Source organism: Paenarthrobacter sp. AR 02 (genome assembly GCF_021538675.1).
In the GTDB taxonomy this organism is placed as follows: Bacteria; Actinomycetota; Actinomycetes; order Actinomycetales; family Micrococcaceae; genus Arthrobacter.
In genome coordinates this window covers 113624-171294 of sequence record NZ_JAJUKH010000009.1, presented here as the reverse complement: position 1 = coordinate 171294, position 57671 = coordinate 113624, and the positions used below count along the sequence as shown (strand labels likewise).

The 57671-nt window shown below is 63.3% G+C and carries 50 protein-coding genes and 1 pseudogene (2 of these 51 running past the window's edge); 31 read left to right on the top strand and 20 right to left on the bottom strand.

From position 1 onward, the window contains the following. The 5 genes in view from LRQ04_RS16245 to purU are tightly spaced (at most 49 nt apart) and all read right to left on the bottom strand, a layout consistent with a single transcriptional unit that may run on beyond the window. Positions 1-1985 carry the 5' portion of an FdhF/YdeP family oxidoreductase gene (locus LRQ04_RS16245; protein ID WP_235521406.1) on the bottom strand. The gene continues 343 nt to the left of window position 1, outside the view, so the window shows 1985 of its 2328 coding nt (coding positions 1-1985); its start codon is at positions 1983-1985; its stop codon lies off the left edge, out of view. 11 nt (positions 1986-1996) lie between these two features. After that, positions 1997-2884, bottom strand: a complete 888-nt coding sequence (locus LRQ04_RS16240) for a bifunctional 5,10-methylenetetrahydrofolate dehydrogenase/5,10-methenyltetrahydrofolate cyclohydrolase (protein ID WP_235521405.1) — start codon at positions 2882-2884, stop codon at positions 1997-1999. Next, on the bottom strand, positions 2881-3507 hold the full coding sequence (locus LRQ04_RS16235; RefSeq protein WP_235521404.1) for a cyclodeaminase/cyclohydrolase family protein: 627 nt from the start codon (positions 3505-3507) through the stop codon (positions 2881-2883). Before LRQ04_RS16235 ends, LRQ04_RS16240 begins: the two co-directional genes overlap by 4 nt. A gap of 10 nt (positions 3508-3517) precedes the next feature. Further along, entirely contained in the window at positions 3518-6010 is a 2493-nt protein-coding gene (locus LRQ04_RS16230) for an FAD-dependent oxidoreductase (protein ID WP_235521403.1), read from the bottom strand. 49 nt (positions 6011-6059) lie between these two features. Further along, positions 6060-6977, bottom strand: coding sequence for a formyltetrahydrofolate deformylase (purU, locus tag LRQ04_RS16225; RefSeq protein ID WP_235521402.1), 918 nt, complete (start codon positions 6975-6977; stop codon positions 6060-6062). A 131-nt stretch (positions 6978-7108) separates the two neighbouring features. On the opposite strand from purU, the gene LRQ04_RS16220 reads away from it, so the two are divergent. Next, positions 7109-7789, top strand: a complete 681-nt coding sequence (locus LRQ04_RS16220; RefSeq protein WP_235521401.1) for a GntR family transcriptional regulator — start codon at positions 7109-7111, stop codon at positions 7787-7789. On the opposite strand, the gene LRQ04_RS16215 is transcribed toward LRQ04_RS16220, so the two are convergent. Then, on the bottom strand, positions 7786-8718 hold the full coding sequence (locus tag LRQ04_RS16215) for a LysR family transcriptional regulator (protein ID WP_235521400.1): 933 nt from the start codon (positions 8716-8718) through the stop codon (positions 7786-7788). The genes LRQ04_RS16220 and LRQ04_RS16215 overlap by 4 nt on opposite strands. A 168-nt stretch (positions 8719-8886) precedes the next feature. On the opposite strand from LRQ04_RS16215, the gene LRQ04_RS16210 reads away from it, so the two are divergent. The 9 genes from LRQ04_RS16210 (at position 8887) to LRQ04_RS16170 (ending at position 18562) form a co-directional block, all read left to right on the top strand. Further along, the gene (locus LRQ04_RS16210) at positions 8887-10191 is read left to right on the top strand and encodes an SRPBCC family protein (protein WP_235521399.1); all 1305 of its coding nucleotides are present in this window, start codon (positions 8887-8889) and stop codon (positions 10189-10191) included. Beyond that, entirely contained in the window at positions 10188-11609 is a 1422-nt protein-coding gene (locus tag LRQ04_RS16205; RefSeq protein WP_235521398.1) for a ferredoxin reductase, read from the top strand. The genes LRQ04_RS16210 and LRQ04_RS16205 overlap by 4 nt, the downstream gene beginning before the upstream one ends. Before the next feature lie 168 nt (positions 11610-11777). Beyond that, positions 11778-12119: a hypothetical protein gene (locus LRQ04_RS16200; protein ID WP_235521397.1), complete on the top strand. Its 342-nt coding sequence runs from the start codon at positions 11778-11780 to the stop codon at positions 12117-12119. 93 nt (positions 12120-12212) lie between these two features. Next, positions 12213-13604, top strand: a complete 1392-nt coding sequence (locus LRQ04_RS16195) for a deoxyribodipyrimidine photo-lyase (protein ID WP_235521396.1) — start codon at positions 12213-12215, stop codon at positions 13602-13604. Positions 13605-13764: 160 nt separating this feature from the next. Beyond that, a complete protein-coding gene (locus tag LRQ04_RS16190; RefSeq protein WP_235521395.1) occupies positions 13765-15264 on the top strand; it encodes a CoA-acylating methylmalonate-semialdehyde dehydrogenase in 1500 nt (499 codons plus the stop codon). Beyond that, positions 15264-16337 (top strand): enoyl-CoA hydratase/isomerase family protein, encoded by a 1074-nt coding sequence (locus LRQ04_RS16185; RefSeq protein ID WP_235521394.1) that lies wholly within the window; start codon positions 15264-15266, stop codon positions 16335-16337. Before LRQ04_RS16190 ends, LRQ04_RS16185 begins: the two co-directional genes overlap by 1 nt. Next, positions 16334-17275 carry a 3-hydroxyisobutyrate dehydrogenase gene (mmsB, locus tag LRQ04_RS16180; protein ID WP_235521393.1) on the top strand — a complete coding sequence of 314 codons (942 nt, stop codon included), beginning with the start codon at positions 16334-16336 and terminating at the stop codon, positions 17273-17275. Before LRQ04_RS16185 ends, mmsB begins: the two co-directional genes overlap by 4 nt. A gap of 63 nt (positions 17276-17338) precedes the next feature. Beyond that, entirely contained in the window at positions 17339-18118 is a 780-nt protein-coding gene (locus tag LRQ04_RS16175) for an enoyl-CoA hydratase (protein WP_235521392.1), read from the top strand. A 150-nt stretch (positions 18119-18268) separates the two neighbouring features. Further along, complete coding sequence (locus LRQ04_RS16170; RefSeq protein ID WP_235521391.1) at positions 18269-18562, top strand: DUF4190 domain-containing protein; 294 nt, start codon at positions 18269-18271, stop codon at positions 18560-18562. 251 nt (positions 18563-18813) lie between these two features. Here the strand turns inward: LRQ04_RS16170 and LRQ04_RS16165 are convergent, their stop codons facing one another. Beyond that, positions 18814-19476: a TenA family protein gene (locus LRQ04_RS16165; protein WP_235521390.1), complete on the bottom strand. Its 663-nt coding sequence runs from the start codon at positions 19474-19476 to the stop codon at positions 18814-18816. A 150-nt stretch (positions 19477-19626) separates the two neighbouring features. On the opposite strand from LRQ04_RS16165, the gene LRQ04_RS16160 reads away from it, so the two are divergent. After that, positions 19627-20517: a helix-turn-helix transcriptional regulator gene (locus LRQ04_RS16160; protein WP_235521389.1), complete on the top strand. Its 891-nt coding sequence runs from the start codon at positions 19627-19629 to the stop codon at positions 20515-20517. Positions 20518-20598: 81 nt separating this feature from the next. Here the strand turns inward: LRQ04_RS16160 and LRQ04_RS20780 are convergent, their stop codons facing one another. Both LRQ04_RS20780 and LRQ04_RS16155 read right to left on the bottom strand, forming a co-directional pair. Beyond that, positions 20599-20679 (bottom strand): ANTAR domain-containing protein, encoded by an 81-nt coding sequence (locus LRQ04_RS20780; RefSeq protein ID WP_374198964.1) that lies wholly within the window; start codon positions 20677-20679, stop codon positions 20599-20601. Next, positions 20669-21805 (bottom strand): annotated as a pseudogene (locus LRQ04_RS16155) (MFS transporter); the annotation flags it as partial. The pseudogene LRQ04_RS16155 and the gene LRQ04_RS20780, both read right to left, overlap by 11 nt. A 143-nt stretch (positions 21806-21948) precedes the next feature. Between LRQ04_RS16155 and LRQ04_RS16150 the strand changes: the two are divergent. Both LRQ04_RS16150 and LRQ04_RS16145 read left to right on the top strand, forming a co-directional pair. Beyond that, positions 21949-22818, top strand: coding sequence for an aldo/keto reductase (locus tag LRQ04_RS16150; RefSeq protein WP_308194957.1), 870 nt, complete (start codon positions 21949-21951; stop codon positions 22816-22818). A gap of 141 nt (positions 22819-22959) precedes the next feature. Further along, positions 22960-23694 (top strand): SDR family NAD(P)-dependent oxidoreductase, encoded by a 735-nt coding sequence (locus LRQ04_RS16145; protein WP_235521387.1) that lies wholly within the window; start codon positions 22960-22962, stop codon positions 23692-23694. Between the two features lie 10 nt (positions 23695-23704). Here LRQ04_RS16145 and LRQ04_RS16140 read toward each other — a convergent pair whose 3' ends face one another. Further along, the gene (locus LRQ04_RS16140; RefSeq protein ID WP_235521386.1) at positions 23705-24214 is read right to left on the bottom strand and encodes a MarR family winged helix-turn-helix transcriptional regulator; all 510 of its coding nucleotides are present in this window, start codon (positions 24212-24214) and stop codon (positions 23705-23707) included. Between the two features lie 25 nt (positions 24215-24239). Further along, a complete protein-coding gene (locus tag LRQ04_RS16135) occupies positions 24240-25958 on the bottom strand; it encodes an AMP-binding protein (protein WP_235521385.1) in 1719 nt (572 codons plus the stop codon). A gap of 133 nt (positions 25959-26091) precedes the next feature. Here LRQ04_RS16135 and LRQ04_RS16130 point away from each other — a divergent pair, with 133 nt between their 5' ends. After that, the gene (locus LRQ04_RS16130) at positions 26092-27309 is read left to right on the top strand and encodes an acyl-CoA dehydrogenase family protein (RefSeq protein ID WP_235521384.1); all 1218 of its coding nucleotides are present in this window, start codon (positions 26092-26094) and stop codon (positions 27307-27309) included. Positions 27310-27318: 9 nt separating this feature from the next. Here LRQ04_RS16130 and LRQ04_RS16125 read toward each other — a convergent pair whose 3' ends face one another. From LRQ04_RS16125 to LRQ04_RS16110, 4 genes are all read right to left on the bottom strand, one after another. Further along, positions 27319-28932: an APC family permease gene (locus tag LRQ04_RS16125; RefSeq protein ID WP_235521383.1), complete on the bottom strand. Its 1614-nt coding sequence runs from the start codon at positions 28930-28932 to the stop codon at positions 27319-27321. A 145-nt stretch (positions 28933-29077) separates the two neighbouring features. Then, positions 29078-30733 (bottom strand): GMC family oxidoreductase, encoded by a 1656-nt coding sequence (locus tag LRQ04_RS16120; RefSeq protein ID WP_235521382.1) that lies wholly within the window; start codon positions 30731-30733, stop codon positions 29078-29080. Continuing rightward, a complete protein-coding gene (locus LRQ04_RS16115) occupies positions 30734-32245 on the bottom strand; it encodes an aldehyde dehydrogenase family protein (RefSeq protein WP_235521381.1) in 1512 nt (503 codons plus the stop codon). A gap of 68 nt (positions 32246-32313) precedes the next feature. Continuing rightward, positions 32314-32940, bottom strand: coding sequence for a hypothetical protein (locus tag LRQ04_RS16110; protein WP_235521380.1), 627 nt, complete (start codon positions 32938-32940; stop codon positions 32314-32316). Between the two features lie 250 nt (positions 32941-33190). Between LRQ04_RS16110 and LRQ04_RS16105 the strand changes: the two genes are divergently transcribed. The 3 genes from LRQ04_RS16105 (at position 33191) to LRQ04_RS16095 (ending at position 35519) form a co-directional block, all read left to right on the top strand. After that, entirely contained in the window at positions 33191-34777 is a 1587-nt protein-coding gene (locus LRQ04_RS16105) for a molybdopterin-dependent oxidoreductase (protein WP_235521379.1), read from the top strand. Positions 34778-34839: 62 nt separating this feature from the next. Further along, positions 34840-35244 carry a VOC family protein gene (locus LRQ04_RS16100; protein ID WP_235521378.1) on the top strand — a complete coding sequence of 135 codons (405 nt, stop codon included), beginning with the start codon at positions 34840-34842 and terminating at the stop codon, positions 35242-35244. Beyond that, complete coding sequence (locus LRQ04_RS16095; protein ID WP_235521377.1) at positions 35241-35519, top strand: helix-turn-helix domain-containing protein; 279 nt, start codon at positions 35241-35243, stop codon at positions 35517-35519. The genes LRQ04_RS16100 and LRQ04_RS16095 overlap by 4 nt, the downstream gene beginning before the upstream one ends. Before the next feature lie 19 nt (positions 35520-35538). On the opposite strand, the gene LRQ04_RS16090 is transcribed toward LRQ04_RS16095, so the two are convergent. The 5 genes from LRQ04_RS16090 to LRQ04_RS16070 form a co-directional block, all read right to left on the bottom strand. Beyond that, positions 35539-36129: a TetR/AcrR family transcriptional regulator gene (locus LRQ04_RS16090; protein WP_235521376.1), complete on the bottom strand. Its 591-nt coding sequence runs from the start codon at positions 36127-36129 to the stop codon at positions 35539-35541. Between the two features lie 44 nt (positions 36130-36173). Continuing rightward, a complete protein-coding gene (locus LRQ04_RS16085; RefSeq protein WP_235521375.1) occupies positions 36174-36932 on the bottom strand; it encodes a MerR family transcriptional regulator in 759 nt (252 codons plus the stop codon). A gap of 77 nt (positions 36933-37009) precedes the next feature. Further along, complete coding sequence (locus LRQ04_RS16080; RefSeq protein WP_235521374.1) at positions 37010-37663, bottom strand: PadR family transcriptional regulator; 654 nt, start codon at positions 37661-37663, stop codon at positions 37010-37012. A gap of 252 nt (positions 37664-37915) precedes the next feature. Continuing rightward, entirely contained in the window at positions 37916-38737 is an 822-nt protein-coding gene (gene nadE, locus LRQ04_RS16075; RefSeq protein ID WP_235521373.1) for an ammonia-dependent NAD(+) synthetase, read from the bottom strand. Between the two features lie 59 nt (positions 38738-38796). Further along, on the bottom strand, positions 38797-39816 hold the full coding sequence (locus LRQ04_RS16070) for a LacI family DNA-binding transcriptional regulator (RefSeq protein ID WP_235521372.1): 1020 nt from the start codon (positions 39814-39816) through the stop codon (positions 38797-38799). Between the two features lie 200 nt (positions 39817-40016). Here LRQ04_RS16070 and LRQ04_RS16065 point away from each other — a divergent pair, with 200 nt between their 5' ends. The 14 genes from LRQ04_RS16065 to LRQ04_RS16000 form a co-directional block, all read left to right on the top strand. After that, complete coding sequence (locus tag LRQ04_RS16065; protein ID WP_235521371.1) at positions 40017-40862, top strand: sugar phosphate isomerase/epimerase; 846 nt, start codon at positions 40017-40019, stop codon at positions 40860-40862. 33 nt (positions 40863-40895) lie between these two features. Beyond that, positions 40896-41903 carry a Gfo/Idh/MocA family protein gene (locus tag LRQ04_RS16060; RefSeq protein ID WP_235521370.1) on the top strand — a complete coding sequence of 336 codons (1008 nt, stop codon included), beginning with the start codon at positions 40896-40898 and terminating at the stop codon, positions 41901-41903. A 246-nt stretch (positions 41904-42149) separates the two neighbouring features. Next, positions 42150-43688, top strand: coding sequence for an ABC transporter substrate-binding protein (locus tag LRQ04_RS16055; protein ID WP_235521369.1), 1539 nt, complete (start codon positions 42150-42152; stop codon positions 43686-43688). A 5-nt stretch (positions 43689-43693) separates the two neighbouring features. After that, the gene (locus LRQ04_RS16050) at positions 43694-44635 is read left to right on the top strand and encodes an ABC transporter permease (RefSeq protein WP_235521368.1); all 942 of its coding nucleotides are present in this window, start codon (positions 43694-43696) and stop codon (positions 44633-44635) included. Continuing rightward, the gene (locus LRQ04_RS16045; RefSeq protein WP_235521367.1) at positions 44632-46503 is read left to right on the top strand and encodes a dipeptide/oligopeptide/nickel ABC transporter permease/ATP-binding protein; all 1872 of its coding nucleotides are present in this window, start codon (positions 44632-44634) and stop codon (positions 46501-46503) included. Before LRQ04_RS16050 ends, LRQ04_RS16045 begins: the two co-directional genes overlap by 4 nt. Then, positions 46500-47387: an ATP-binding cassette domain-containing protein gene (locus LRQ04_RS16040; RefSeq protein WP_235521366.1), complete on the top strand. Its 888-nt coding sequence runs from the start codon at positions 46500-46502 to the stop codon at positions 47385-47387. Before LRQ04_RS16045 ends, LRQ04_RS16040 begins: the two co-directional genes overlap by 4 nt. 88 nt (positions 47388-47475) lie before the next feature. After that, complete coding sequence (locus LRQ04_RS16035; RefSeq protein ID WP_235521365.1) at positions 47476-48312, top strand: sugar phosphate isomerase/epimerase; 837 nt, start codon at positions 47476-47478, stop codon at positions 48310-48312. Between the two features lie 26 nt (positions 48313-48338). Further along, complete coding sequence (locus LRQ04_RS16030; protein WP_235521364.1) at positions 48339-49505, top strand: Gfo/Idh/MocA family protein; 1167 nt, start codon at positions 48339-48341, stop codon at positions 49503-49505. Between the two features lie 78 nt (positions 49506-49583). Next, the gene (locus LRQ04_RS16025) at positions 49584-50630 is read left to right on the top strand and encodes a LacI family DNA-binding transcriptional regulator (RefSeq protein WP_235521363.1); all 1047 of its coding nucleotides are present in this window, start codon (positions 49584-49586) and stop codon (positions 50628-50630) included. Positions 50631-50722: 92 nt separating this feature from the next. Then, positions 50723-52129, top strand: a complete 1407-nt coding sequence (uxaC, locus tag LRQ04_RS16020; RefSeq protein ID WP_235521362.1) for a glucuronate isomerase — start codon at positions 50723-50725, stop codon at positions 52127-52129. Then, entirely contained in the window at positions 52126-53496 is a 1371-nt protein-coding gene (locus tag LRQ04_RS16015) for a mannitol dehydrogenase family protein (protein WP_235521361.1), read from the top strand. The genes uxaC and LRQ04_RS16015 overlap by 4 nt, the downstream gene beginning before the upstream one ends. 261 nt (positions 53497-53757) lie before the next feature. Continuing rightward, entirely contained in the window at positions 53758-55179 is a 1422-nt protein-coding gene (gene uidB / locus LRQ04_RS16010; RefSeq protein WP_235521360.1) for a glucuronide transporter, read from the top strand. Positions 55180-55312: 133 nt separating this feature from the next. Further along, a complete protein-coding gene (gene manD / locus LRQ04_RS16005) occupies positions 55313-56542 on the top strand; it encodes a D-mannonate dehydratase ManD (RefSeq protein ID WP_235521359.1) in 1230 nt (409 codons plus the stop codon). After that, a protein-coding gene (locus LRQ04_RS16000; RefSeq protein ID WP_235521358.1) for a gluconokinase, GntK/IdnK-type crosses the window boundary here: on the top strand, positions 56532-57671 show its 5' portion. Its footprint extends 1125 nt past the window's final position; the window shows 1140 of its 2265 coding nt (coding positions 1-1140); its start codon is at positions 56532-56534; its stop codon lies beyond the right edge, outside the window. Before manD ends, LRQ04_RS16000 begins: the two co-directional genes overlap by 11 nt.

The window sequence follows — 57671 nt, the reverse complement described above, 5'->3', positions numbered from 1 at the left end:
TGAAGGACCAACCTGCCCGGCGGGACCTTGATGTACTCCAACGCATTGCCCGTGAAATGGGCTTTGCCGGAGGCGGTATTGAACATCCGGGCATCGCGGGGTGGGTGCGGAAGGACAAAGCCGCCGGGGTGCTGGATCCGGGCTTCGAAGTCTTCGAATCCGTCAAAGACCGCCTCGATGTGTTTTCTGATAAGGGTGTAGTCATCCCGCATGGCCAGCCAGGAGGCATTGGGGGTATTGGGCAGGCGGTGGTGGCCATCGGTGAACAGCTTGTCCGCGAGGTTGCACACGATCGCAACTTCGGAGTGGAGGTGCTCGCTGGCTGGCTTGAGCCGGCCCCGTGAAGCGTGGACGGCACTCATGGAGTCTTCCACGGTGACCCGCTGGTCCCCGGTCCGCTGGGTGTCCTTTTCGGTCCGTCCAAGGGTCGGCAGAATCAGGGCCCGCCGGCCGGTGGACAGGTGGGAGTGGTTCAACTTGGTGGAGATCTGGACGGTGAGCCGGGTGTTGGCCAGGGCCTGTTCCGTGACTTCCGAATCCGGGGCGGCACGGACGAAGTTCCCGCCCATGCCCATGAAGAAGCGGACCTTCCCATCGCGCATGGCGCGGATGGCTGCCACGGTGTCATAGCCGTGTTCCCTGGGGGAGCGGAACCCGAATTCCTGGTCCAGGCGATCGTGGAAGGCCTCCGGCATCTTTTCGAAAATGCCCATGGTGCGGTCGCCCTGGACGTTCGAGTGTCCTCGAACGGGACAAACACCGGCGCCGGGTTTGCCGATGTTTCCCTGGAGGAGCAGGACGTTCACCACGTCCCGGAGCGTCGGCACGGAGTGCTTGTGCTGGGTGAGGCCCATTGCCCAGCAGACAATGGTCGAGTCGGAAGCCAGCAACCGTTCTCCCGTGGCGTGGAGCTGCTCAAGGGTGAGGCCCGTGGCTTCCACAATGTCGTCCCATTCCACCTTTTCCAGGAAGCGCAGGTAGTCGTCGATGCCCACTGTGTGGTCATTGATGAAGGCATGGTCCAGGACGGTTTCCAGTCCCGGGCTGTTGCGGCCCGCTGCCTCGGCTTCCAGGAGGTGTTTGCCAAGGCCCTGGAAAAGGGCTTGGTCGCCGCCGGCGCGGATTTGGAGGAAATCATCGGTCAGCTGGGTGCCCACCACCATGCCGGCCACATGCTGGGGGTTCTCGAAGTGCAGGAGTCCCGCCTCCGGAAGCGGATTCACGGACACGATGACTGCGCCGTTTTTCTTGGCTTTCTCCAATGCGCTGAGCATGCGGGGATGGTTGGTTCCCGGATTTTGCCCGGCAACGAAGATCAACGATGCCGTTTCCAGGTCAGTGAGGCTGACTGAGCCCTTTCCGATGCCGATGGTTTCCACCAGGGCGGAACCTGAGGACTCGTGGCACATGTTGGAGCAGTCCGGCAGGTTGTTGGTTCCGATGCCTCGGACCAGGAGTTGGTACACGAAGGCTGCCTCGTTCGAGGTCCGGCCCGAGGTATAGAAAACAGCCTCGTCAGGTGACGCCATGCCCTTGAGTTCGGCTGCCATCAGCTCGTAAGCGTCGTCCCAGCTGATGGGCGTGTAGTGGGTGGCGCCTTCCTCCAGCACCATAGGGTGCGTCAGCCTGCCCTGCTGGCCCAGCCAGTAATCATCACGGGTTTTCAAGTCGGCCACGGAGTGCGCTGCGAAGAATTCCGGAGTGACGCGTCGGCGGGTGGCTTCCTCGGCCACGGCTTTCGCCCCGTTCTCGCAGAACTCTGCGGCGTTGCGCTTTTCATGCTCGGGCCACGCGCAGCCCATGCAGTCGAAGCCATCCAGCTGGTTCACGGCCAACAGGGTTTGGACGCTGCGAACCGGGCCCATTTGTTCCAGCGAGATCTTCAGCGCGTTGGCGACGGCCGGGATGCCGACGGCCTTGGTCTTGGGTTTGGTGACGGTCAGCTTCGACTCGTCGATGTTTCCTTCGGGGGCTTTCGTAGCCATGCGGTTTCCCTTCAGGTCCGGGCAGCAGAGGTCGCGGCGGCCAGCTGGGCGGGTTCCTGCTGCCCTGCGGCCTCAACGGTATGCAGGAGCAACAGCGCGGTGGTGACGGAACCAACGCCGCCGGGAACGGGCGTCAGCCCAGCTGCCACGCCGGTGACGCTCGCTTCATCAACGTCCCCCACCAGCGAGCCGTCGGGCAGGACGTTGGTTCCGACGTCGACCACTACCGTCTCCGGCGAGAGGTGGCTGCCTTTCAGCAGTCCGGCCCGTCCGGCGGCAACAACCACGACGTCGGCCGGCTGGGTGTAGCGTTCCAGCGGCCCCGACTTGGAATGGCAGACGGTGACGGTGGCGTCCCGCTCCAACAGCAGCAGCGCCAGCGGCTTGCCCACCACCGCGGAACGCCCGACGACGGCCACGTTCCGGCCCGCGATGGGCACCTGGAAGTGTTCCAGGAGTTCAACCACGGCCTGCGCCGTTGCGGGGGCGAAGGCGGGTTGGCCGACGGCGAGGCGGCCGAGACTGAGGGGATTGGCGCCGTCGATGTCCTTTTCGGGAGTGATGAGCCCTATCAGGGCATCAGCTTTCACTCCCGCCGGGAGCGGCGTTTGCAGGATGATTCCATTGACCGACGGTTCTGCGCTGAGGTCCTGCAGGACGCTGGCCAGGACACCTTCGGTGGCTTCTGGCCCAAGATCGATAATCCTGCATCCAATGCCCAGCCGTTCAGCCGCGCGTTCAATGGACCGTACGTACCAGAGCGTTGATTCGTCGTCCGTGGCCACAACCACGGCCAGGACAGGATGGCGCCCGCTGTTTTCCAGGACCTGCGCCTGTTCCTGGGCCTTTTGCCGGATGAGTGTGGCCAGTTTCTTGCCGGAAAGCACATTGGTGCTCACGAGAGAATCCTTTCGCGGACGCGCTTGACCAGGGAATCGGCCGTCAGGACCACTTTGTCTTCAAGCCCGTCGGTCTCCCGGGCCAGCTGGGCGCGGGCGGCGGGGTGCTTGATGGCCACCACGTTGATGTCGATGTTGACGCGTGCTGTCGTGGCTGCGGCGCGGGCTGCATCCGCTGCTGCGGCAACATCGCTGATGACGTTGGGGTTCGCCGCGTCCAGGAGGTCGCTGGCGAGTTCCACTACGTCGCCGGCGACCCTGATGAGCTGCGCAGGGGTTTGGGCGGCCTGCACCAGGGCGTCCTGGATGGCTGCCTTGCGTGCGGCCTTCAGTTCATCCGTGTCCGACGGGAGTTTGTAGGAGTCGATGACCGCCTGGAAGGCGTGTTCATCGGCGTCGGCAAGGCGCAGGGCCTCTTCTGCCAAGTGGTCGGCTGCGGCGGTGACCCGCTCGACGAGCTCGGCGTGCTGTTCGAACTTGGCCCCCGTGGTGTACCTGGCCACCATGGCAACCAGGGCCGCCCCCTGGGCTGCGTGCAGCGCGGCCGCCGCCCCGCCGCCCGGTGTGGGCTGGCGGGCGGCGAGCCTGGCGAGGTAGTCCTGAATGGTTTCTGAGCTGATCATGGGACGTGTACTAGCCGCGGAGCCGGCTCATGGTGGGGTCGTACAGCGGATCCTCGGTGACGGTCGCCTGGATGCGGCGGCCGAAGTATTCGATCTCCACCGAGTCTCCCAGCGAGACGGCCGCAGGCAGGTAGGCGTAGGCGATCGGCTTGCGGACCGTGTAGCCGAAGGCTGCGCTGGTCACGTAACCCACCGCCTGGTCCTTGTAGAACACCGGTTCCTTGCCCAGCACGAGGCTCCTGCCGTCGTCGACGGTCAAGCAGCGCAAGCGGCGGGCAGAGCCTTCCTCCGTGCGTCCTTCCAGGGCTGCCTTGCCGATGAAGTTCTCTTTGGTCATCTTCACTGCGAAACCGAGGCCGGCTTCGAAGGGGTCGTGCTCGGTGGTCATGTCCGTGCCCCAGGAACGGTAGCCCTTTTCCAGTCGCAGGGAGCTGAAAGCTGCGCGGCCCGCCGCGATGACGCCGAACGGCTGGCCGGCCTTCCACAACGCGTCCCACAGCCGCTGGCCGTTGTCCGCGCTGGTGTAGAGCTCCCAGCCGAGTTCGCCAACGTAGGACAAACGCATGGCGGTGACGGTAACGCCGCCGATGGTGACCTTCTTGGCACGGAAGTACTTCAGCCCGTCATTGGTGAAGTCGTCGCTGCTGACGGTGCTGATGAGGTCGCGGGCAAGGGGCCCCCACAGGCCGATGCAGCAGGTGCCGCCGGTGGTGTCACGGACCTGGACCCAGTCGCTGGCACTCCCGCTGGCCGTCTGGTGGCGGGCCGCGCGCTCAAAGTAGGCGGTGTCGATGTTGCCGTTGGCGCCCAGCTGGAACGTCTCCTCATCCAGGCGGGCAACAGTGATGTCGCTTCGGATGCCGCCGGCTTCATCCAGGAGCAGGGTGTAGGTGACGGCGCCGGGCTTCTTGGCGAGGTCGCCGGTGGTCAGTTCCTGCAGCAGCTTCAGGGCTCCGGGGCCCGACACTTCCAGGCGCTTCAGGGGCGTCATGTCGTACATGGCAACAGCGGTGCGTGTCTTCCACGCCTCCGCCGCAGCGATGGGGGAGCTGAACATCCCGGACCAGGCATCACGGGCAGGCGGCTGCCACTCGTCCGGCATTTCCTTGAGCAGTTCGGCGTTTGCCTCGAACCAGTAGGGGCGTTCCCAGCCGGCGCCTTCCAGGAAGAAGCCACCAAGCTGCTTCTGGCGGGCGTGGAAGGGGCTGACGCGGAGGTTGCGGGGGGAGAGCTTGGGCTGGAGCGGGTGCAGGACATCGTAGATTTCCACGAAGTTCTGCTGGGACGTTTCGCTGACGTACTCCGGCGTGAGCTGCACTTCTTCGAAGCGGTGGATGTCGCAATCGCCAAGATCGATCTTGGACTTTCCGTCAACCAGGAGCTCTGCCACCGCGCGGGCGATGCCGGCGGAGTGCGTGACCCACACGGCCTCGGCAACGAAGAAACCGTCCACTTCCTTGGACTCGCCCACCAGGGAGCCGCCGTCAGGGGTGAAGGAGAAGATGCCGTTGAAGCCGTCCTCGATTTCGCTTTCGCGCAGGGCCGGGAGGATCTGCTTGGTTGCCTCCCAAGCGGGAAGGAAGTCTTCCAGGGTGAAGTCCAGACGCGAAGGCATGTTGTGTTCGCTGATGCTGCTCGGCTCATAGCTGCCGAGTTCGTCCAGGTCCACGGGCATGGGGCGGTGCGCGTAGGACCCGATGCCGTAGCGCTCGCCGTGTTCGCGGTAGTAAAGGTCCTGGTCCTGGTGGCGCAGAATGGGCAGCCGGGCTCCGTTGGGGAGCTCGTTCTTGCCCTTCTGTGCAGGGACCGGCGTGGTCTTGACGTACTGGTGGGCCAGCGGCAGGAGCGGAACGGACATGCCGATCAGCTCGCCCACCTTGGCGCCCCAGAAACCGGCGCAGGACACCACAATGTCAGCCGGGATCACGCCGTCGGCAGTTTCGACGCCGGTCACGCGGCGGTTGGACTGCTCGATTCCGGTCACCTCGGTGTTGCCGATGTACTTCACGCCGGCGGCTTCGGTGCGCTTGATGAGCAGCTGGACAGCGCGGGCAGCCAAGGCCAGGCCGTCGGTGGGTACGTGGAGTCCACCAAGGATGTCTTCCTCGTTGATGAGCGGGTACAGCTCCTTGCACTCTTCACGGGAGAGGATCTTGCCGTCGATGCCCCAAGCCTGCGCATAGCCGAGCTTGCGCTTGAGGTCCGCCAAGCGTGTTTCGGTGGTGGCAACTTCGAGCCCGCCCACCTGGTTGAAGCAGCTTTGGCCGTCCTCCGTGAGGGACAGGAGCTTTTCCACCGTGTACTTGGCGAAGAGAGCCATGGACTTGGAGGGGTTTGTTTGGAACACCAGGCCCGGCGCGTGCGAGGTGGAGCCACCGGGCATGTTCAGTGGTCCCTGGTCCAGGACGGTGATGTTGTTCCAACCACGGGTGACGAGCTCGTCGGCGAGGTTGGTGCCGACGATCCCGGCTCCGATGATGACAATGCGAGGCGTGGTTGCCATGGAAAATTCTCCTGCTGAAGTTCGTGGGGCTGGGGCTGGGGCGTGGTGGTTAGCGGAAGACGACAGTGCTGGTCTGGTCCAGGAGGACCCGGTGTTCGCAGTGCCAGCGGACGGCACGGGAAAGCGCAAGGGCTTCGGCATCCTGGCCCACGGTGGCGAGCGCATTGGGACCGTAGCTGTGGTCCACGCGGATGACTTCCTGCTCGATGATGGGGCCCTCGTCCAGTTCCGCAGTGACGTAGTGGGCTGTTGCACCCACCTGCTTCACTCCGCGGTCATAGGCCTGGTGGTAGGGGCGGGCACCCTTGAAGCCGGGCAGGAAGGAGTGGTGGATGTTGATCGCACGCCCTTCGAGCTTGCGGCACAGATCGTCGGAGAGGACCTGCATGTAGCGGGCCAGGACCACGAGGTCGGCCTCGTATTCGTCCACCAGGTCCAGGAGCCTCTGCTCCGCTTCAGCCTTGGTGTCCGCGGTGACGGGAACGTGGATGAAAGGCAGGCCAGCTGCCTCGGCCATGGCGCGGTGCGTCTCGTGGTTGGAGACAACTGCCACCAGCTCGCCGCCAAGGCTGCCTCCGCGCCAGCGGAAGATGAGGTCGTTGAGGCAGTGGCCAAACTTGGAGACCATCACCAGGACCCGCTGCTTGGTTTCGCCGTGGAAGCTGAACTTCATGTCGAAACGGTCCGCGATGGAGCGGAACTCGTCCTCAAGCTGTTCCGGTGTGAAGGTCTTGGCGCCGGAGAAGGCCGTGCGGAGGTGCAGGGTCTGGCGCAGGCTATCGTCGAACTGCTGGTGTTCTTCGATGTTGAAGCCCCGGTCGAAGAGGAAGGTGGTGACTGCCTGCACGATGCCGGGCTGTTCGACGCACGACAGTGTGAGTACGAACTTCTGCGCCTGCTCGTCATTGAGCTGGCCGCGTTCAGCCGGAAAAGTGCTGAGGTGGGGGTCTGAAGCTACGAGGGTCATGGGTCCTCCTGGGATGTTTGCCTAGATATATTCTTGGGACATGAACTGATATATTAGGATTGGAAATCAGCGTATACTGGTGTCCAAGGCAGGTCAATAGATTTCCCGTTCTTGAAAAAGGAGTTGGCGCGTTGGCAACTGGAACTCTTGCAAGCATCGGCGACGCCACCAGGAAATCGCTGGCTGATGTGGCCTATGAACGGCTGCGTGATCGACTCCTGATGCTCGAAATCAAACCCGGGGACATCCTCAACGATGAGCAACTCGCCAAGGAACTGGAAGCCGGGCGCACTCCTGTTCGGGAAGCCCTGAAGCGCTTGGAACTGGACCGCCTGGTGATTACCTACCCGCGGCGCGGAACATTCGCCACCCGTGTGGAGGTAACCGATCTTGCTTTCATCTCCGAAATCCGGGCACAGCTGGAGCCCCTTGCCGCAGCCCGGGCGGCGCGCGTCGCGTCGGCTGCCACCCGGGACCAACTACGCAGCGTGATGCGGGCTGTGGAGGATTTTGATGTCAGCGCCGCCTCGGTAGTGGAGACGTTACGGCTCGACGCAAGCGTCCACCAGGGCATCTACGCGGCGGCTGCGAACCCGCACCTGGAAGACATCCTGATCCGTTATGACAATCTGGCGACGCGCATCTGGTGCATGGTGCTGGACCGCTTGCCGGATCTCGAACATCACGTCCGCGAGCATTTGGATCTCCTGAAAGCCGTGATCGACGGCAAGGAAGATGAAGCTGCCGAGCTCGCCAGGGTCCACGTCAATGGATTCGAGCGCGCCGTCCGTCAGGCATTGTTCGCGGCTTAGGCCTCATCCTCGGGCCGGGTTGTGAGGATGCGCTGCGCCGTCCTCTGGAGGATGTCCAGCGACTCCTTGATCAGGGGCGAGCCCATGCTTCCCCTTCGCACCGCAGCGACGATGCGGCGTGCGGGCTTTCCCTTCCCGGAGATGCGTAGCCGGACCACATTTTCGGCACCGTGCAGCGGCGCCAGGCGGGGCAAAAGACCGACGCCCAGCCCCGCACCCACGAACGCGATCTGGGTCTCCCATTCAACGGCCTCATGGGCGATCCGTGGTGTCACTCCGACCGCCGTGAAAGCCGCAGTGAACAGTGAGTGGTACGTGGAGCCGGCCGCCTCGGTGATCCAGGGCTCCGATGCCAGTTCTTCCAGGGTCACCGTTGCTCGGGCCGCCAACGGGTGGTCTGCCGGAATGATCACGTCCAGGGGATCGTCAAGCAGGACCGTTTGCTCGAAGCGGGGATCGTCCTCGCCGTAGTTGTCGGACTGCATGGCAACAATGACCGCGAGGTCGATCCGCTCCGCCACCAGCAGGTCGAAGCAGCGTGAGGGGTTGGCCTCCAGTACCTGCACCTCCAGGAGGGGCCGTGTTGAGCGCAGCGTTGCGGCCAGCGGCGCGAGCAACTGGGCTGCCGCCGTCGAAAATCCGCCGAGGCCAAAGTGGGACTGGACCTGGTCGCCGGCCTTCATGGCAGCGGCCCGCAGGTTCTCCCAATCCGCGATCAGGGTGTCCGAGCCGGAGACGAGGAAGCGGCCGGTGGCCGTCAGGCGCACGCCCCTGCCGTCCTTGGTGAGCAGTTGCATCCCCAGCATGCGCTGGAGCTCGCGCAGCTGGGCGGAAACCGCGGAGGGAGAGTAGCCGGTGAGTTCCGCGGTGGCCCCAACTGTGCCGCAGCGGGCAAAAACCCGGAGGGTTATCAGCCGTGGATCGATCATGCACCCATCATGCACCGAATGTGCAGAGTTATCTCCTAAATATTGCGCTTTTGTTGCAGGTCGATGGTCCCTAATCTCGTACTACGAAGACTTCGACAACGCCCGGCGCAAAGAAGCACCGGCGGCATCCCCAAACACGTACTTATTTAGCCTCCCGGGAGGAAACCCATGACTGCTCCAGTGAACTCACCCCTCAAATCACGCGGGAAACTCGTTTCCACCTTGCCCGCCGAGCAGCTCGCTGAAATTTCGGAGCTGTTCGAGTTCCGCCGCCCGGGGTACTCCCTGGACGCCCCCTTCTACACGGACTCCACGATCTTCAAGATCGACATGGAAGCCATCTTCGGGCAGCACTGGATCTTTGCCGGTAGCGTTGCCGAACTGCCGGAGCCCGGCGACTACATCACGGTGGATTACGGCCCCTACTCCCTGATCGTCCTGCGCAACGACGACGGCGGCGTCAACGTCCTGCACAACGTGTGCCGCCACCGCGGCGCCCGCGTCCTGACCGAGTCCACCGGCTCTACCGGAAACCTGGTGTGCGGCTACCACTCCTGGACCTACTCGCCCGAGGGCAACCTGATCCACGCATCGGCCCCGGGCGAGGCCAAGTTCGACAAGAACTGTTTCGCCCTCAAGCGCGCCCACAGCCGTGAAGTGGCCGGACTCATCTTTGTTTGCATCGCCGACGAACCGCCCACCGACTTTGACGAGACCGCCAAGATCTTCGAGCCCTACCTGGCGCCCCACGATCTGTCCAAGACGAAGATTGCCTACCAGCAGAACATCATCGAAGAGGGCAACTGGAAGCTCGTCATGGAGAACAACCGTGAGTGCTACCACTGCGACGGCCACCCGGAACTCGCGTGCTCACTGTTCCCCACCTGGGGCCTCACTGAGGGCCTGATCCCGGCCCACCTCGAGGAAGTGTGGGACCGCAACAAGGAAGCACAGTCCTCGCTGGAAGAGCGCTGCCGCCGCTACGGCCTTCCCTATGAAGTGGTCGAAGAGTTGGACACGCGTATCGCCGGTATCCGCATCTCCCGCGAATCCCTGGACGGCGAGGGCGAATCGTTCTCCGCCGACGGCCGCCGGCTCTCCAAGAAGCTGCTCGGCGACCTTCCGGACTTCCGGCTCGGCCGCTGCTCGATGCACCTGCAGCCCAACAGCTGGTTCCACTTCCTGGGCGACCACGTGATCACGTTCGGCGTCTTCCCGATCAACGAACACCAGTCCCTGGTCCGCACCACCTGGCTGGTAGCGGATGACGCCGTGGAAGGCGTGGATTATGACCTGGACAAACTGACCTACACCTGGAAGCAGACGAACCTGCAGGACAAGGCGTTCGTGGAGCTCTGCCAGACGGGCGCCGGCAGCCCCGCGTATGAGCCCGGCCCGTACATGAAGAGCGAGTACCAGGTTGAGGCCTTCATCAACTGGTACGTACAGCGGGTCCAGGAGCACCTGGCGTGATGGAACTCCTTACTGAGACGGCCATCCAGGAGCCACAGCGCATCCGCGGCCTTGAGATGCCGTGGAACAGGGTGATGGGAAGTGCTGAGGCGCCAGCCCGTGCCGCCCGTGCGCTGGGTCCGTGGCATCCGCAGGAGTTCATGGCTGAATGCGTGGAGACCGTTCCTGAAGCGGGCGGACTCATGACCTTCGTCTTCCGACGCTGCGATGGTGCGCCCTTGGCATTCCGCGCCGGGCAGTACGTCAACGTCGCGTTCCCAGTGAACGGCGAGGACCAGGATCCGGTGGACCGCAGTTACTCGCTGTCCAGTTCCCCCACCGAGCCCTGGACCTTCAGCATCAGCGTCAAGCGCGACGCCGGTGGACTGGTTTCGCCGTGGGTGCATGAAAACGTCAGGCCCGGCACAGTGCTGGAGATGCTCGGTCCCGTGGGAGCCTTCCACCTGCCCGACGCCGACCGACGCGCCCGTTACCTGCTGCTGGCCGCCGGCGCAGGCATCACGCCGATCATGTCCATGGTGCGGACCATCCATTCGCTGCCCGGCCATGCCGACGTCGTTGTCCTTTACCACGGGGCGGAAGCTGGCGGCTTCGCCTTCCACCGGGAGCTGGCCTATATCGCCTCCGTGGACTCGCGGATCCGGGTTTTCTACTCCCTGGGCGACCGCAGCAAGCCCGACGGCTGGGAAGGCTTCACCGGGAGGCTGACGGCGGCCATGCTGGACCAGGTGGCCCCTGATGCCAACGGCAGGCAGGTGTACGCCTGCGGTCCGGAGGGTTACCTGAATACAGCCACGGAGCTCCTGAACAAGGTGGGCGTCGATGACACGTCCATTTACATGGAATTCTTTACCGGCGACCGCCAGACACTCCTCGAGTACCAGGCAGAGCTGGCGATTGCGGCTGACATTGCCGAGGAAATCGCGGATGAGATCGCCGATTCGGCCGAGGACTACTTTGAGAGCCAGCCGGCTGCCTTCGGTCTCTACGAGCCCGGATACGATGCCGACGGCACGATGGAAGCGTCCGGGCTCACCCTGGAAACCCTCGACGCCGGGGACGCGGCTTCCGGAGCGGACGACGGCGGTTCCGCCGCAGGTGCCGCGCCCGAGGCTGCAACACCTGATGCTTCGAGCTTTGACACGGTTGGAACGGGAAGCCTCACGTTGTCCTTCATGCGCACGGGCATCAACGTGCGGATCGACCCGACCGAGCACATCCTTGAGGTGGCCCAGCGCGCAGGTGTCAGGATCGGCGCGAATTGCAAGGAAGGCATGTGTGGTTCCTGCAAGGTGGTCAAGCTCTCGGGCGACATCGAGATGAACCACCAGGGCGGTATCCGGAAAAGGGAAATCGATGCCGGCAAGTTCCTGCCCTGCTGCTCCACTGCACAATCGGACTTGGTGATTGATGCCTGACCGTTCCAAGTTCGTGGCTCCGATGATGACCCCTCAGAGGATGCCCGACGCCAAGAGTTAATCTGCTTTCCTCTTCCGGGCAGCCGGAAGAGGGCTATAGTAGGCAAATAGGACATTCGCTGATGCAGCCCGGCGGCCCTTACTTCTCTAAGAAGAGGCCCCAAAGAAATGACCGACACCCAAATTAGCCAATTCTTGCGCGACTCCGTGGTGTTCGAGGACGACACTGAGAAGGGCCTGGACTTTGACACACTCTACGGCCTGTACATCAGTTGGTGCGTTCTCGGCCGCAAAGTCCCCATTCCCGACTCCGCATTCAAGACAGCCGTTGCCCTTGAAGGATTGAAGCAGGTCAAGGAAAACGGGCAGCGGGTTTACCCGGGTATGAGCATGGTTGGCGCAGCAGCACGTGACTACGTGGTCAACTCCGTACCTATGTGGACCGAAACCGCCACCGACATTCCCGTGCAGGAAGTCATTGAGCAGGAAGCCGTCGCTTCCATCGCCTGACCCCGCCTCAACAGCTCGAACAGCCCATGCCCCTAGGATTTGATAGGGGCATGGGCTGTTCCCATTTTCCGGTCGCCCACTGAGAGGAAAGATGTGAAGCCTTCCGTCGTTTGGTTCCGTGACGATCTCCGTGTGGCCGACAACCCGGCGTTACGTGCCGCCGTCGACGACGGTGAAGCCGTTGCGCTGTACGTCCTCGACGAAGAATCGCCCGGCATCCGCCCCCACGGTGGTGCCGCGAGGTGGTGGCTGCATCACTCGCTCACAGCGCTCAAGGAGGACCTTGCCGCCCTTGGCATTCCTTTGCTGCTGCGCCGCGGACCGGCCGGCGAGGTGGTCCGGAAGACGACGACGGCGATAGGTGCCGGCGCGTTGTACTGGAACCGCCGTTACGGTTCCGCCGAGCGAACAGTCGACGCCGGCATCAAGTCGTGGGCGGGCGAGGCCGGACTGCACGTCTCAAGTTTCCAGGCCTCGCTGCTCCACGAGCCGTGGGAGGTCACCACTAAGACCGGTGGCCAGTACAAGGTCTTCACACCGTTTTGGCGGACGATTTCCGCGCAGGAATTCCGTGAGCCCCTGGCTGTTCCCCAGAAGGGCCATGGCTTCGGCGGCGAGCTGCCGGCCTACGATGACCTCGAATCGTGGTCCTTGCTGCCCAAAAAGCCCGACTGGGCCGGAGGGCTGGCGGAGATGTGGACGCCCGGGGCCGCCGCCGGGCACAAGCGCTTGGCGGCATTCGTGGACAAGGGACTTTCCAACTACAGCGAGGGCCGCAACCGTCCCGATACCGATGGCAGCAGCTGCCTGTCACCGTATCTGCGCTGGGGTGAGCTGAGCCCCTTCCAGGTGTGGCACGCGCTGGGCTCCCGGCGCTCCGAAAGTGCTTCGATCTACGCGTCTGAGTTGGGGTGGCGGGAGTTCTGCTGGCACCAGTACTTCCACAATCCACACCTGGCCACGGCCAACCTGCGCACCGAATTTGACCGCTTCCCTTGGGCCTGGCCCGGCTCCAACGGCAGCGGCGGCAAACACCCGGGCCACGAGTCGGCCCCTGAGGAGTTCCGCGCCTGGCAGAAGGGCCGTACCGGTTTCCCCATGGTTGACGCCGGGCAGAGGCAGCTGTGGCACACCGGCTGGATGCACAACAGGGTCCGGATGGTTGCTGCCAGCTTCCTGGTGAAGAACCTTGGCATCCATTGGCAACTGGGGGAGCAGTGGTTCTGGGACACCCTGGTGGATGCCGACCCGGCGTCGAACCCCGCCAACTGGCAGTGGGTGGCCGGCTCCGGAGCGGACGCTTCCCCGTTCTTCCGGATCTTCAACCCGGAGGCCCAACGCGTCAAGTTTGATCCCCAGGGGAAGTACATCGCCCACTGGATTCCCGAGTTCGGCACGCCGGACTATCCGGATGGGATCGTGGATCTCAAGACCACCCGGGCGGAAGCGCTGGAGGCCTACAAAGGCATGAAGGAAGTCCACTAGGGGCGGCCACGCCCGGAAAACGGCCCTCTGGAAATTAGTAGGAAGTCCGAGTATATTCGGGTTCAGAGATGACCTGGATCACAGTTGGTCACGTGTTCCCCGCCTAGGTCCCAGACCCGGCGGCACGGCAGTCATTCACGATGCAAAGGAGCATTCCACCATGGTGCGCGAGCTTTCACACTACGTAGACGGCCAGAGGATCGACGGGAAGTCCGGCCGGTTCAGCGATGTCTACGATCCCTGCACGGGCGAAGTCCAGGCCCGGCTCCCGCTGGCCAGCGCTGACGAGGTCCGCGACGCCGTCGCAAATGCCGAGAAGGGCCAGCTCGAATGGGCGGCCATGAACCCGCAACGCCGGGGACGCATCCTGCTCAAGTTCGTGGACCTGGTCAACGAAAACATGGATGAGCTCGCCAAGCTCCTGTCCTCCGAGCACGGCAAGACGTTCGCGGACGCCAAGGGTGATATCCAGCGCGGCATCGAGGTCGTGGAGTTCTCGGCAGGTGCGCCGCATCTGCTCAAAGGCGAGTTCTCGGACAACGCCGGCCAAGGGATCGATGTCCACTCGCTCCGCCAGCCCCTGGGCGTCGTCGCGGGCATCACGCCGTTCAACTTCCCGGCCATGATCCCGCTATGGAAGTCCGGCCCGGCGCTCGCAGCCGGTAATGCTTTCATCCTTAAGCCCTCCGAGCGCGATCCTTCCGTCCCCCTGCGCCTGGCCGAACTGTACAGCGAAGCAGGCGTGCCCAACGGCGTGTTCAACGTGATCAACGGCGACAAGGAAGCCGTAGATGCGCTGCTCGAGGATCCGCGCGTGAAGGCAATCGGCTTCGTGGGCTCCACGCCGATCGCCCAGTACATCTACGCCACGGCCGCGGCGCACGGCAAGCGGGCACAGTGCTTCGGCGGGGCCAAGAACCACATGGTGATCATGCCCGACGCCGACCTGGACATGGCAGCCGACGCACTGATCGGTGCCGGGTACGGTTCCGCAGGCGAACGCTGCATGGCGATCTCCGTTGCGGTGCCGGTTGGGCAGGAAACCGCCGATGCGTTGGTGGCCAAATTGACTGAGCGCGTGAAGGACCTGAAGGTTGGCCACAGCCTGGACAAGGACTCGGACTTCGGGCCCGTGGTGGCTGCGTCCGCGAAGGAGAGGATTGAAGGCTACATCCAGTCCGGCGTGGACGAGGGCGCCACCTTGGTCACCGATGGTCGCGGCCTTACGGTGGACGGCTACGACGGCGGTTTCTGGGTTGGTCCCACGCTCTTCGACAACGTCACCAAGGACATGAAGATCTACAAGGAAGAGATCTTCGGGCCCGTTCTCAGCGTGCTGCGGGCGGCTGACTATGACGAAGCGCTCAGGCTCTGCAGCGAGCACGAGTTCGGTAACGGCGTCGCAATTTTCACCCGCGACGGCGACTCCGCGCGCGACTTCGCCAGCCGCGTCGAGGTGGGCATGGTGGGCATCAACGTCCCCATTCCCGTGCCCATTGCCTACTACACCTTCGGCGGCTGGAAGGCTTCCGGCTTCGGCGACCTCAACCAGCACGGCGCCGACGCTTTCCGCTTCTACACCAAGACCAAGACCGTGACGTCGCGGTGGCCCTCCGGCATCCGCCAGGGCGCCAGCTTCGTGATGCCGGCAGGCAGCTGATGGGGGACACACAGGTAGAAGAAGAGGTTGTATTCGAACGCCGCGGACACCTTGGCATCGTCACGCTCAACCGCCCGAAGGCAGTCAATGCGTTGAATGCCGGCATGGTGAAGGCCATGCTCCGGCAGCTGACCGACTGGGTCGACGACGACGCCGTCGCCACGGTTTTGGTGCGTGGCGCCGGTGACCGCGGGCTGTGCGCCGGCGGCGACATCGTGGCCATTTACAAGGACATGCTCCACGGTGGGACGGAAACAGCAGAATTCTGGGCCGACGAATACCGGCTCAACGCGCTGATCTCGCACTACCCCAAGCCCTATGTCGCGTTCATGGACGGGTTGGTACTCGGTGGTGGAGTGGGTGTCTCGGCGCACGGTTCCGTGCGTGTCGTCACCGAACGGACCCGCACCGGCATGCCCGAAACCACCATTGGGTTCGTGCCCGACGTCGGCGGCACGCTGCTGCTGTCACGCTCGCCGGGGGAGAGCGGAACCCATGCGGCGCTGACAGGCGCCCACCTGTCCGGTGCCGACGCCCTGTTCCTCGGACTCGCGGACCACTTTGTGCCGTCCGAAAGCCTCCCCGCGCTTGAAGAAGCGCTGGAAAGCTCGACGGCGGAGGCCGCCGTCGAGCGCTTCGCCCAAGTGCCGCCGGAATCGGCACTGGCGGCGCAGCGGGAGTGGATCGACGCCGCCTACGCACATGACGATGCCGAGGAAATCGTGCGGAGCCTGCGCTCTGCGGGGACCGACGCCGTTGCCGCCGCCGACACCATCGAGGCGAAGTCGCCCACGTCGGTGAAAGTGGCGCTGGAATCGCTCCGACGCGTGCGGGGGATGTCACTCGAGGAAGCCTTGGAGCAGGAGTACCGCGTGGGGCTGCGGTGCCTGGCCGGGCCCGACTTCCGCGAGGGCATCCGTGCGCAAGTGGTGGACAAGGACCGCAATCCGCAGTGGAAGCCGGCGACGCTCGCCGAGGTTCAGGCGTCCGACGTCGAGGGCTACTTTGCGCCGCTCGGCGAACGCGAGTTGGGGCTCACCAGACTCAGCAGCCAGTCGAAGGAGACGACATGACAGAGAACGCAGGCACGTCAGATATCCAGGCCCGGGCGACGGGCCTCATCGCTTTCCTCGGCCTGGGGCACATGGGCGGGCCGATGGCGGCCAACCTCATCAAGGCCGGACATGAGGTGATTGGCTACGACCCCGTTCCTGCGGCCGTCGAGGCAGCGTTGGCGCACGGTATTCCGATGGCCTCCACGGCGCACGAGGCCGCAGCGGAAGCGGCCGTAGTGTTGACCATGCTTCCCAGCGGCAAGCATGTCCTTGATGCGTACCGTGGTGTTGACGGGCCCGGGCTGCTGTCTGTTGTGAAGCCGGACACCCTGTTCCTGGACTGCTCCACCATCAACGTGGACGAGGCCCGTGAGGCTGCTGCCCTTGCCGTGGAAGGCGGCCATCGCTCCGTTGACGCCCCGGTTTCCGGCGGCGTGGTGGGGGCCGAAGCCGGAACTTTGACGTTTATGGTGGGCGCCCTGCCGGAGGACTTTGACACCGTGAAGCCCATCCTTGAGCTCATGGGCAAGAGGATTGTCCACTGCGGCGACCACGGTGCAGGACAGGCAGCGAAAGTCTGCAACAACATGATCCTGGGAGTGTCCATGATCGCCGTCGCCGAGGCCTTCGTCCTTGGCGAGAAGCTTGGACTCACGCACCAGGCATTGTTTGATGTCGCATCCAACGCATCCGGGCAGTGCTGGGCGCTGACCACCAACTGCCCCGTACCAGGTCCGGTGCCCACCAGCCCTGCCAACCGCGACTACCAGCCAGGATTCGCCGGAGCCCTCATGGCCAAGGACCTGCGCCTGGCCCTGAATGCCCTGGAAAGCACGGGGGTCGCAGCGGAAATGGGGCCGTTGGCGTCACGGATCTACGATGCCTTTGCTGCCGGTGACGGTGCAGGCCGGGATTTCTCCGGCATTATCACGGAAATCCGCGACAAATCCGTGTGAAAGTTTAGGCGGCGCACATGAGGGTTTTGCCGTGTACTTGAGGGTTTCCATGAGAGGGAGAGCATGACGGAGCAGTACCAGAACATTGTGGTGGAACGGCGCGGCAGGGTTGGTTTGGTAACACTGAACCGGCCCGCTGCGCTGAATGCACTGAGCACCGCACTCATGAATGAACTCGTGGACGCCGTGACCGCGATGGACACTGATCCGGACGTTGGAGCTGTGGTGATCACGGGTTCCGCGAAGGCCTTTGCCGCGGGTGCGGACATCAAGGAAATGTCCTCCAAGAGCTACATGGAGATGTATGCCGCAGACTGGTTCCGGCACTGGGAGGACCTCACACGGCTGCGGATCCCGGTCATCGCCGCTGTATCCGGGTTTGCCCTGGGCGGGGGATGCGAGCTGGCCATGATGGCCGACTTCATCATCGCCGGAGACAATGCCAAGTTCGGCCAGCCGGAAATCAACCTGGGAGTAATCCCCGGCATGGGTGGCTCGCAGCGGCTGACACGCGCCGTGGGCAAAGCCAAGGCCATGGATATGGTCCTGACCGGCCGTTTCATGGATGCGGAGGAAGCCGAACGTTCCGGGCTGGTCTCGCGTGTCGTGCCCGCAGCGGAGGTGGTGAACGAAGCCCTGAAGGCAGCCGAAGCCATCGCATCCAAATCGAAGCCAGCTGCGATGGTTGCCAAAGAAGCGGTCAATGCGGCCTTCGAGATGGGCCTGGCTCAGGGAGTCGTGTTCGAACGCAGGGTGTTCCACTCGCTGTTCGCCACCGAGGACCAGAAGGAAGGCATGGCCGCGTTCAGTGAGAAGCGCCAGCCGGAATTCAAGCACCGGTAACCCGCGACTCCCCGTCGCCGGCCCGCTGCTCCGTCGTTGGCCAACCACGGAGTAGCGGGCCGGCAACGTCCTCGGACGCCACAGGCGGGGCAGCCCGGGATTTGGGTGCCGCGTGGATAGACTCGTGGCACTTACGAATGGGGAGAGAACATGTCAACGGAGATCGTTCACACCGTGCCAGCTGATACGTCTTTGCAGCCGGTCAACCGCCAGGCCATCGTGGCCGCAGCCATGGCCGTGCTCGCGATCGTCGGCCTGTTCTTCGCCGGCATGGCAGTCATCGCTGTGTTCGTCGTTGGGGCAGGGCACGTTGCCTTGAACCAGATCCAGCAACGCAGCGAACGCGGACGTGCGTTCGCCATCGGCGCTTTGGTTGTGGGCTACGGCATCGGGATCCTGTCATTGGGGTCGGCGCTGATCTTCGCCTTTACCTCGGCCGGATAAATAGGGCGCAGCTCACGGTCCTTCCTTCGTCACTTCCCGGTTGTTCGAGCCTCTTCCTTAGAGGACACAAGAACATGCGACGACGAGGGACCCATGACCTGGCAATTTTGCGACAACGACGACTGCCCCGAGAGCTGGCACTGGATGGATCCGGCGGGGACTCCCGAGGGCTGCCGGGGCTCCGATGAAGCAGCGGACTTCCCTGAAGAAGCAAGGCCTGGTGGAACTCAGTTGCACCGTCCGGAAGCCGCTTAGCGAAGAGCAGCCGGGGCAAGTGCGGCGTCGAAGAACGCCCGCTCCAGCCGTACCGCCTCGGCGAAGACGGCGGCAACCCGCTGACGCTCCTGCGGCTCTGAAGGCTCGACGGCGTCGAACTCGTCCCGCAGCCAGCTCACCCACGCGCTGTACTCGGGATTGTTGTGAAGGCGGATCCATTCGGCGTGCTTGGATTCGGCAGGCCAGGTGGCGGGTTCTCCGGCGCGTCCGGCCCAGTCGCCGTAAAGCCATTCGGCCACCAGCAGCACCGCCAGGACGTTTGGATAGGACCGGGTGGCCAGGGCATCGCGCATGAGCGCATCGAATTCCGTGGTTGTGGCAGCAAGGACGGGGGACCGTCGTTCTCGTTCGGGCACGCCCAGCTCTTCGAAGGAGTCCTGGAAGTACGTGTTCTCATCCGATGCGAAAGCGCCCAAGACGCGGGCAAAGACCAGCCGTGAGGGCAACGACGGCACCGAGGCCACGGCCTGGCCGAGGAGGGCGGTAAACGCATCGCAGAACTGGTAATCCTGGACAAGATAGTGGCGCAGCTGCTCATCGGGGAGGGACCCGTCCAGCAGTTGGTCAACGAACGGATGGGTGACGGCGGCGTCCCAATGCTCGGCGGACCGGTTCCTGAGTTCTTCGGCAAATCCCACGGTGTTTCCTCCTGGAGTGTCAGCATCGGAGCCTAGCAGCGTACTGGGTTTTGCGGCCGTGATGACGTGCTGGTGTCCGGCCGGAGTCCCGACCGTAGGTGGTCCTGGGAGGGACTCCCTCGGCAGCCGGTCCGGACCTATGGTGAAGACATGGACAATCGGGCCGAAGTACGTGAATTCCTGATCTCCCGGCGAGCACACGTGGCGCCGGAGCAGGTTGGACTGCCAACTGGCTCCAATCGGCGGGTCAAGGGATTGCGGCGCAGTGAGGTGGCCACTCTTGCCGGACTGAGCGTTGAGTATTACACCCGTTTGGAGCGCGGTGCCATCAGCGGTGCATCGCCCCAAGTGCTTGAGAGTCTGGCACGGGCATTGTGCTTGGACGACGCGGAACGCGCCTACCTCTTTGACCTGGCCCACGCAGCGAGCCCAGTCGCGCGACCACCCCGGCGCCGGAACGCAAAGTCCTATGTGCCGCACCAGAGCCTGCAGTGGGCGCTCGATGCGATTACGGCCGGCCCCGCCTTCGTCCGCAATGGCCGCATGGATCTCTTGGCCGTCAACCCGTTGGCCCGGGCTTTCTACAAGGACTGCTACGACATGCCGGGCCAGCCGCCCAACATCGCGCGATTCACGTTCCTGGATGAACGGGCCTACGGGTTTTACCCCGACTGGGATGCCTTCGCCGAGGTCACTGTTTCCATCCTTCGCACTGAGGCCGGCAGGGACCCGCACAACAAAGACCTTCACGATCTCATTGGCGAACTCAGCACCCGCAGCGATGACTTCCGCACACGCTGGGGCGCGCACAACGTCCGCCACCACGGAACGGGGTTCAAGACGTTTAACCACCCGATCGTCGGTGAGATGACGCTCGCCTATGAGGGCTTGGAGATGGCGGCCGAACCTGGGCTCACATTGACGATCTACGCGGCAGAGCCTGGGTCGCCGTCGGCGGAACGCCTGCAACTGCTGGCGTCGTGGGCTGCCAGCGAATACGGATCTCAGACCCCCTCTGAAAAGAGCCGTGCGGACAACTGACAACCCTCAGTGGATGACGTCCACCCGGGCTTTCCGCGAGTGTTGGCTTTTGTGGCAGATGCCGACGCCGTCCACCAACGTTCAAGCGAGGTCACGGATTTTCTGATTGCGGTCGGTGGAGGTTTTGCGGAGAAGACGGAAGGCTTCTTCGCAGCTTCCGATCCTTCAGTATCAGCACTGTGAGGGGCAGGAAGTACAGCGCGGCGATGCCCGTGCCCACCAATACCGGACCGCTGGCTCCCAACGCCGATTCCAGGGCGAAGCCGGCAATCCACGATCCCATGGCCGTGCCCAGGTTGAATGCCGAGGTGCTGAGCGCCGAAGCCAGAGTGGGCGCATGGCCGGCATATCCAACGGCCTTGCCAATAAGAATTGGATTGGTGGCCATGCCGAAGAGACCCAACAGGAAGATCAGCACCACAGTGACCAAGGCGTAGCTGGAGAACATGAACAGGGCACCGAGCACCAGAAAGGTCATGCTTGCCGGGATGAAGAGCGCCGGATAGGGGTGCTGGGCGCCGAAGCGGCCACCCAGGGTTGAACCGATAAACGCCCCGACGCCGTAAACCACCAGCACCAGGGGAACCGCGGCTGCGGCAAGTCCGGTATTCTCCGTGAGCAACGGGGAGATGAAGGTGTAGGCAGCCAAGGATGATCCGCAGACGATTGCACAGCCCCCAAGAACAAGCCACACCCTCGAATCGCGCAAACTTGCCAGCTCTGCACGCACCGACGGCGTGTGTCCAGAGTGCGGATCCGCGGCAACCAATCGATAGACCGCAACCGCACCTACCAGCGCCAAGGCTGCGAGCACCCAAAACGGTCCCCGCCAGCCAATGACCTGGCCGGCAAACGCACCGAGGGGAACACCCGCGACGTTGGCGAGCATGCCGCCGCCCAAAACAACGCCCAACGCGCGGGACGCCGCAGCGCCTGCGGCTTTTGCACCCACGACGGCGGCTACCGCCCAAAAAGCGCCCGTCGCCAACGCCGTGAGGAAACGCGCACCGAGAATGATCGTGAAGTCCGGGGAAAGCGCCGCCATCAGGTGACCCATCGCGAAGACCACCAGTGCGAGGCTGAGCGTCAGGCGGCGTGGCAGCCTGAGCGTCAGGATCGCCATCGTGGGAGTGCCAACGATCATGCCGACAGCAAAGACAGTGATCATGAGACCCGCGTCGGCAACGGAGATACCCAGGTCGCCGGCGATGTCCGGCAGGATGCCCGCAACGATGAACTCGGTGGTTCCCATCAGGAACACACCCGCAGCCAAAACATAGGTCACCATTGGCAACCGGCGGCTCTTGGTTGTGGAAAGTGTGGTGGTCATATCTCCACACCATCAGGTTTGCAGAGCACCAGGGAGTCCCGCTTAAGGGAGGTCCTCCAAGGGACTCCCTCACGGCACGGCACGCATCTAGGCTGAACGGCATGACTCACACCATGACGTACGGGCACCTGGGTAGAACCGGGTTGAAGGTCAGCCGGATCGGACTCGGCACCATGAACTTTGGCTACACCGCTGACGAGCAAACGAGCCGCGCGATCATGGACACCGCCATTGACGCGGGAATCAACTTCGTTGACACGGCAGATGTTTACGGGGGCATACAGACTCCGGATATGGCCAAGGGCTACGGGATATCGGAGGAGATCATCGGCCGGTGGCTGCAGCGGACCGGTCACCGTGACCGCATTGTGTTGGCGAGCAAGGTTTACCAGCCGATGGGACTGGGCCCCAACGATAGGCGCCTCTCGGCGTACCACATACGCCGGGCCTGCGAAGCGAGCCTGCGACGCCTCCAGACCGATCACATCGACCTCTATCAGATGCACCATGTTGATCGGAGCACCCCATGGGAAGAGATCTGGCAGGCAATGGAGCAATTGGTCCGTGACGGCAAGATCAGCTACGTCGGCAGCAGCAACTTTGCCGGCTGGGACATCGCCCTTGCCCAATCCGCTGCCTCAGCCCGGCACTTCATGGGCTTGAGCTCAGAGCAGAGCCTCTACAACCTCACCCAACGGACAGTGGAAATGGAACTCATTCCTGCCCTGCGCGCCTTGGGTATAGGGCTCCTCCCGTACAGCCCGCTGAGCGCAGGCCTGCTGACAGGCGCACTCGCTTCCGTCGCAAAGGGCAACGGACAGGCCCACCCGGATCTCGAGGCCCGGCGTGGTCAACTTCAAGCCTACGAAGACCTGTGCCACGAAATTGGAGCTAAGCCAACGGAGGTGGCCATCGCCTGGCTGCTACAGAACCCGGTAGTCACCGCCGCCATTGTGGGCCCCGGACGGTAGAGGAGCTCCGGGAGGACCTCGGCGCGGTGTCAGTGGCGTTGGACGCTGGAACACTGGAAAGGCTCGACCGGATATGGCCCGGCCCGGGCGAAGCCCCGCAAGCCTATTCGTGGTAGACCCCCGACTCAAGGACAGGTAACCATGTCACTCCTCCTCGTCACCGGCGCTTCGTCCGGGCTCGGGCTGGAAACCGTGAACGCGCTCGCCGCGGCGGGGCACCGTATAGTGCTCCACGCCCGAAACCCGGACCGTCTGTCCCGACAGAACATTCGTGGGCGCGTGGAACACGTCCTGTTTGGCGATCTAGGAAGCCTGGACGAGACGGTCCATCTCGCCAAAGCTGCCAACGATCTAGGCCGCTTCGATGCCGTCATTCACAACGCCGGGGTCCTGCGTGGTCCGGATGTCTTGGCCGTCAACGTGGTTGCCCCGTACGTTCTTACGGCTCTCATGACCCCACCCAGCCGGTCGATCTTCCTTAGCAGTTCGATGCACTTGTCCGGGTCTGCTGACATCAATGCCCTGGACTTCGGGCGGCCCGCGCTTCGAGGCAGTTCTTACGCGGACAGCAAGCTCTATGTGACTTCACTGGCGATGGCCCTCTCCACCAAGTACCCGGAATTGATGGCGCACGCCGTGGATCCGGGGTGGGTTCCCACCAGAATGGGCGGCTCCGGAGCGCCGGACAGTCTTGTGGAGGGACATCAAACGCAGGAGTGGCTTGCCACGGCTGAGGCAGAGAGCATCAAGCCGCGATCAGGGGCGTACTGGTACCACCGCCAAGTCCAAAAGGCTCACCGGGCTGCTGCCGATCCCGGGTTCCAGTACGTGCTCCTTCAGAAGCTTGAGCACCACACCGGAATTGCGTTGCCCTGACCCGATCAGGTCACTCGTCCGTGAAATCCCCGGCATCCCTGCGGAAGGTGCCCAGGACGCGGATGAGGTGATCGACGTCGTCGTCCCCGAAACCGGACTTGCCGAAAACTTCGGCGTTCAGCGCCGCCGTCGCCTTCTTCGCCAGGCTGCGGCCATCTGCGGTGAGCTCGATCAGTGTGGTGCGGCCGTCGGTCGGGTGCGGTGAACGGGCCACCAGGGCGGCCTTTTCGAGACGGTCGACGGCGTTGGTCACCGACGTCGGGTGGACCTGCAGGAGCGCGCTGGCTTTGTTCATGGGCAGCGCGCCGCTCCGGGCGAAACTGAGCAGCGCCAGCAGCTCGTAGCGCGCGAAGGTCAGCCCGAAGGGCTTGAGGACCGTCTCGATGCGTGCCAGCAGGATTTGCTGGGTCCGCATGATCGCGGTGATGGCTGCCATGGGCGCGGCGACATCGCCCCAACCATGCCGTTCCCAGTTGCGCTGGGCATCGGCAATGGGATCGCGGGGGAGTGGGGTGCCCATAGGCCTCCTTCGGTTGCTTGGTTGGCTAGTCTTTCAGATTCGGGAACTCTTCCTCGGTGTACTCCACGCCCAAACCTGCCGGCAGCGGACCGTCGCCATGCCGGGCCACTTCCGTCCCGCGCAGCTCCACACGGCGGATCTTGCCCGAGATTGTTTTGGGCAGCTCACCGAATTCGAGTCGTCGGATGCGCTTGAACGGGGCCAGATGCTCGCGGCAGTAGCGGAGGATGTCCTCTGCGACGCCGGGACCGGGTTCGTAGCCGGCCGCCAGGACCACAAAAGCCTTCGGTACTGACAGCTTTACCGCGTCAGGTGAAGGCACGACGGCGGCCTCCGCCACTGCGGGGTGCTCGATCAGGACGCTTTCGAGTTCGAAAGGGGACAGACGGTAGTCGGAGGACTTGAAGACGTCATCGTCCCGGCCGACGTAGGTGATGACGCCGTCCGTGTCCCGGCTGGCCATGTCGCCGGTGTGGTAGTAGCCGTCACGGAAGGCTTCGGCGGTTTTCGCTTCGTCGCCGAAGTAGCTTTTCATGAGTCCCACGGGCCGGGGGTCCAAGCGCAAGCAGAGTTCGCCGTCGTCGGCTTCCTGCCCGGTGACCGGGTCAACCAGCACCACGTCGTAGCCGGGCAATGGCCGTCCCATCGAACCGATCTTTACCGCTTGGGTGGGCGTATTGGCGATTTGGACCGTGGACTCCGTTTGGCCGAAACCGTCGCGGATGGTCACGCCCCAGGCCTTTTCCACCTGGCCGATTACCTCGGCGTTCAGGGGCTCGCCGGCCGAAACCACCTTGCTGGGCGGGCTGGTGAGCTGCGTGAGGTCGGCTTGGATGAGCATCCGCCAGACAGTTGGCGGAGCGCAGAAACTCGTGACGCCCTCGCGGCCCATCTGGTTCATGAGGGCGGCAGCGTCGAAGCGGTCGTAGTTGTAGATGAAGACGCAGGCCTCGGCAATCCATGGCGTGAAGACATTGGACCAGGCGTGCTTGGCCCAGCCTGGGGATGCGACGTTGAGGTGGACATCGCCGGGTTCAAGGCCGATCCAGTACATGGTGGACAGGTGGCCCACCGGGTAAGAGGTGTGGGTGTGCTCCACCAGCTTGGCCCGCGAGGTGGTGCCGGAGGTGAAGTAGAGGAGCAGCGTTTCATCGGCGCGGGTGGGGGCGTCGGGCGTGAAGCCGGTGTCGGCGTCGTACGAGTCAGCGTACTGTTTGGCCTGCCCGTTGCTGCCTTCCGCGCCGACCTCTATCCGGGTGTAATCACCCTGCACGGAATCGAACTTGCCGATGTTGGCGCTTCCGACGGCGACCCAAGCCGCCCTGCCGCGCTCCACCCGGTCCTGAAGGTCGCGGGCGCCCATGAGGGTGGTGGTGGGAATCATGACGATGCCCAGCTTGATGCCGGCCAACATGAGTTCCCAGAGTTCCTCCTGGTTGCCGAGCATGATGATCATATGGTCGCCGCGCTTGACGCCTTGGCTCCGAAGCCAGTTGGCGACCTGGGAGGACCGCTCCGACAGGTCGCGGTAGGTGCGCCGTGTTGAACTGCCGTCCTGTTCCACGATCACCAATGCCGGCTTGGAACCCCTTGCCTCATCTGCAGCGATGTGGTCGAACCAGTCGAGGGCGAAGTTGAAGTATTCAAAGCGTGGCCACTGGAATTCTGCGTGCGCCAGCTTGTAGTCCTCGCGCAGTTCCAGCAGCCGGTCGCGGGCCGCACGGAAGTCTTCTGTGACTGTCATAGTCCGCCTTTCGCCTTGGGGTTGGCCTGGCGTCCTCGCCACAGCCTCCGCCTAGTGATCCACATCACCTTGCAATATACTAGGACATCCAAGGGTTTGGAAGAGCCTGCACGGGACATGACGAAGGGGTCCAATGCTCGACGAAAAAGCTGCCGGCACCACCACGAATGGCACGGCACCACAACACGTCCTCCCTCCCTATCCGGAGGCGGACCTGATGCACGTCATCGATCTCCTGCCCGAGGAGGAGCGCACGCGGTACCTCGAAATCCGGGAATTCCTGCAGGCGCGCATCCGCTCGGCCAGCATCGACTACTGGAACCGCGAGGAATTCCCCTTCGGGTTACTCGCAGATATGGCCAAGTTTGGGCTCGGCGGGCTTCAGACCGACGGTTCCACCAAGCTCTTCAAGGGCCTCATGTACACCGAAATCGCCCGGGCTGACGTATCGCTCTCGGCCCTGGTGGGAATCCACAACGAACTCATCGTGGGCATGATCAACGAGCTCGGCTCTGACGAGCAAAAGCAGAAGTGGCTGCCGGGCCTCGAAGCCTTCACCCAGTTGGGTGCCTTCGCGCTCACCGAACCGGACCACGGATCGGACATTGCCGGAGGACTCTCGACGACGGCGCGGCGCGAGGGCGGCGAATGGGTCATCAACGGTGCCAAGCGCTGGATCGGGGCAGGCACCATTGCGGACTTCGCGCTGGTCTGGGCCCGTGACGAGGGCGATGGGCACATCAAGGGTTTCATCGTGGAAAGTGACCGGGCCGGCTTCACAGCCACCAAGATCTCGAACAAGATCGGCCTTCGCATCATGCAGAATGCGGACATCGTGCTGGATGATGTCCGCATTCCTGAATCGAATCTCCTTCCCGGGGCCTCGGAATTTTCCCGGGCCAACGACCTCTTGCGTGATTCCCGGGCCTGGGTTGGCTGGCAGGCCGCGGGAATCCAGCTGGCTGCCTTCGACATTGCCCGCGCCTACGCGCTGGAACGCCAGCAGTTCGGCAAGGAACTGGCACGTTTTCAGTTGGTGCAACAGCAGCTCGCGGACATCCTGGGCAACGCCAACGCTTCACTGTCCATGATGGTGGAACTGGCCCGGATCCAGCAGGCCGGCAAGCTCGAAATGGTCCAGGCCGCCATGTGCAAAGCCACCACCACCCGGCTGGCACGCTCCTCCGTAGCCATGGGCCGGTCCTTGCTGGGCGGGAACGGAATCACCACGGATTACGAGATGGGCAAGCTCTTCGGAGACGCCGAGATCCTCTACACGTACGAGGGCAGCTCCGAGATCAACTCCCTTATTGTTGCCCGGGCAGTGACAGGAAAATCGGCGTTCGTCTGAGGTTGACTGCTAGGAATTTTGGGCGGCTACCAACCCGGGGTCGGGGTCCGGGGATGTGGACGACGATGGGGATGTGGACGGCGATGGCGTGGCGGCAGCGTGTTCGGCCAGCACGCCAGTCCGGTGCCTGATGCGGAGGCGGTAAAGCAGTGTTCCGCCGATGACGACTGCCGCGACGAACATGACACCGCCCCATTGCAGGTACCACTCAAAGGGCGGCACCGAGTTGTAGATCTCCGGCCGTGGCCACACCAGGTTCAGTGTCATGGCGCCGCCCCAGAGCACCGCGAGGATGTTCACGGGCAGTCCCCATTTGCCGAGGCTGAATCCGGGTTCCGATCCGTCGTCCTTCAGGGGCCACTTCTTGAGGAACCGGCGCCGCAGCATAGGCACGGTAACCAGCAGGTAGGAGAGGTAGATCAGCACGATGCTGATGCTGGAGAGGATGGTGAAGATGGCCGGCTGGGAGATGTTGACCAGCAGGGGAATCACTGCCACCGCGCCAATGACGATGGCCGCCACGGTAGGCGTCTTCCGGGTGGGGTGAACCTTGCTGAGCTGGCGGCTGAAGGGAAGGTTGTTGTCCCTGGCCATGGCAAACATCATCCGGATGGCAGCAGCGTGGACGGCCAGCGTGCACACCACCACAGCCACCACGATGCACGCCAGGAACGCCTTGCCGAAGGGTCCGCCGAGCACCGACAGAACGATGTACTGCAGCCCGCCGTCAGCAGCCCCAATTTTCGGGTCGGAGAGGTCCGGCGCGGCCAGTATTCCGCCCAGCAGGAGCAGCCCGCCCAGAAGGAAGGACGCCGTGACAGCGCGCAGGATGGCCTTGGGCGCCGTCTTCTTGGGGTCCTTGGTTTCTTCGCCCAGTGAGCTCGCCGTGTCGAATCCGTACATGACATAACCGGAGGCCATGGCGGCGATCAGGAACACTCCGAAGAAGCCCAGGGGTTGCCCTTCGCCGAACCCGGCCGTGTCCAGGAGGACTTCCGGGCCCCGCACGGCGTGCCACAAAAGGGCCACGATCAGCAGGACCGCCGCGACCAGTTCCACGAACACGCCCACGCTGTTAATCATGGTCATGAGCTTCACCCCGAACGCGTTGATGAGCGTGGAGATGCCGATCATGATGCTTGCCAGGATCACCCCGTTGACCGCAAAGTCGTAAGGGCCGGTTCCATCGCCCACCATCTGGAAGCCACTCCAGATCTGCGGCAAGGTGATTTGGAGGGCCAAAGCAACGGAGCCCAGGGCCATGATGGAGGAGAGCAGCAGCAACCAGCCCGCCAACCAGGCCCACGTTCCGGTTGAAAGCCTCTTGGCCCAGTTGTAGACCGATCCAGCCACCGGATAACGTCCGGCCAGTTCGGCAAAACACAAGGCGACCATTAGCTGGCCGACGAAGACGATGGGCCACGACCAGGCGTAGGCAGGTCCCGCCGTCGAAAATCCGAAGTAGAACAGTTGGAAAACGCCGGTGAGGATGGAGATGTAACTGACGCCGGCCGCGAAGCTGGCAAACTTACCGATGCTGCGGTCAAGGGTTTGGGCATAGCCAAACTCGTCCATACCGCTTGCATCGCTCTTGCAGGGTCCTGATTTGCTGGGTTCTGACATGCGAACTCCTAGTTCAGACGTGCATTAATGGTGATTACCTGCGTCCGCCGTTGGCCGCAGTCGAAATCAAAAACCGGGCACCACTTTGTGCCTCCGGCTGTTTCCCCCATTGTTTGTTGCGTGGGTCTTAAAGCAGGGCGCCTGTTCAGGCGACAGAAAAGCTGAAGTCGGCTTCCGCCGTCGTGGGTTCCTCCGTCCGGTTGTCGTTGATGAGGTCTGACTTGATGAGATCGGCACAGCGCTCGCCGATCATCATGACAGTGATGTTCGGGTTGACGGTGACGTGTTCGGGCATGACGGAGGCGTCGGCCACGCGCAGCCCGGTAACGCCCTTGACCCGCAGTTCAGGATCCAAGGGCGACATCCTGTCCTCCACCGGTCCCATCCGGACGGTACCGACAGGGTGGTAGACGGTGTTGTGGGTTTTGCGGATGTAGTCCTGGAGTTCCTCGTCCGTCTGCGCCTCGATGCCGGGGGAGAGCTCACGTCCGGTCCACTCAGCCATGGCCGGCTGCGCCGCGATTTCCCGGGCCTTGCGGATGCCGGCCACCATGACGCGCATGTCGTGGCCCTCCGGATCGGTGAAGTAGCGGGGGTCCACCATGGGCTTGTCGCGGAAGTCCCGGCTACGCAGTCGGACTGTCCCGCGGGAACGGGCGTGCGTGACGTTAGGGGTGAGGCTGAAGCCGTTCTCCGTGGTGGGGTAGCCATAGCGCAGGGTGTTCATGTCGAAGGGCACGGAACCGTAGTGCATCATCAGATCGGGGCGGTCCAGGCCCTCCTCCGTGGGTGTGAAAATGCCGATCTCCCACCACTGCGTGGAGGTCTGCACCATGGGCTGCTTGGCCTCATACTGCACCACGCCTTCCGGATGGTCCTGCAGGTGCTCGCCCACGCCGGGGGAATCCACCAGGACCTCGATGCCATGCGCGGCCAGGTGTTCTGCCGGGCCGATGCCGGAGAGCATGAGCAGCTTGGGGGAATCAATGGCACCGGTGGACAGGATGACCTCGCGTCGCGCGTCCAGCCTGTGCGTCCGGCCGAAAGCGGAGTCGACCACATCGACGCCGGTGCAGCGCTTGTCCGCGTCGAACACCAGCTGGCGGGCCCGCAGGCCGGTCAGCAGCGTGAAGTTTTCACGATCGACGATGGGGTGGATGTAGGAGACCGAGCTGGAGGAGCGGGTCCCGTCAGAGCGGCGGTTGATCTGGAAGAAGTTGGCGCCGTTGATCACGGTGTTGCCGTCATTGAACTTTGCGCGGGGAATGCCCGCCTGCTCGCAGGCATCCAGAAGCGCCACCCCGGCGGGATCGCTCGGAGGAACGTTCATCAAGTGGACCGGGCCGTTGTTGCCGTGGTGTGGTGCTTCCGGTCCGGCGTCTTCGTTGCTTTCCAGGCGCTGGTACAAAGGCCAGGCGGCAGCAGCATTCCAGCCGGTTGCTCCGTACTTTGACTCCCATTCGTCCAGGTCCTCGCGGGGAGCCCAGAAAGCGATGCAGGAGTTGTGGCTGGAGCAGCCCCCCATGACCTTGGCGCGGGCATGGCGCATGAAGGAGTTGCCGTTCTCCTGGGGTTCGATCGGGTAGTCCCAGTCGTAGCCGGATTCCAGCAGTTCCATCCAGCGGTCCAGCTGCAGGATCTCGGGGATGTTGCGGTCATCCGGGCCGGCTTCCACCAGGGCCACGGTGACGGCCGGGTCCTCGCTCAACCGGGCGGCGACGGCAGCTCCGGCAGATCCTCCGCCGATGACGACGTAATCGAACCCGCGGTTGCCCAGGCCCTCTATGTTGTCGACGTGCATCTAGTTCTCCTTGCCGTGGTCTGCGAACCAGCCGGTCACCTGGGGGCTGGTGTTCTGGTAGATGTGCTTGGCTTCCTGGTACTCGCCCAGTCCGGTGGGGCCGAGTTCGCGGCCGACGCCGGACTGGCCGAAGCCGCCCCATTCGGCCTGCGGAAGGTAGGGGTGGTAGTCGTTGATCCAGATCGTGCCGTGCCGCAGGCGGCCCGCTACGCGCTGGGCCTTGCCGGCATCCTGGGTCCAGACTGCGCCCGCCAACCCGTAGATGGTGTCATTGGCGGTGGCCACGGCTTCGTCCTCGGTGCGGAAGGTTTCCACTGTCACTACCGGTCCAAAAGCTTCGTCGATCACAACGGACATTCCCCGGCTCACGCGGTCCAGGACGGTGGGCTGGTAGTAGAAACCGGCGTCGAACTGTTCGCCTTCAGGAGCCGCGCCGCCGCACCGCAGCCGCGCACCTTCGGCCACGCCGCGCTTGACGTAAGCGTCCACTTTCTCGCGGTGGGCCGCGGAGATCAGGGGTCCGGTTTCGGCGGACTCGTCGAACGGTCCGCCAAGGCGGATGGCATTGGCCTTCCGGACCAGCTCATCGACGAAGCGTTCGGCGATGGATTCCTCCACCACCAGCCGCGCTCCGGCGGAGCAGACCTGGCCTGAGTGCACAAAGGCACCGTTCAGCGCATTGTCGACGGCGGCGTCGAAGTCAGCGTCAGCGAAGACGACGTTGGGGTTCTTGCCGCCGAGTTCCAGCGCCACCTTCTTCACGGTGCCGGCTGCGGCCGCGGCAATGCGCTTGCCGGTTTCCAGGCCACCGGTGAAGGAGACTAGATCAATGTCGGGGTGCTCGGAAAGGGGTGCGCCCGCTTTTACTCCCGGACCGGTCAGCAGGTTGGCGACGCCGTCCGGCAGGCCCAGGTCCTTCAGCAACTGCATGGTGAGGATTGCGGTGGACGGGGTCAGCTCGGCGGGCTTCAGGACGAATGTGCAGCCGGCGGCCAGCGCAGGAGCGATCTTCCAGGCGGCCTGCAGCAGCGGGTAGTTCCACGGCGTGATCAGGCCGCACACTCCAACAGGTTCGTAGACGATTCTGCTGACGACGGCGGGGTCCCCGGCATCGACCACCCGGCCCGCCGACTGCCCCGCCAGGCGCCCGAAATATTCGAAGCAGGCGGCGATGTCATCCATGTCGATGCGGCTTTCGACGATGCGCTTGCCGGTGTCCAGCGATTCGGCACGGGCGAACTTCTCGCGGCGTTCGCGCAGTTCTGCGGCGACCTTGAGCAGGAACGCTCCCCGTTCGGGAGCCGGGACGGAGGACCAGACGCCGGAGTCGAAGGCAGCCCGGGCTGCGGCGATGGCGCGCTCGGCATCTTCGCGGCCGGCTTCGGACACCGTGGCGACCAGTTCGCCGTCGGCCGGATTGTGGATCTCGCGCACCGTGCCGGACGCTGCCGGCTCCCACCGGCCGTTGATGAAGAGGGTGGAGGCGGAATCGGAAAATGTGGCTTGGGTCATACGGAGCAGGCTAATGCATCTTGAACACCTGTTCAAGGAAAATATGAACATCTGTTCAAAGTGACACTTCAGTATGCGTTGATGCTGATGTTGTTGCTGATTTCGGGAAGGGTGGATTTGAGGGTCTCGAGTGTGGGGCAAAGTGCTTCGACCTTGACAGTGACCGCCGGCTTGCTGAAGGTTCGTACTGCGGTATAGCCGTAGGAGTCGCCCGATGTGTAGGTCAGCGACAGCATGTCCACTCCACGATTGCCCGCCATGCCGTAGCCCAGGCTCGCATCCTTGACGTTTGCGGCCAGGTCCTTCTTGCCGGGGATGAGGATGGCGAGAACCTTCAGGGTTGATGCCCTGTCGTCACCGGGCACCAGGTCGGAGGGTTGGTTGCGCACCTGGAGCGTTCGCACTTTGCATCGCGTGTTATCGGAGGTGAAGGTCATCATCCCGTCCGTAGCCATGCGGCTGTAGTCGGCCTGCCAACCGGCGCTGGGATCCGTCAGGGAGCTGGCAATGTCGGGAGTGTGTCCACCGTTTTCATCCCCCAGGATTCTGTTGCCGTTGTCCCAGGTGAGATTTTCAGTGGCCGGGTCGAGCTTTCCCCCGGAGCCCGAGCCGAGGCCGGAGCCTGAGTCGCCGGCAGTCGCCTCCGCCTGAGGGGAGGCTGCTGTGTCGCTGCGGTCGGGGCTCTGTGATGGCATAGAGCTTGTGGCGGCTGCCTCGGTGGGGGTGGGTGCGGCGGACGCACAGCTACCCAGGGCTGTGGTGACAAGAATGGCTGCGGCTACCGCAACTAATGTCTTTCGGGATGAACTTCTGGTCTTCATCATGATCCTTTACTACTGAAGGTGCCGGGCCAAGCGTTGGCCTTCGAAAGTATATATCTATCAATTGGATTAACTGACCATTCGGGTCACCCATCCCCGCTCCCGCCCGCTACGAACCACTGTCATGAAAAAGCTCGGACTCCGGACCAAAGGCCCCCAAACCATGGCCGCGCTGGCAGGCGTGGTGTCGGCCGCCGTCGTACTCGCTGTTGCGGAACTGATCGGCGCCTTCTTCACCGCCAGGGCAACGCCGGTGTTCGCCCTTGGGTCCACGTTCATCGACTTCACGCCCCCGTGGATGAAGGACTTCGCGATCGCTACGTTCGGCACCAACGACAAGGCCGCCCTGTTCGTCGGCATGGGCCTGACCATCGCCCTGCTGGCCTGCGTCCTGGGCATAGTGGCCTACCGGAAGTGGGCCCTCGGGGTCCTGGGTGTGCTGTTCATGGGGACGGTAATAGTGGCTTGCGTCGTGACCCGCGCAGGTGTGGGTCCCGTCGATGCCATCCCTTCCGTCCTGGGAACCATCGCCGGCCTCTTCGTCCTGCGTCGTCTCATGGTGCCGCTGTGGGGACTGAAGGCGTGGCCGGAAGCTCCTTCTGACATAGCTTCCGACGCCGATAGCCAGGTTGGGGGCGCCGGCACCAGCCGCCGTCGTTTCTTCGCGACGGCAGGGGTTGCCGCAGTCGCGGCAGGAATAGCGGCAACCGGTGGCAGGCTTCTGAGCGCCGCGCGCAACAACGTTGCGCAGGCCCGGGACGCCCTCCGCCTCCCGGCGCCGGTCAAGGCCGCCGCCCCCGTGCCCGCCGGGGTCCAGTCCCCGGTTCCGGGCGTCTTTCCCTGGCTGACGCCGAACAACGAGTTCTACCGCATTGACACGGCCCTGAGTGTCCCGGAGATCAACGTCAAAGATTGGTCACTCCGGGTGCACGGAATGGTGGAACAGGAGGTCACCCTGACTTTCCAGGACCTGCTGGACGCGGACCTGATTGAATCCCACGTCACCCTGACCTGCGTCTCCAACCCTGTGGGTGGCAAGTTGGCCGGCAACGCCAAGTGGTTGGGCTTCCCCATTCGCGAAGTCCTGAAGAGGGCCAAGCCGAAGGAGGGCGCGGACATGGTGCTCTCAAAGTCCATTGACGGCTTTAGCGCCTCCACTCCGCTGGATGTCCTGCAGGACGACCGCGACGCCATGCTGGCCATCGGAATGAACGGTGAGCCCTTGCCGGTGGAACACGGATACCCCGTGCGCATGGTGGTTCCGGGGCTGTATGGCTTCGTTTCCGCGACCAAATGGGTGGTGGATCTGGAAGTCACCCGCTTCGCGGACAGCAAGGCTTACTGGACTGAGCGCGGATGGTCGGAACGTGGGCCCATCAAGACCATGGCACGTGTGGACGTACCGAAGTCCTTCGCGAAGTTCCCGCCAGGGAAGGTAGCTGTGGGTGGCACCGCTTGGGCCCAGACGCGCGGCATCACCAAGGTGGAAGTGCAGATCGACGACGGCGAATGGGTGGAGGCAGCCCTCTCCACCGAAGCCTCCACGGTGACTTGGCGTCAGTGGTCCTACGAATGGGATGCCACGCCCGGCATCCACTACGTCAAAGCACGTGCCACCGACGGAACCGGTGAAACCCAGACGGAAAAGCGCGCCGATCCGGTGCCCGATGGAGCCTCGGGCTGGCCGTCGGTAATGGTGACGGTGGAGTAGTCCGGGTATCCGGTTCCCGGTGGGGGTTGACGGGTTACTTGCATTTTGCAAGTATGGGCCGCATGAGCCTTTTCATCACCTGCCCCGTCGACAACGTCGAACGCACCACCGCCTTCTACACCGCTCTCGGTTGGACCCTCAACACCAAGATGTCCGACCACAATGTGTCCTGCTTCGAGATCGCGCCGGAGCAGTACGTCATGCTCGGCAGCCGCGAGATGTACGCGAGCGTTGGGGGAACCGAGGACATCATCGGTGGACCCGAAACCCCCTCCAAAGTCACCGTTTCCTTCGACATGGACAGCCGGGAGGCGGTGGACCAGATCATTGAGCGCGCCGCAGCTGCCGGTGGGCGGATCGGTGACACCGACGACTACCCCTTCATGTACCAACGCCAATTCGACGACCCCGACGGCTACCACTACTCGCCGTTTTGGATGAAGCCGGATACTGATCCCACGGCGTGAGCAACCTCGCCGCTGCCCTCGACATTGTCGGAGCACGGTGGGCGCTGCTCATTGTGGAACGCCTCCTCGAGGGGCCACAGCGCTACGGTGACCTGCAACGCGACCTGGGGGTGCCAACCAACATGCTGGCTACCCGCTTGCGGGAGCTCGAGGCCGCCGGGGTCCTGGTCCGGCTGCCGCTTCGGCACAACACCCGCGCTTACGCGTTGACCGATCGCGGACGCGCCCTTAGTGAAGCTATCGACGCCTTGGCTCGCTGGGGCGAGGAAAAGTAGCCAGGACCGTTAAGGGTCTTTAGCTGCCAGGGGCGAATGCAATCTCTTCCGTGCGCGCGATTCCCCGCTCGATGGCTGCCTTGTCTATGCCCAGCAGGGAGGTGAGCCACATGCCGTTTTGCACGACGACGATGTCGGACGCCCGGTCCTTGCATTCATCCACGGAAAGCCCGGGAACGGCGTTGCCGATCAATGCCGCAAGCCCTTGGAGATACCTGTCAAAGGCCGCGGCGTTGATCTGCGCGAAGTCCTCGTGCGCCTGGGCCAGGGCCCACAGGTGGAGGCGGAGTGACAAATATGGCGTGGTGAGGAGCCCGGGGTCTGCGACCCGCCGGAGTGATTCCCGGAGTTGCTCATCCGGGGTTGACGTGGGGGCCGGCTCCACCAGCAGGAGGTCGTGCTCTTCGATCTGGTGCAGCACCGCCCTGATCAGGCTCGACTTGTCTTCGTAGTAGTAATTCACCAGTCCCAGAGCCACGCCGGCTTCACGCGCGACCGCCCTCATATTGATGCCGGAAATGCCGTGGCGGGACAGCAGTTCCAAGGCCGCTTCCAGGATGCGCGTCTGTCTGTCAGCCTGTTCGCCGGTTTTAGCGGTGCTTGTACCCATTCGGCCAGACTATTGCCTAACTCATGTCGGCGCATCCCGATCGTCTACAGGTTCTCTTCCGCGTAAACCCGCAGGGCATCCCTGACAAACGTCGCCCCTGCCTCCCCGCCATAGTTGGCGCCGAAGCGAGGATCCGCCACGTACATTTCGCCGAGTCCCGTGACGTAACCTTTGACGTCTCCGCCGGGTGCCGCCGTCGGGGTTCCCGGTATGCCGCGCAGCCACTCAACGTGGCGTCGGGCGAGGTCCTGCACCTCGGCGCTCCCGGGAGAAACGCCGGATTCGGCAGCAGCAATCCAGTCGGCGCTCAACTTCTGCAGGCGATCCTTCCACTGCTGCTTCTCGTCGGGGCTCATGCTGCGCCACCACGAATCACTGGTGGCGTAGGCGTCCTTACCCCAACGCTCCTCCACCTCATCCTTGTACTGAGTGTGGTCGAAGCCGTCGAACATGTCCTGTGCCATGTACTTTCCATCCCCTTTCAATGTGTCGATGGTTTGCCGGACGGAGGCGATCTGCCGGGTCAGCCGGTCCTGCTCGCGGGCGAGCCATTCCAGGTGGCCGCTCAATGCTTTGACAGTGTCTGTCTCGCGGTTGAGTACCTCGGCGATGGCCGGCAGGCCGAGACCGAGTTCCCTGAGCAGGAGGATGCGCTGCAGCTGAACCAGCGCCGGACCGTCATAGTAGCGGTAGCCGTTATGCCCGGTCCGGCTTGGTTTCAGCAACCCGATGTCGTCGTAATGACGCAGCGTGCGGCTGGTGGTTCCTGCCATTTTCGCGATTTCCTGGATTGACCAGTCCATCCGTCCCCCGTCCTGTGCTTGTACTTTCGACAGTAAAGGTTGACGTTACGTCAAGGTCAAGGGGGCTTCGGCAGGCATTAGTCGGCCAGGATCAGGTAGAGCGCCCGACGGGTCTCGTCCAGCTTTTCAGTGGCAGCCTGGCGCTGCTCGTCGGTGGCCGCCGCCCGGAACTGGTGGATGACGCCCATGAGCTTTCCGACGCTCTGGTGGAACGCGGCGCCGGTGCCGTCTGCCTCGGTGTTCCAGGCATTGGCAAGCTCTTCTTCATGCTCGGCGATGTAGGCCTTGCCGTCATCAGTAAGTGTGAATTCGGTGCGGCGTCCCTCGCCGACAGCGACGATCAGTTCTTCATCGACCAGCTGCTGCAGTGTCGGGTAGACCGAGCCCGGGCTGGGGCGCCAGGCTCCAGACGTCTTCTCGGCGATGGTCTTGATCAGCCCATATCCGTTGGACGGCGCCTCGGCCAGCAGGGAGAGGATAGCCGCGCGAACGTCGCCGCGGTTGGCTCGCCGGGAGCCGCCGGGGCCGAAACCCCTTGGGCCGAAGCCTGGTCCGAAACCACCAGGGCCGAACCCCGGGCCGAAACCGCCGGGACCAAATCCACCTCCGCCGTGGCCGCCGGGGCCGCGACGACCCTTGCCGCGATTGAAGCGGCCTCGGCCGTGTTCGTGCTCAGGGTGGCCATGTCCGTGATCCGGGAAATTGTTGTCGTGTTCGTTGATGCCTTTCATAGCAGCATCGTCCTTTCGGTTGTTGTTCCGCCGAAGGAGTATCGGCGATAGTTAACGATATATCGGTACCTATCGCGACGTCAAGGGTTGGTGAGAGAGCGTTTGGGGGAAGCGGGTGGGATGTGAGAGAGCGTTTGGGGGAAGCGGGTGGGATGTGAGCGAGGGTTGTTAAAGCACGACGGCGGGTGCGGACTTCCGTACGGAAGCCGGCACCCGCCGTCGTGGTTTAGGCAGTTCTGGTTGGGGTGGTGGTTACTTCCACCAGGTGTCGAAGATGGTCACCGGAACCGTGCGCTTGTGGCGCGTGCGCAGGTACTTCTGCTCCAGGTTCGCAGCGACGTCCTCCGGAATGTCCCGGCCCTCGAGGTAATCGTCGATCTGGTCATAGGTGATGCCGAGCTCGTCCTCATCGGTCCGGCCGGGCTTGTCGTCCAGGAGGTCCGCCGTGGGCACCTTTTCCCACACTCGGGAAGGGGCCCCGAGTTCGGCCAGGAGTGCACGGTTTTGGCGCTTGTTGAGGCCGAACAGCGGCAGGATGTCCGCACCGCCGTCGCCGAATTTGGTGAAAAAGCCCGTCACGGACTCAGCGCCGTGGTCCGTGCCGATGACCAGGTAGTTGTGCTCGCCGGCCAGCGCATACTGGGCGATCATGCGGGCGCGGGCCTTGGTGTTGCCCTTGTGGAAGTCCGAGATGGGCGCACCGGTGGTCTTTTCGAACTCTTCCTCGAAACCATCCACGGCTTGGGAGATGTTGTAGGTCCACTCGGTCTTTGCCTTGATGAAATCCAAAGCCGCCTGGGCGTCGTCTTCATCGTGCTGGATGCCGTAGGGGAGACGGACCGCGACGAAGTTCGCCTCTATGCCCTCTGCTTCCAGTTCCTCAACGGCCAACTGGGCGAGGCGGCCGGCAAGCGAAGAGTCGATGCCCCCGGAGATGCCCAACACGAACCCTTTGGTGCCGGTGGCTTTCACGTAATCCTTCAGGAAGGCGACCCTCTTGCGGATCTCCTCCGCAGGATCGATCCGGGGCTGGACGCCCATTTCCTCAATGATCTTGGCCTGGAGTTCGCGCATGTGTTCCACACTAGTCAGCCCGGTCACAAAGGCTCAACCATATTGCGCCGTGATTCGGCTTATTTGGCGGGCGCCGGGCCGGTAGAGCCCCGCACGGTGAGGTGGGTGGGCATGACGGACCGGCTGCGGTTTCCGCCACCCGCCAGCGGGTTCAGCTGGGCCAGAAGCATGGAGACCGCCACACGCCCTGCCTGTTCGATGGGCGAGCTCATGGTGGTTAGAGGTGGATTGCAGAAGTCCGCGCCGAAGATGTCATCGCATCCCACGATGCTCATGTCCTCCGGCACCCGCAGCCCCCGTTCGCGGAGTCTCTGCAGCATGCCAATGGCAATGAGGTCGTTGAACACGATGCACGCCGTGACGCCGCTGTGAACGGCGGCGTCAGCGGCGGCGGCGCCGGACTGGGTTTTGGGTGCGAAAGGACCGAGGCTGCGGACCTCGACGCCGCGGCTTTCCGCGGCCGCGGACAGGGCACTCCAGCGTCGGGCACTGGACTGCGAGACAGCCGGCCCGCCCACGTAGGCAACGGACGTGTGGCCGAGTGAAATGAGATGGTCCAGGGCCTGGGGCATGGCCGAGGGAGTGTCGATGAGGACTGCCGGAACGCCGTCGACGTCGCGGTTGACGGTGACCATGGGCATCCGGGCCGCCGCATCGGCGAGGGCTTCGTCGTCGAGGCGTGACGCAGCAACAATCACGCCATCAGCGCTTTTGCGCAGTTGCTCCAGCGTGCTTGCTTCGACTTCGTCCGATTCTTCGGTGTCCACCAGCAGCTGCGTATACCCGGCTGCCTTGAGTTGGAGCTGCGTTCCCCGGATGAGGTCGAAGTAGAACGGGTTGGTGATGTCCGGTACCAGAACTCCCACAGCCCCGGTCCGGCCTGAGCTCAGCGCTTTCGCTTGGGAGTTGGGGGTGTAATTGAGCTCGGCTGCGGCTGCCTGGATACGCTCACGGGTGCGGATGTTGACGCGGTCCGGATTGGCGAGGGCCCTGGACACTGTGGATGCCGCCACGCCGCATAGGGCGGCAATGTCATGGATGGTTGCAGGCCTGCCTGCAGCCATGGGCTGCGTCGCCATGGGCGTTCCTCTCTGAACGTCAGATCATGCGGCTGTGACAAGTGCCACACCGTTGATCAAGAGTGCCACAACTTGGCAGCGAATGGCAATCGGTTGTCAAGGCCGTGCCAAGGTGGCTAAACTCATGGGGAACATGACTTGCCTGTGAACTGCGTCACCGGGCCCCGCCGGAGCTGCCACAGGACTATTTAGGAGATTTCGTGACTCAACCCCATGCCGTGTGGAACCTGTCCGGTTTCGGCGACGAAGTAGATCCCGATCCCACAATCCAGGCCGCCGTGCTGCTGGCCCTCGGTGCCAGCCACATCGAGGTTCGTAGCGCCTGGGGCACCAACGTCTCCGAACTTGCGCCGGCCGACGTCGAACGGCTCAAGGCCATCCTCGATGAAAAGGGCCTCAAAGTCTCCGCCGTCGCCAGTCCGATCGGCAAGGTGGATGTCACCCTGCCGGTGGAACACGAGGTGGCCCGGCTCCGGCAGATCATTTCGGTCGCCCAAGCGCTGGAGACCAAGTACATTCGGATTTTCTCCTTCTATCGCGCTGAGGGCCAGAGCCAGGAAGACATCCGCGATGCAGTCATGGAGCGGATGTCTGCGCTGGCAGAGGTAGCAGCGACGGCCGGCGTCGTCCTTCTTCACGAGAATGAAAAGGGCATCTTCGGTGATACGCCGGACCGCGTCCTGGACATCATGGAAACGGTCAACTCGCCGGCGCTTCGGGTTGCCTGGGACAACGCGAACTTTGTCCAGGTGGGAGTCAAGCCGTACACCGAGGGCTACGCCATGCTGCGCCCGTACCTTGAATACCTCCAGGTCAAGGATGCGATCGCTGCCACCGGTGAAGTGGTTCCGTCCGGTGAGGGCGACGGGGAACTGGATGCAACCATTGCCGCACTCGCAGCTGACGGGTACGCGGGCTTCGCTTCGCTGGAACCGCACCTTGCCAGTGCCCACGAGCTGGGCGGCTACTCCGGCCCGGTCGCCTTTGGCGTCGCGGCCCGGGCTTTCGCTGGACTCGCAGCAACGAACGGCGTCACCCTCGCCTGACCCACTCAAGCATCATCCTTCGAAGGAGCAGGAATGACTAAAGCGGCAATCATTGGTTGCGGTGACATCTCAACCGTCCACTTTGCAGCGATCGCCACAATGGACGACGTCCAACTCGTGGCGGTGTGCGACACGGACCCGGCGCGGCTGGAGGCGACGGCAGCCGCCCACGACGTACCTGGGTACGCGGCCTACCTGGAGATGCTCGAAAAGGTGCGACCCGACGTCGTGCACATCTGTACGCCGCACCATCTTCACGCTTCAGTGGCCGCCGACTGCCTTGAGCGCGGCGTCAATGTGATCGTCGAGAAGCCGCTCGCGCACACGCTGGCGGAGGGCAAGCGGCTAATCGAGGTGGCCGAGCGCAGTCCGGCGAAAATCGCCGTTTGCTTCCAGAACCGCTACAACGCGACGTCGCAGGCTATGCGTAAAATGCTCGACGACGGCGGGCTGGGTCAAGTGATCGGCGCGTCCGCCACCGTCATGTGGCACCGGAACGGCGACTATTACCGGAGCCGGCCGTGGCGTGGAACCTGGGCCGAGGGTGGGGGTGGCCTGATGATGAACCAGGCGATCCATACCGTGGACCTGCTGCAGTGGTTGGTGGGCGATGTTGCCAAGGTGGAGGGTCGTGCATCGACCCGGTCGTTGAGTGGTGTCATTGAGGTGGAGGACACTGCCGAATTCGTGGCCGAGCACGTTGGCGGGGCCCGGAGCGTCTTCTACGCGACGCTGGCCAACGCGGTTAACGCTCCGGTGACGCTGGACATCGTGACGGAGAAGGCGACGCTCAGCCTGCGCGGCGACCTGACCATTACTTACGCTGACGGGACCGTGGAGGTTGTTCGTGAGCGGGTGGCAGAATCAGGCGGCCGCGCCTACTGGGGTGTCTCGCATGAGCTACTCATTACTGATTTCTATGCACGCCTTGGAGAGCCTGGACCCTTCTGGATCAACCCGGCTGAGGCCGGAAAATCACTGGCGATCATTAAGGACATCTACGCGCAAAGCTACCCGGACATGCCCGGGCGTGTGGCCTGAGATCCAGTGCAACCGTTTGGCGATTGGGGCCGGAAACCGTTGGGGGTTCCGGCCATTTTCGTGCCCACCTGCGCGATCTTGTCTCACTTTCATCAGCGGCTTGGCAACAAGTTAAGAAACTTTTGACAATCGGTTGCCAAGCCCCCAATAAGTCCGTACTGTAAATCCCACACCCGGAAATATGTGGTGCAGACCACACCCAAATGCTCTGACTCGCATCAGGCAAGAACATAGTAGGAGCCGACAATGAAGTTAGGTCCCAAGGCGGCAGCAGCCGCCATCGTACTCAGTGCCTCCCTGGCGCTCACCGCATGCGGTGGCGGCGGCGCGGCCGGAGCTGGTTCGAACGCCGGCGGCGGAAAAACCATCACCGCGCTGACGCTGGGCACCCTCCGAGACCTCACTTCGTGGGATCCGGCCCAGGCCCACGTCGGCCACGCACTTCAGCCGTACCAGGCTGCCTACGACTCCCTGATCCTGCGCGAACCGGACGGCAAGCTCAGCCCCATGCTGGCAACCGCGTGGAAGTACAACGACACCAACACCAAGCTCACAGTGGACCTCCGCACGGATGTCACCTTCAGCGACGGCGCCAAGTTCGACGCCACCGCGGCCAAAGCCAACCTGGATCATTTCAAGAAGGCCAACGGCCCGCAGATGGCACAGTTGAGCTCAGTCTCCGACGTCGCCGTGGTGGACGCCGACACGATCGACATCAACCTCAGCGCTCCCGAGCCGGCACTGGAATTCTTCCTCAGCCAGGCGGCCGGCCTCATGGGAAGCCCCGCCGCACTGGGTACCGACGCCATCAAGACCGTGCCCGTGGGTTCCGGCCCCTACGTCATGGACAAGGCAGCTTCTGTGAAGGATTCCCAGACTGTCTTCACCGCCCGGGAAGGCTACTGGAACAAGGACCTCCAGAAATACAAGAAGCTCACCCTCAAGGTCCTCCTGGATCCCACAGCCCGCACCAACGCGCTGGTATCCGGCCAGATCGACGCCACGCTGCTGGACCCGAAGAACGGCAAGCAGGCTGAGGGCGCCAAGATGAAGCTCGAAGCCAACCAGGTTGACTGGGCAGGCTTGCTTCTCCTGGACCGCGATGGCACCAAGAACCCGGCCCTGGGCAACGTGAAGGTCCGCCAGGCCATCAACTACGCTTTCGACCGCAAAACCATCCTCGACCAGGTCATGCTGGGCCAAGGTACCCCCACGTCCCAGCCCTTTGGCAAGGACAGTGGCGCCTGGACCGAGGAACTGGAGAACTACTACACCTACGATCCCGCCAAGGCCAAGGAGCTCCTGAAGGAATCCGGCTTTGAGGGCAAGGTCAGCATCGATGTTCCCACCCTGCCCGGCGCCGAAACCTTGATCTCCGTGCTCAAGCAGCAGCTGGCGGATGTCGGAATCACCCTGAACCCCGGCGCCGCCATTACCAACACGTTCACCGCAGATGTCGCAGCGCAGAAGTACAACGCGATGTACTTCAACCTCTTCCAGGGCGAGCCCACGGTAGCGATCGACCAGATCGTCTCCACCAAGGCCCTCTACAACCCGTTCAAGACCACCAGCCCCGAGCTCGAGGCCAAGATCCAGGCTGTGCGCACCGGTGGGGCAGATGCCGGCAAGCTGGCGCAGGAAGTCAACAAGTACGTGGTTGAACAGGCATGGTTCGCTCCTCTGTTCCGCGTGAACCAGATGTACTACCACAACGACAAAGTGAACGTCACGCCGCAGGCCCAGCAAGCCGTTCCCTCCATCTACAACTACTCGCCTGCCAAGTAGGACCCATGATCAAGTTCATTGCGAAAAGGCTGGGAAGCGGTCTGGTGGTGCTGTTCGTCGTCTCGGCGCTCACCTTCACGCTGCTCTACATCTCCAGCGGTAGCATCGCCCAGAACATCCTTGGCGACCAAGCCACCCCGGAACAAGTTGCCCTGAAGGAACAGGAACTGGGGCTCGACCAGCCGCTTGTGACCCGTTACTTCGCCTGGTTGGGTGATGCCCTGACAGGAAACCTTGGAGCCTCGTGGTTCACGTCCGAGCCTGTGGCCAACTCCCTGGCCACCCGGATCCCCGTGACCATGACCATGGTCTTCACCGCAATGATCCTGATCGCCCTTTGCGCAGCGCTTATCGGCGTTGCCGCAGCCGTGAAGCGCGGCTGGGTGGACAGGGTGGTCCAGATCGGCGCAATCGTTGGCGACTCCATCCCGGGGTATGTCATCGGCGTCTTCCTGGTGACCATCCTGGCCATCCAGCTGGGCCTCTTCCCGGCCACCAGCACCATCTCTCCGGAAGTGGGACCCGAAGCGTGGGTGGTGTCCATGACGCTTCCCGTCATTGCCTTGCTCATCAACGGGGTCACCGGCGGAGCGCAGCAAATCCGCAGCGCCGTGATCAAGCAGCTCGAACGTGACTACGTCCGGACCCTGCGCAGCCGCGGTATCGGCGAGCGGGAAATCCTCTTCAAGCACGTGCTGCGCAGCGCTGCTCCGGCAGGCCTGACGGTGTTGAGCCTGCAGTTGATCGGCATGCTGGGCGGCGTGGTGATCATCGAACAGATCTTCGCCCTCCCCGGAATGGGCCCCCTCGCGGTAGCAGCGACCGGCCAGTCCGACCTTCCCGTCGTCATGGGGGTGGTGATGTACACCGTGGTGGTGGTCATCGTCGTCAATCTCCTGGTGGACATCCTCAATGGTTGGCTCAACCCGAAAGTACGTGTCTCATGAGCGACTCCATAGATTCATCAGCAGTAACCGCGGACGCCGCAGGCCTTGCGGCGAAGCCAGGAACCGGCCAGAGCGGCACAGTGGTCCGCTCCACCGTGATGCGCCGCCTGATCAGGAACCCGCTGGGTATAGCCTCGCTGGTCATCCTGGGGACCATCGCCATCCTGGCCATCTTCGCTCCGGTCCTTGCGCCGTTCGAGGAGAACTTCGCGAACATCTCCAAAACCCTTGCCCCTGCAGACTCCGTAAACATCCTGGGCACAGACAGCGCCGGCCGGGACACCTGGAGCCGCCTGCTCTTCGGTGCCCAACTCACGCTGCTGTCCGCGCTGCTTTGTGCCGGTGTCGCTATCGCCATCGGCCTGCCGGCCGGCCTGATCGCCGGCTACTACGCCGGAAAGTTCGAGGCAGTCTCCAACTGGGTGGTCAGCATCCTCATGAGCCTGCCCGGCCTGATTGTCCTGCTCACCATTCGTGCTGCCTTCGGGCCCTCGGTATGGATTTCGATGATCGCCTTCGGTGTCCTGATCAGTCCGTCGTACTTCCGCTTGACCCGTACCGCGGTCCAGTCGGTCCGCAACGAGCTCTACGTCGACGCAGCCAGGGTCTCCGGGCTCTCGGACCTGAGCATCATCGCCCGGCACATCTTCTCCGTGGTCCGCGCCCCCATCATCATCCAGACCGCGGCGATCGCCGGTGTGGCCATCGCCATCCAGTCCGGCCTTGAGTTCCTTGGCCTGGGCGATCCCACCAAGGCCACGTGGGGCGTCATGCTCTCCGAAGGCTTCAAGAACGTCTACCTCACTCCCACCTTGCTGCTTTGGCCGGCCCTGGCCATGGCACTCACCATCGGTGGACTCGTCCTCTTAGGCAACGCCATCCGTGACGCACTGGAAGACGGCGAAAAGATCAAGCACCGCAAGAAGCGGTCGGTTGCTACAGCTGAAGGCACGACGGCGGAACCCGCCAAGGCACGCCAGTCACGGAAGTCCGTGGCCGCCGTCGAGCTTGGAACCGAGCACCACCTGATCAAGGTGACCAACCTCGGCGTCGGCTATCCGCAGGCGGACGGTTCGGTCAAGAAGGTTGTGGACGATGTCTCGTTCCACGTGGACCGTGGCGAGATCCTGGGCATCGTTGGCGAGTCGGGCTCGGGCAAGTCCCAAACCGCGTTCTCCATCCTTGGCCTGCTGCCGGACAACGCCCGGATTGTGGGTGGCTCCATCCAGTTCGACGGCAACTACACGGTGGCTCCCGGCGATGACCGCGTCAACCAGGAGCGGCTGTCCAAGCTGCGCGGTAAGCGGATCTCCTATATTCCGCAGGAACCCATGAGCAACCTGGATCCCGCTTTCACCATCGGCTATCAACTGGTCACCCCGATGGTGCGCGTCCTTGGGATCACCAAAGCCGAGGCCCGGACCCGGGCACTCAAGCTGCTCACCGACGTCGGAATCGCCAACCCGGAACGCACCTTCGATGCCTACCCGCACGAGGTCTCCGGCGGTATGGCACAGCGTGTGCTCATCGCCGGCGCCATCAGCTGCGAACCGGACCTGGTGATAGCGGACGAACCGACCACCGCGCTGGACGTCACTGTCCAGGCGGATGTGTTGGACCTCCTTCGCGAGCTGCAGCAGCGGCTCAACATCGGCGTCATCCTGGTGACCCACAACTTCGGTGTAGTCGCCGACCTCTGCGACCGCGTGGCCGTGATGCAGAACGGGAGGTTGGTGGAAGAAGGCACAGTCCGGGACATTCTCCGCAACCCGAAAGAGCAGTACACGCAGACACTCCTGGGATCCATGCTTGAAGGAAAGACCCCCATGACCATGCTTGTCACCCCACAGAAGGAGCCGGTGGCATGAGTACCTCTGTTGAAGCACCGAAAAATGCGCCACTGTTGTCAGTGGAAAACCTGGTGGTCGAGTACCCAAGCAAGCGATTCCGGGCCAAGCCATTCCGCGCGCTGACCGACATCAACATCACTATTGGCCAAGGAGAGACCCTGGGGCTGGTGGGGGAGTCAGGTTCCGGGAAGACCACCCTTGGCCGCGCTGTCCTGGGCCTTGCACCGGTGACCGCCGGTAAGGTCATCTTCGAAGGCAATGACATCAGCAATGCTTCGCGCAAGGAGCGCCGAACCCTCAGCCGCGACCTGCAGGTGGTCTTCCAGGACCCCTACACCTCGCTGAACCCGGCGCTGGAAATCGGCGACATCCTCGCCGAACCGCTGGCCGTGCAGGGCATGGAGCCGGCCGCGGCCAAGAAGCGGGTCAGGGAGCTGCTGGACCAGGTGGGGTTGCCATCGGACGCGATCCACCGCCTCCCCCGTGAATTCAGCGGCGGTCAGCGGCAGCGCGTCGCGATTGCCCGGGCGTTGGCGCTCTCTCCCAAGCTGATCGTGTGCGACGAACCCGTCAGCGCACTGGACCTTTCCACCCAGGCCCGTGTCCTGGACCTGTTCCTGCAGATCCAGAGGGACACCGGCGTTTCCTACCTGTTCGTGTCCCACGACCTCGACGTCGTACGGCACATCAGCCACCGGGTTGCCGTCATGTACCACGGCGAAATCGTGGAGCAGGGCCCGGCGGAGGTTGTCACCCGGGATCCCGAACACCCCTATACGCAGCGGCTCCTGCTCGCCTCACCCGTGCCCGACCCCGACCGGCAGGAACAACGCCGGGCAGACAGGCACAGGCTTCTGGCCAACCAACAACGTCAAAACGAACAAGCGGGTGCCGTGGCCTGAGGGCAACGACAGCCAGCGGATACCAAAGGGTCCTCGCGGGCCCACAACACCACGGAGGAACACAGTGGCAAAAATAGGCGTACAGGCGATGATGTTGAAGGATAGCTTCGCCGAAGTCGGAGCTTTCGAAACCCTGCGGAAAGTCAACGCAATCGGATACAACGCAGTGGAGATCTCCCAGATCCCCATGACCCCGGAAAACGTTGAAGAACTCGGCCGCTCACGCTCGGAGCTGGGCATGGACATCGCCGCGCTCTCGGTCAACGTGGAAGGCCGCAAGGGAATGCCGGTGGAATCCCTGGCAGAGAATTTCGACAAGATTGTGGACGATGCGAAGCGGCTGGACACCTCGCTGCTGCGTATCGGTATGTTGCCGTTCCCGGCCATGAAGTCCCTGGACGCCGTGGTGGAGTTCGCCAAGCAGGCCAACGGTTACGCCGAGCGGTTGCAGGAACACGGGATCGGTCTTTACTACCACAACCACCACATTGAGTTCGCGAAGTTTGACGGTAAATACATGCTGGACATCATCGCGGACAACTCCCCGGCGATGGGGATGGAAATCGATGTCCACTGGGTCCAACGGGGAGGCCTGGATCCGGTCCGCACACTGGAAAAGTACGCGGGCAACACGGCCATGGTGCACCTTAAGGACTACCGGATCGGACAAATGCCGGAGGCCGCGTTCGGGCTCCTGGAGAAGGGCGACTTCCCGGCCTTCATGGCCGCGTTCAAGAATGTTGTCCAGTTCGCCGAAGTGGGCGAGGGCAACCTGGACTTCCCATCGATCGTGCCCGCCGCTGTGGCTGCAGGCGCCCAGTACCTGCTCGTGGAACAGGACGAGCTGTACGGCCGCACCGTTTGGGACGCGCTCCAAACCTCGTACGACAACCTGGTGGCCATGGGCCACGGCGACCTTTTCTAGACCTTCCAACACAGGAGAAAACACTCATGAGCAAGAAAGTACGCCTTGGCATTATCGGCCTGGGCCAGCAGGGTGGCGCGTACGCCAGGTTCATCAAAGACGGACTCGTACCGAACATGGAGATCGGTGCCGTCTGCGACGTTGACCCTGCCAAGAAGGAACTCGCCGAGTCCCAGTACCCGGAGGTTCCGTTCTACGACGACTACATCGCGATGCTGGACAGTGGTTCCGTAGACGCTATCGTCACCTGCGTGCCGCATTTCCTGCACCCCGAGATGGGCATTGAAACCCTCAAGCGCAACGTTCACGCCCTTGTCGAGAAGCCCGCCGGCGTTTACACCAAGCAGGTCAAGGAACTGAATGAGTTCGCTGCTTCCAAACCAGAGCTGTCCTTCGGGATCATGTTCAACCAGCGCAACAACCCCCTCTACAAGAAGCTCAAGGAAATCGTCGACAACGGCGAGATCGGCAGCATTCGCCGCACCAACTGGATCATCACCAACTGGTGGCGTCCGCAGGGTTACTACAACTCCAGCGAATGGCGCGCCACGTGGGGCGGCGAAGGCGGCGGTGTCCTGGTCAACCAGGCCCCGCACCAGCTGGACCTGTGGCAGTGGATCTGCGGGGTCCCCAAGTCCGTGTATTCCAAGGTGGCGTTCGGCTTCCGGCGGGACATCGCCGTCGAGGATGAAGTTACCGCGGTAGTGGATTATGGCGACGGCGCCACTGGCGTTTTCGTCACGGCGACCCACGACATTGTGGGAACCGACAGGTTCGAAATCCTTGGCGACCAGGGCAAGATCGTCGTGGAGGACAGCAAGGTTGCCACTGTCACCCGCCTGGTAAAACCTGAACGTGAGATCAGCGACTCCATGGGCATGGACGATGTTCGGAAGCTCTTCATGGGCCAGTTAAACCGCGAAGAGTTGTACAGCACTGAAGTGATTGAGTTTGAGTCGGTCTGGGGCGGTCAACACGCAGGTGTTTTGGAGAACTTCGCTGCCAACATCCTCGACGGCACGCCGTTGCTTGCCCCGGGTTCCGACGGCATCAACGGTGTCCGCTTGGCCAACGCCATCCACCTCTCCAGCTGGACCGGCAAGGAAGTCGCCCTGGACTTCGACGAGGACGACTTCCTGCAGGAGCTGAACAAGCGCATCGCTGAAGAAGGCAAGTTCCCCGAGCGTTCCTAGCCCATTCGAAGCGGGCCGGTTGTCAACATTCTTTTGGCAACCGGCCTGTTTTGTTGCCACGAGGTCTACGATGGAGCGGTGACCGACCTGACGAGCCCCGGAGCAGCAACCGCCCCCACCAAGCGTGGCCGAGGGGAAAAGTCCTCGGCCACCATCTATGACATCGCAAAGCTCGCAGGGGTGAACCCATCGACGGTGTCGCGCGCCTTGAGCAAGCCGGGCAGGGTCAGCGCGAAGACACAGAAAATCATCGAGGACGCGGCTGAGCAATTGAACTACCAGGTGAACCCGTTCGCCCGCGCGTTGCCGACGGGGCGCACCCAGACCATCGGGCTGATCGTCGCGGACATCACCAATCCCACCTTCTTTGACATCATCCGTGGCGCGGAAACCACCGGATCAGCCCGCGATTACACGCTGGTCCTGGCTGAATCCGCAGAGTCACCGGAGACCGAAGTTACCGCTGCCCGACGCCTCCTGAGCACGGTAGACGGCCTCATCCTGGCGAGTCCACGCATGGACGACGACCATATCCGCGCCTTGTCAGCGGACAAGCCGGTGGTGGTCATCAACCGCGAAATCGAAGGCGTGCCGTGCGTGGTTCCGGACGTCAACAAGGGCATCAGCGAGGCCGTCCGGAGCCTTGCAGCCAACGGCCACCAGAAGCTCGCGTATGTTGCTGGGCCGGCGCAATCGTGGATGACGGGCCGCCGTTGGGAAGGTGTCAAAGCCGCTGCGGAATGGTCCAAGCTCAGCGCCGCGCGCCTTGAATCGTCCAAGCCAACGGTCGACGGCGGCAGGCAGGTTGCGCGCGAAGTCCTGGAAAGCGGGGCGACGGCGGTCATCACCTACAACGATCTCCTTGCCATCGGTTTGATGCAGGAGCTGCAGGCCGGAGGCATGCGCGTTCCCGACCAGATCAGCATTGTTGGCTTCGATGACATCTTTGGCGCGGACTTCACCACCCCTGCACTGACCACGGTGCGTTCACCATTGGGGGAGTGCGGCACCCGCGCCGTGACTATCCTGCTGGACGTCCTCCAGGGCCACGATGCTCCAGAAGAGGCAGTGAGCGTGGAAACCGAACTCGTGGTGCGCGGCTCCAGCGGCAGGCTGCTCACCTAGGCAACCCCGCTCAGGAAGTACCTCGTAGCAACTAGTTGGCAATTTTTGGCAACCGGTTGACAAGGATGGCAAGCGAGTCGCAAGATTGACCTATGTCACAGTCCATTGCCGCACACCCTGACAGGCTCCTGCCCGCAGATCCCGGGACCCGCAGCATTGCGCGCTCCTTGCTGGAGCGCGTTCAGGACCTGCCCATCATCTCCCCGCACGGCCACGTTGACGCCGCTGTCATCGAGCAGAACACGCCGTTCCCCGATCCCGCCGCCCTGCTGGTCAGCCCCGACCACTACGTCACCCGCCTGATCCACGCCAATGGTGTTCCGATGGGCCAGTTGCTGACTGGCACTGCCTCCGCGCCGGAATCACGCGAAATCTGGCGGCAGTTCGTAGACGCCTGGCCGCTCTTTGAGGGCACCGCCTCCGGCTATTGGCTGCGCACCCAATTCGACGACGTATTCAAGCTCGGAGCCGACCTCAGCGACATGACGGCCGATGCGAGCTACGACGCGATCGCGGCAAAGCTGGTGGAGCCGGACTTCCGTCCGCGGCAGCTCTTCAAGGACTTCAACATTGAGGTCCTGGCCACCACGGACGATCCCTTGGATAACCTGGCGAGCCACCGGGCCCTCACCGAGGACCCCAGTTTCAACGGCCGCGTTCTGCCCACTTTCCGCCCGGATGCCTACCTCAACGTGGCCCACCCCAGCTGGAGCGCCAACGTTGACGCGTTGATCGAAACCGCCGGTGAGGGCGCAAGCGGCTACGCCGGCTACATCGCAGCCCTGGAAAACCGCCGTCGTTATTTCGTGGAGCATGGCGCGGTGTCCGCGGACCACGGCGTCCGCACTCCTGCCACGCTCAAACTGGACGCAGCTGAGGCCGGGGCGCTCTTCGAGAAGGCGCGTGCCGGTCAGGCCACGCCACAGGACCGGGATGCGTTCGAGGCGCACATGATGTACCAGATGGCCCGGATGTCCGTGCAGGACGGGCTGGTCATGACCATCCACCCGGGGTCTTACCGCAACCACCATCAGCCCACCTTCAATGAATTCGGCGCCGACACCGGCCATGACATTCCGTTCGCGGTGAACTACACCGAGGCCATCCGTCCGCTGCTGCAGGACTTCGGCACGGCCAAGGACTTCCACCTGGTGCTCTTCACGCTGGACGAGACCGTCTTTTCACGCGAACTGGCGCCGCTGGCCGGTTTCTACCCCTCCGTGTACATCGGGGCGCCGTGGTGGTTCCTTGACGCACCGGACGCCATGCTGCGGTTCCGCTCAGCAGTCACGGAAACCGCCGGATTCTCGCGGTCATCAGGCTTCATCGATGACACCCGCGCGTTTTGCTCCATCCCTGCCCGGCACGACGCTTCCCGCAGGATTGAAGCATCGTTCCTGGCACGCCTTGTCGCCGAGCACCGCGTGACGGAAGACCGCGCGCACGAGCTGATCCTCGACGTCGTCGATTCCTCGCCGCGCAGGGTGTTCAAGCTGTGACCGCCGGTAACCTGCCCCGCCTTAGCCGGGGCGTTTCGCCTGCCGACAAAGCACCCGTTCGTATAGTGCACCTCGGCCTGGGTGCGTTCCACCGCTCCCACCAGGCCTGGTACACGCAGCACGCCGGCGATTCGGGGGAGTGGGGCATCGCTTCCTTCACCGGACGCCGCCCCGACGCCGCCCGGGTCCTGGCTGCGCAGGAAGGGTTGTTCACCCTTGTTGAACGCGCAGATTCCGGTGATGCCTTTGAGGTTGTTGGCAGCATCGTAGAAGCCGCCGATGGCGCCAACATGGACCGCCTTGTGGAACTGCTCGCCGCGCCGCGGACTGCGGTGGTCACGCTGACCATCACGGAAGCAGCCTACGGGCTCGGTGACGACGACGTTCCGCTGCTGCTTGCCGGTGAAAAGCCCACGACGCCGTTGGGCCGCTTGGTCCGTGGCCTCGCCGCACGCAGGGACGCCGACGCCGGACCGCTCGCCGTGGTCTCTTGCGACAACCTCTCCGACAACGGCAACGTCGCCCGGAATGGGGTGCTGGGCATCGCCGGGGCCTTCGACGCCGGACTTGCCGCCTGGATTGAGGAAAACGCCAGTTTCGTCAGCACCTCCGTGGACCGGATTACGCCGCGCACCACCGAGGCGGACCTCGACGCCGTAGCGGCCTCGTGCGGGTACCGGGACGAAGCCCCTGTGGTCACCGAGCCGTTCCATAACTGGGTTCTCAGCGGTGACTTTCCCGCTGGCCGACCGCGGTGGGAGGACGCTGGCGCGGTCTTCGTGGATGACATCGAACCGTACGAGAACCGCAAGCTGTGGCTCCTGAACGGCGCGCATTCGATCCTGGCGTATGCCGGGCAGTTGCGGGGTCACACGACAGTGGCCGAGGCGTTGAACGACTCAGTATGCCGCAAGGCGGTGGAGGAGTTCTGGGACGAGGCGTCCCGCCACCTTCCCGGTGATGAACTGGGGGTACCCGGCTACCGGGCCGCGTTGCTGGAGCGCTTTGGTAACTCGCGGATCGCGCACCATTTGGCGCAGATCGCCATGGACGCAACCACTAAGCTGCGGATGCGCGCGATTCCTGTGCTGCGCGCGGAGAGAACTGCAGGGCGGGAAGGGGCTGCGGCTGCGAGGATGATTGCCGTCTGGGCGGCGTTCGTGGCAACCAGCCCCGGTTTGCAGGACCCGCAGTCCGAGTCCGTGGCTGACGCGAACCAGCTCTCCGGTGAAGCCCGGACTTCCGCGTTGTTGGCGCTGCTGGACCCGGAACTTGCCGGTGATCCCGCCATCGTTGAGCTTGTCCATAGGCTCAGCGTTGCCTTTGTTCCCGCCTCCAACGCCGGGGTCTCGGAGACGGCGGCCTAAGCTCTGGCTACACATGACGAAGCGGCTCAGCCCTGGTATTTCACGGGGTCTGGGCCGCTGTTGTTTTACCCTCTGCAAGCGTTAGCCGGCTGCAAGCCCTTGGTAAAACTTTCAAGGAAATTTGCGGCAACCGATTGCCAACGGCTTGCCAAAGTGATTAGAATTACAACAGCTGCATAAGCCGAACCCCCGATTCCGTTGGCCCTTGCCCATGTCGAGTCGACTCGGACCGCAATGACGCGAAGGGTAAAGGAGCCCGCATTGAAAAAGCTCAGCAAACTCAGCATCGCCGGCTATGGTGCAGGCGACGCCGCCAACAACCTGGCCTTCACTACCGCCACCATGTTCCTCCTCGTTTACTACACTGACGTCGCAGGAATTTCGGCTGCCGCAGCAGGCACGCTGCTCCTGGTGGTCAGGGTCTTCGACGCCTTCGCCGACGTTTTCGCCGGACGCCTGGTTGACCGCAGTTACAGTAAGAAGTTCGGCAAGTTCCGGCCCTTCATCATGTTTGGGTCCATCCCACTCCTGCTCCTCAGCGTGGCCACGTTCTCCGTGCCCCAACTGGGCGAGACGGGGACGCTGCTCTACGCGTACGTAACCTACGCGGCGCTGGGCCTGGCGTATTCGCTGGTCAATATTCCGTACGGCTCCCTGGCCGGCGCCATGACGCAGGACCCGGAGGATCGCGCCAAGCTTGGCTCGGCCCGTGCGGTGGGCGCACTGTTGGTGGGTTCTGCGCTGGGAATCTTCGTGGCTCCGTTGATCAAGCCGGGTGCCGACCTTCAGTCAATGTTCACCACTATCACCCTGATTTTCGTGATGGTCGGCGCTGCGCTGTACTTCTTCACGGTGCTCACGGCCAAGGAGCGCGTCCACCGCCCGGTGCCGAATGTTTCCTTCAAGCAGAGTATGGACACCCTGAAGACCAACCGTCCGCTGCTCATGCTGTGCATGAGTTCGTTCCTCTTCCTGACCGGTTACATGGCCCTGTCGTCCGTGCAGCTCTACTATCTGCGCGACGTCCTGGGCCGCTTGGATCTGTACCCGGTGCTGGCAATTGTCCAACTTGTCATGACGCTGGCAATGGCGCCGATGATGCCGAGGTTAGTCCGGAAACTGGGTAAGAAGAACGTGTACATCACCGCGGGCATCCTCTCCATGGTCGGCGGCATCATCGTCTTCTTCGCGCCCGCATTCATGACTTGGGTGGGATTCTCGGGACTGGTCATCAGCCTGATGGGTGTCATGGCCGTCAACATTGTGGTGTGGGCACTGGAAGCGGACACCGTTGAATATGGCGAGTGGAAAACGGGCGTCCGCACCGAGGGAATCACATACGCGCTGTTCTCCTTCACCAGGAAAACCGGCCAGGCTGTTGGCGGCGCCCTCGCCGCTTATTGCCTCGCCTTCGGAGGCTACAAGTCCGGCGCGGCGCAGAGTGCCGAAGCCGTCTTGGGCATCCAGTTTGCCGCCGGTGCGCTCCCAGCCATCATGACGATTCTGGCCATTGCAGTGATGTCCAGGTACAAGCTCACGGATGTTCTGCACGCGCAGATCGTGGGGGAGATCCGGGCGCGCCGCTCGCTGGAGCAGCACGGGGAGCCGGCGGTCCATGCTTCGGATGGACCCGGCGCCGGCACTTCTGACCCTGCCCCGCTGGGCAAAACGTCGAGGCTCTAAATTTATCAAAAACAAACGGCAACCGGTTGCCATTAACTGCAATCCAAACTAAAATCCTACTTAATCTCTGAAGCGCACATCGCGTCGATGCGAGTGCAACGCTTCACCCAGCAGAATCCCGAAAGGAAAAGCTGTGAAAATCATTGCCGCTGAAGTCTTCGTGACCAGCCCGTCCCGAAACTTCGTTACCCTCCGGATCACCACCGAGGACGGAGTGACGGGCATCGGCGACGCCACCCTCAATGGCCGCGAACTCGCCGTCGCCGCGTACCTCAAAGAACACGTAGCGCAGCTGCTCATCGGCAAGGATCCGCACCGGATCGAGGACACCTGGCAGTTCCTCTACCGCAGCTCCTACTGGCGCCGGGGCCCGGTCACAATGGCGGCCATTGCCGCCGTCGACATGGCGTTGTGGGACATCAAGGGCAAGTTGGCGGGGATGCCGGTCTACCAGCTGCTGGGCGGCGCATCGCGCAACGGGCTCCGTGCCTACGGCCACGCCTCCGGGGCGGACATCCCGTCGCTGTTTGATTCCGTTCGTGAGCACCTGGAACTGGGCTACAAGTCCATCCGCATCCAGACCGCCATTCCCGGCATCAAGGCCGTGTACGGTGTTGCCGCGCAGGCCCAGGCCTCAGGCGAACGTTACGACTACGAGCCCGCCGGACGAGGCGCGTTCCCGCAGGAAGAAGACTGGGACACCCGCGCTTACCTCCGCCACCTGCCCACCGTGTTCGAAGCCGTACGCAATGAGTTCGGCCCTGAAATCCCGCTGCTGCACGACGGCCACCACCGCATGACTCCCATCCAGGCGGCCAAGCTCGGCAAGGCGCTGGAACCATACGACCTCTTCTGGCTGGAGGATTGCACTCCGGCTGAAAACCAGGAAGCCTTGCGCTTGGTCCGCCAGCACACCACCACGCCACTGGCTATCGGCGAAATCTTCAACACCGTGTACGACTACCAGACCATCATCAAGGAACAGCTGATCGACTACGTCCGCGCCGCCTCCACCCACTTCGGCGGAATCTCCCCGCTGAAGAAGGTCATGGACTTCGCTGCCCAATACCAGATCAAGTCCGGCTTCCACGGCCCCACGGACATCTCCCCGGTGGGCTTCGCCGCCCAGCTGCATGTTGGCCTGGCCATCCACAACTACGGCATCCAGGAATACATGCAGCACTCGGACAAGACCAACGAGGTCTTCCAGCAGTCCATGACCTTCAAGGACGGCTACCTGCACCCCGGCGACGAGCCGGGCATCGGCGTCGAGTTCAACGAGGAAGCCGCAGCGGCCTTCCCGTACCAGCAGGCCTACCTGCCCTACAACCGCCTCGTGGACGGTACGGTTCATGATTGGTAAACCGGGCTCCGGCGCTCGCCACCACATTGTGGTGATGGGAGTAGCCGGCTGTGGCAAGAGCACCATTGGTGCCGCCCTCGCCGAGCGGATCGGTGCTGAATTTCTCGACGGCGATTCCCTGCACCCCCAGGCGAACATCGACAAGATGGCTTCGGGTACTCCGCTGAACGACGACGACCGCGCACCTTGGCTGGCGGAAATCGGCAGGCGATTCCCGGCGTCGGACGTTTCTTTGATCATCGCGTGCAGCGCGCTCAAGCGTTCTTACCGGGACATCATCCGCAGCGCTGACCCGTCGGTGGTGTTCGTACACCTGCAAGGCACGCGCGACCTGCTGAACCAGCGCATGAACGCCCGACCCGGACACTTCATGCCGGCCTCGCTGCTCGATTCGCAGCTGGCAGCCCTGGAGCCGCTGCAGTCCGACGAGGCTGGAATAGTCGTGGACATCGCCCAACCCGTGGAGGACATGGTGGATCAGATCAGCACCTGGCTGAAGGAAGGTTCCGGTCCGTTCCTGGTGGACCTGAAGGCCGCCCCCTACAATCTCGACGACGACGCAGTCACCTGGGTGGAAAGCACCCTTGGCGGCATGACACTCGAGGAAAAGATCGGCCAACTGTTCATCAACCACAACAACGACTACTCCCCGGAGTACCTCGATGGTGTGCTGGAGAACTTCCACGTGGGCGGCATGCGCTACCGCCCTGGCCCGTCGACGGCCGTGCAGGAACATATCCGCTACGCGCAATCCAAGACCCGCATCCCGCTGCTCATAGCCTCCAACCCGGAAATGGGTGGCGCGGGCAGCTGCGACGACGGCACCTTCGTGTCCACGCACCTGCAAGCAGGGTCCCACCCGGACAGGTCGATCGCGCGCCGCATGGGCCAGGTTGCCGGCGTCGAAACTGCTGCACTAGGTTGCAATTGGGCCTTCGCGCCGATCGTGGATATCCACTACAACTGGCGGAACACCGTGATCTCGACGCGGGCGTTCGGCAACACTCCGGAGATCGTTGTCGAGCGGGCCAAGGAGTACTTCGACGGCATCAGCGAATCACCCACTGCCTGCGCCATGAAGCACTTCCCGGGCGACGGCATCGATGAGCGCGACCAGCACGTGGTCACG

Coding starts and splice junctions, on each gene's coding strand:
- LRQ04_RS16235 (WP_235521404.1), bottom strand. CDS start 3,507: ATGATCAGCTCAGAAACCATTCAGGACTACCTCGCCAGGCTCGCCGCC.
- LRQ04_RS16230 (WP_235521403.1), bottom strand. CDS start 6,010: ATGGCAACCACGCCTCGCATTGTCATCATCGGAGCCGGGATCGTCGGC.
- purU (WP_235521402.1), bottom strand. CDS start 6,977: ATGACCCTCGTAGCTTCAGACCCCCACCTCAGCACTTTTCCGGCTGAA.
- LRQ04_RS16215 (WP_235521400.1), bottom strand. CDS start 8,718: ATGATCGATCCACGGCTGATAACCCTCCGGGTTTTTGCCCGCTGCGGC.
- LRQ04_RS16210 (WP_235521399.1), top strand. CDS start 8,887: ATGACTGCTCCAGTGAACTCACCCCTCAAATCACGCGGGAAACTCGTT.
- LRQ04_RS16200 (WP_235521397.1), top strand. CDS start 11,778: ATGACCGACACCCAAATTAGCCAATTCTTGCGCGACTCCGTGGTGTTC.
- LRQ04_RS16190 (WP_235521395.1), top strand. CDS start 13,765: ATGGTGCGCGAGCTTTCACACTACGTAGACGGCCAGAGGATCGACGGG.
- LRQ04_RS16185 (WP_235521394.1), top strand. CDS start 15,264: ATGGGGGACACACAGGTAGAAGAAGAGGTTGTATTCGAACGCCGCGGA.
- mmsB (WP_235521393.1), top strand. CDS start 16,334: ATGACAGAGAACGCAGGCACGTCAGATATCCAGGCCCGGGCGACGGGC.
- LRQ04_RS16175 (WP_235521392.1), top strand. CDS start 17,339: ATGACGGAGCAGTACCAGAACATTGTGGTGGAACGGCGCGGCAGGGTT.
- LRQ04_RS16170 (WP_235521391.1), top strand. CDS start 18,269: ATGTCAACGGAGATCGTTCACACCGTGCCAGCTGATACGTCTTTGCAG.
- LRQ04_RS16160 (WP_235521389.1), top strand. CDS start 19,627: ATGGACAATCGGGCCGAAGTACGTGAATTCCTGATCTCCCGGCGAGCA.
- LRQ04_RS16150 (WP_308194957.1), top strand. CDS start 21,949: ATGACTCACACCATGACGTACGGGCACCTGGGTAGAACCGGGTTGAAG.
- LRQ04_RS16145 (WP_235521387.1), top strand. CDS start 22,960: ATGTCACTCCTCCTCGTCACCGGCGCTTCGTCCGGGCTCGGGCTGGAA.
- LRQ04_RS16140 (WP_235521386.1), bottom strand. CDS start 24,214: ATGGGCACCCCACTCCCCCGCGATCCCATTGCCGATGCCCAGCGCAAC.
- LRQ04_RS16135 (WP_235521385.1), bottom strand. CDS start 25,958: ATGACAGTCACAGAAGACTTCCGTGCGGCCCGCGACCGGCTGCTGGAA.
- LRQ04_RS16130 (WP_235521384.1), top strand. CDS start 26,092: ATGCTCGACGAAAAAGCTGCCGGCACCACCACGAATGGCACGGCACCA.
- LRQ04_RS16125 (WP_235521383.1), bottom strand. CDS start 28,932: ATGTCAGAACCCAGCAAATCAGGACCCTGCAAGAGCGATGCAAGCGGT.
- LRQ04_RS16120 (WP_235521382.1), bottom strand. CDS start 30,733: ATGCACGTCGACAACATAGAGGGCCTGGGCAACCGCGGGTTCGATTAC.
- LRQ04_RS16115 (WP_235521381.1), bottom strand. CDS start 32,245: ATGACCCAAGCCACATTTTCCGATTCCGCCTCCACCCTCTTCATCAAC.
- LRQ04_RS16110 (WP_235521380.1), bottom strand. CDS start 32,940: ATGCCATCACAGAGCCCCGACCGCAGCGACACAGCAGCCTCCCCTCAG.
- LRQ04_RS16105 (WP_235521379.1), top strand. CDS start 33,191: ATGAAAAAGCTCGGACTCCGGACCAAAGGCCCCCAAACCATGGCCGCG.
- LRQ04_RS16100 (WP_235521378.1), top strand. CDS start 34,840: ATGAGCCTTTTCATCACCTGCCCCGTCGACAACGTCGAACGCACCACC.
- LRQ04_RS16090 (WP_235521376.1), bottom strand. CDS start 36,129: ATGGGTACAAGCACCGCTAAAACCGGCGAACAGGCTGACAGACAGACG.
- LRQ04_RS16085 (WP_235521375.1), bottom strand. CDS start 36,932: ATGGACTGGTCAATCCAGGAAATCGCGAAAATGGCAGGAACCACCAGC.
- LRQ04_RS16080 (WP_235521374.1), bottom strand. CDS start 37,663: ATGAAAGGCATCAACGAACACGACAACAATTTCCCGGATCACGGACAT.
- nadE (WP_235521373.1), bottom strand. CDS start 38,737: ATGCGCGAACTCCAGGCCAAGATCATTGAGGAAATGGGCGTCCAGCCC.
- LRQ04_RS16070 (WP_235521372.1), bottom strand. CDS start 39,816: ATGGCGACGCAGCCCATGGCTGCAGGCAGGCCTGCAACCATCCATGAC.
- LRQ04_RS16060 (WP_235521370.1), top strand. CDS start 40,896: ATGACTAAAGCGGCAATCATTGGTTGCGGTGACATCTCAACCGTCCAC.
- LRQ04_RS16055 (WP_235521369.1), top strand. CDS start 42,150: ATGAAGTTAGGTCCCAAGGCGGCAGCAGCCGCCATCGTACTCAGTGCC.
- LRQ04_RS16050 (WP_235521368.1), top strand. CDS start 43,694: ATGATCAAGTTCATTGCGAAAAGGCTGGGAAGCGGTCTGGTGGTGCTG.
- LRQ04_RS16045 (WP_235521367.1), top strand. CDS start 44,632: ATGAGCGACTCCATAGATTCATCAGCAGTAACCGCGGACGCCGCAGGC.
- LRQ04_RS16040 (WP_235521366.1), top strand. CDS start 46,500: ATGAGTACCTCTGTTGAAGCACCGAAAAATGCGCCACTGTTGTCAGTG.
- LRQ04_RS16035 (WP_235521365.1), top strand. CDS start 47,476: ATGATGTTGAAGGATAGCTTCGCCGAAGTCGGAGCTTTCGAAACCCTG.
- LRQ04_RS16030 (WP_235521364.1), top strand. CDS start 48,339: ATGAGCAAGAAAGTACGCCTTGGCATTATCGGCCTGGGCCAGCAGGGT.
- uxaC (WP_235521362.1), top strand. CDS start 50,723: ATGTCACAGTCCATTGCCGCACACCCTGACAGGCTCCTGCCCGCAGAT.